General features: G+C 64.3%; 38 protein-coding genes (1 of these 38 running past the window's edge). 27 read left to right on the top strand and 11 right to left on the bottom strand.

What is annotated here, in order from left to right:
- From GEV02_RS26565 to GEV02_RS26540, 6 genes are all read left to right on the top strand, one after another.
- A protein-coding gene (locus GEV02_RS26565; protein ID WP_152840913.1) for a hemagglutinin repeat-containing protein crosses the window boundary here: on the top strand, positions 1-3,291 show its end. 11,478 nt of this gene lie to the left of the window's left edge; the window shows 3,291 of its 14,769 coding nt (coding positions 11,479-14,769); the start codon falls outside the window, past its left edge; the stop codon is at positions 3,289-3,291.
- Positions 3,288-4,091 carry a hypothetical protein gene (locus GEV02_RS26560; RefSeq protein WP_152840912.1) on the top strand — a complete coding sequence of 268 codons (804 nt, stop codon included), beginning with the start codon at positions 3,288-3,290 and terminating at the stop codon, positions 4,089-4,091. Before GEV02_RS26565 ends, GEV02_RS26560 begins: the two co-directional genes overlap by 4 nt.
- A 98-nt stretch (positions 4,092-4,189) precedes the next feature.
- A complete protein-coding gene (locus GEV02_RS26555; RefSeq protein WP_152840911.1) occupies positions 4,190-5,029 on the top strand; it encodes an aldo/keto reductase in 840 nt (279 codons plus the stop codon).
- 7 nt (positions 5,030-5,036) lie between these two features.
- Positions 5,037-5,768, top strand: a complete 732-nt coding sequence (locus tag GEV02_RS26550; protein WP_152840910.1) for a hypothetical protein — start codon at positions 5,037-5,039, stop codon at positions 5,766-5,768.
- A gap of 17 nt (positions 5,769-5,785) precedes the next feature.
- Positions 5,786-6,859 (top strand): DUF4272 domain-containing protein, encoded by a 1,074-nt coding sequence (locus tag GEV02_RS26545; protein WP_152840909.1) that lies wholly within the window; start codon positions 5,786-5,788, stop codon positions 6,857-6,859.
- Between the two features lie 13 nt (positions 6,860-6,872).
- A complete protein-coding gene (locus tag GEV02_RS26540; RefSeq protein WP_152840908.1) occupies positions 6,873-7,328 on the top strand; it encodes a YbaK/EbsC family protein in 456 nt (151 codons plus the stop codon).
- A 10-nt stretch (positions 7,329-7,338) separates the two neighbouring features.
- Here the strand turns inward: GEV02_RS26540 and GEV02_RS26535 are convergent, their stop codons facing one another.
- Together GEV02_RS26535 and GEV02_RS26530 are read right to left on the bottom strand one after the other, a co-directional pair.
- Complete coding sequence (locus tag GEV02_RS26535; protein WP_174999356.1) at positions 7,339-8,946, bottom strand: 2Fe-2S iron-sulfur cluster-binding protein; 1,608 nt, start codon at positions 8,944-8,946, stop codon at positions 7,339-7,341.
- Positions 8,947-8,971: 25 nt separating this feature from the next.
- Positions 8,972-9,517, bottom strand: coding sequence for a carboxymuconolactone decarboxylase family protein (locus GEV02_RS26530; protein WP_152840907.1), 546 nt, complete (start codon positions 9,515-9,517; stop codon positions 8,972-8,974).
- 116 nt (positions 9,518-9,633) lie between these two features.
- Between GEV02_RS26530 and GEV02_RS26525 the strand changes: the two genes are divergently transcribed.
- The 3 genes from GEV02_RS26525 (at position 9,634) to GEV02_RS26515 (ending at position 13,514) form a co-directional block, all read left to right on the top strand.
- Positions 9,634-10,536, top strand: coding sequence for a LysR family transcriptional regulator (locus tag GEV02_RS26525; RefSeq protein WP_152840906.1), 903 nt, complete (start codon positions 9,634-9,636; stop codon positions 10,534-10,536).
- Between the two features lie 180 nt (positions 10,537-10,716).
- A complete protein-coding gene (locus tag GEV02_RS26520; protein WP_008447954.1) occupies positions 10,717-12,075 on the top strand; it encodes a nucleobase:cation symporter-2 family protein in 1,359 nt (452 codons plus the stop codon).
- A gap of 77 nt (positions 12,076-12,152) precedes the next feature.
- A complete protein-coding gene (locus tag GEV02_RS26515) occupies positions 12,153-13,514 on the top strand; it encodes an 8-oxoguanine deaminase (protein ID WP_152840905.1) in 1,362 nt (453 codons plus the stop codon).
- On the opposite strand, the gene GEV02_RS26510 is transcribed toward GEV02_RS26515, so the two are convergent.
- From GEV02_RS26510 to GEV02_RS26500, 3 genes are all read right to left on the bottom strand, one after another.
- Positions 13,490-14,185: a hypothetical protein gene (locus tag GEV02_RS26510; RefSeq protein WP_152840904.1), complete on the bottom strand. Its 696-nt coding sequence runs from the start codon at positions 14,183-14,185 to the stop codon at positions 13,490-13,492. The genes GEV02_RS26515 and GEV02_RS26510 overlap by 25 nt on opposite strands.
- A complete protein-coding gene (locus GEV02_RS26505; RefSeq protein ID WP_152840903.1) occupies positions 14,185-15,111 on the bottom strand; it encodes a family 43 glycosylhydrolase in 927 nt (308 codons plus the stop codon). Before GEV02_RS26505 ends, GEV02_RS26510 begins: the two co-directional genes overlap by 1 nt.
- Positions 15,112-15,225: 114 nt before the next feature.
- Positions 15,226-15,912: a GntR family transcriptional regulator gene (locus GEV02_RS26500; RefSeq protein ID WP_043481707.1), complete on the bottom strand. Its 687-nt coding sequence runs from the start codon at positions 15,910-15,912 to the stop codon at positions 15,226-15,228.
- Between the two features lie 253 nt (positions 15,913-16,165).
- Here GEV02_RS26500 and GEV02_RS26495 point away from each other — a divergent pair, with 253 nt between their 5' ends.
- Entirely contained in the window at positions 16,166-18,013 is a 1,848-nt protein-coding gene (locus tag GEV02_RS26495) for a carbohydrate-binding module family 20 domain-containing protein (protein WP_152840902.1), read from the top strand.
- Here the strand turns inward: GEV02_RS26495 and GEV02_RS26490 are convergent.
- The 3 genes from GEV02_RS26490 to GEV02_RS26480 are packed head-to-tail and all read right to left on the bottom strand — an operon-like array spanning position 18,010 to position 19,470.
- The gene (locus GEV02_RS26490) at positions 18,010-18,339 is read right to left on the bottom strand and encodes a DUF2288 domain-containing protein (RefSeq protein ID WP_008447965.1); all 330 of its coding nucleotides are present in this window, start codon (positions 18,337-18,339) and stop codon (positions 18,010-18,012) included. The two genes, GEV02_RS26495 and GEV02_RS26490, sit on opposite strands and share 4 nt — an antisense overlap.
- A gap of 3 nt (positions 18,340-18,342) precedes the next feature.
- Entirely contained in the window at positions 18,343-19,032 is a 690-nt protein-coding gene (locus tag GEV02_RS26485) for an RES family NAD+ phosphorylase (protein WP_328595922.1), read from the bottom strand.
- On the bottom strand, positions 19,033-19,470 hold the full coding sequence (locus tag GEV02_RS26480; protein WP_070359631.1) for an antitoxin Xre/MbcA/ParS toxin-binding domain-containing protein: 438 nt from the start codon (positions 19,468-19,470) through the stop codon (positions 19,033-19,035).
- Between the two features lie 104 nt (positions 19,471-19,574).
- Between GEV02_RS26480 and GEV02_RS26475 the strand changes: the two genes are divergently transcribed.
- Complete coding sequence (locus tag GEV02_RS26475; protein WP_152840901.1) at positions 19,575-20,021, top strand: YybH family protein; 447 nt, start codon at positions 19,575-19,577, stop codon at positions 20,019-20,021.
- A gap of 8 nt (positions 20,022-20,029) precedes the next feature.
- Here GEV02_RS26475 and GEV02_RS26470 read toward each other — a convergent pair whose 3' ends face one another.
- The 3 genes from GEV02_RS26470 to GEV02_RS26460 all read right to left on the bottom strand — a co-directional run bounded on the left by GEV02_RS26470 (position 20,030) and on the right by GEV02_RS26460 (position 23,432).
- Positions 20,030-20,572 (bottom strand): LptA/OstA family protein, encoded by a 543-nt coding sequence (locus GEV02_RS26470; protein WP_152840900.1) that lies wholly within the window; start codon positions 20,570-20,572, stop codon positions 20,030-20,032.
- 120 nt (positions 20,573-20,692) lie between these two features.
- A complete protein-coding gene (recJ, locus tag GEV02_RS26465) occupies positions 20,693-22,387 on the bottom strand; it encodes a single-stranded-DNA-specific exonuclease RecJ (RefSeq protein WP_152840899.1) in 1,695 nt (564 codons plus the stop codon).
- Between the two features lies 1 nt (position 22,388).
- A complete protein-coding gene (locus GEV02_RS26460) occupies positions 22,389-23,432 on the bottom strand; it encodes a hypothetical protein (RefSeq protein WP_235922961.1) in 1,044 nt (347 codons plus the stop codon).
- A 311-nt stretch (positions 23,433-23,743) separates the two neighbouring features.
- On the opposite strand from GEV02_RS26460, the gene GEV02_RS26455 reads away from it, so the two are divergent.
- From GEV02_RS26455 to GEV02_RS26385, 16 genes are all read left to right on the top strand, one after another.
- On the top strand, positions 23,744-32,734 hold the full coding sequence (locus GEV02_RS26455; RefSeq protein WP_174999354.1) for an SdrD B-like domain-containing protein: 8,991 nt from the start codon (positions 23,744-23,746) through the stop codon (positions 32,732-32,734).
- Positions 32,735-32,782: 48 nt separating this feature from the next.
- Positions 32,783-33,463, top strand: coding sequence for a PEP-CTERM sorting domain-containing protein (locus tag GEV02_RS33480; protein ID WP_152840896.1), 681 nt, complete (start codon positions 32,783-32,785; stop codon positions 33,461-33,463).
- A 171-nt stretch (positions 33,464-33,634) separates the two neighbouring features.
- Positions 33,635-34,900 carry a lipoprotein-releasing ABC transporter permease subunit gene (locus GEV02_RS26445; RefSeq protein WP_152840895.1) on the top strand — a complete coding sequence of 422 codons (1,266 nt, stop codon included), beginning with the start codon at positions 33,635-33,637 and terminating at the stop codon, positions 34,898-34,900.
- The gene (gene lolD / locus GEV02_RS26440; RefSeq protein WP_152840894.1) at positions 34,893-35,588 is read left to right on the top strand and encodes a lipoprotein-releasing ABC transporter ATP-binding protein LolD; all 696 of its coding nucleotides are present in this window, start codon (positions 34,893-34,895) and stop codon (positions 35,586-35,588) included. The genes GEV02_RS26445 and lolD overlap by 8 nt, the downstream gene beginning before the upstream one ends.
- Before the next feature lie 4 nt (positions 35,589-35,592).
- Positions 35,593-36,378: a TatD family hydrolase gene (locus GEV02_RS26435; RefSeq protein ID WP_152840893.1), complete on the top strand. Its 786-nt coding sequence runs from the start codon at positions 35,593-35,595 to the stop codon at positions 36,376-36,378.
- 8 nt (positions 36,379-36,386) lie between these two features.
- Entirely contained in the window at positions 36,387-37,355 is a 969-nt protein-coding gene (locus GEV02_RS26430; RefSeq protein ID WP_152840892.1) for a hypothetical protein, read from the top strand.
- A 171-nt stretch (positions 37,356-37,526) separates the two neighbouring features.
- Entirely contained in the window at positions 37,527-38,327 is an 801-nt protein-coding gene (locus GEV02_RS26425; protein WP_152840891.1) for a CsgG/HfaB family protein, read from the top strand.
- 130 nt (positions 38,328-38,457) lie between these two features.
- The gene (locus tag GEV02_RS33040; protein ID WP_174999353.1) at positions 38,458-38,631 is read left to right on the top strand and encodes a hypothetical protein; all 174 of its coding nucleotides are present in this window, start codon (positions 38,458-38,460) and stop codon (positions 38,629-38,631) included.
- A 72-nt stretch (positions 38,632-38,703) separates the two neighbouring features.
- Positions 38,704-39,714 (top strand): ATP-grasp domain-containing protein, encoded by a 1,011-nt coding sequence (locus tag GEV02_RS26420; protein ID WP_152840890.1) that lies wholly within the window; start codon positions 38,704-38,706, stop codon positions 39,712-39,714.
- Positions 39,699-40,595, top strand: coding sequence for an SDH family Clp fold serine proteinase (locus tag GEV02_RS26415; RefSeq protein WP_152840889.1), 897 nt, complete (start codon positions 39,699-39,701; stop codon positions 40,593-40,595). Before GEV02_RS26420 ends, GEV02_RS26415 begins: the two co-directional genes overlap by 16 nt.
- Positions 40,592-42,331, top strand: coding sequence for an ABC transporter ATP-binding protein (locus GEV02_RS26410; protein WP_152840888.1), 1,740 nt, complete (start codon positions 40,592-40,594; stop codon positions 42,329-42,331). The genes GEV02_RS26415 and GEV02_RS26410 overlap by 4 nt, the downstream gene beginning before the upstream one ends.
- An 84-nt stretch (positions 42,332-42,415) precedes the next feature.
- Positions 42,416-44,872 (top strand): DNA internalization-related competence protein ComEC/Rec2, encoded by a 2,457-nt coding sequence (locus tag GEV02_RS26405; protein WP_152840887.1) that lies wholly within the window; start codon positions 42,416-42,418, stop codon positions 44,870-44,872.
- Positions 44,873-45,053: 181 nt separating this feature from the next.
- Complete coding sequence (locus GEV02_RS26400; protein WP_152840886.1) at positions 45,054-51,947, top strand: FG-GAP-like repeat-containing protein; 6,894 nt, start codon at positions 45,054-45,056, stop codon at positions 51,945-51,947.
- Positions 51,944-56,029: an RHS repeat-associated core domain-containing protein gene (locus GEV02_RS26395; RefSeq protein WP_152840885.1), complete on the top strand. Its 4,086-nt coding sequence runs from the start codon at positions 51,944-51,946 to the stop codon at positions 56,027-56,029. Before GEV02_RS26400 ends, GEV02_RS26395 begins: the two co-directional genes overlap by 4 nt.
- Positions 56,030-56,044: 15 nt before the next feature.
- Positions 56,045-56,935: a hypothetical protein gene (locus tag GEV02_RS26390; protein WP_152840884.1), complete on the top strand. Its 891-nt coding sequence runs from the start codon at positions 56,045-56,047 to the stop codon at positions 56,933-56,935.
- A gap of 3 nt (positions 56,936-56,938) precedes the next feature.
- Positions 56,939-57,517: a hypothetical protein gene (locus GEV02_RS26385; protein ID WP_152840883.1), complete on the top strand. Its 579-nt coding sequence runs from the start codon at positions 56,939-56,941 to the stop codon at positions 57,515-57,517.
- Positions 57,518-57,671 lie beyond the last annotated feature (154 nt).

The raw sequence follows: 57,671 nt of genomic DNA, 5'->3' as shown, positions 1-57,671 counted from the left end.
GTCAACGAGTTCAACCTCAGCAAGCAGAATGACCCAAGCAGCAAGCACTACGACAAGGAAGTCCGCCAAGAGCAGAACGTGGTCGGCGCTTCGGTGGCGGCCGGCGGCAGCCTGACCGTCAAGGCGGGCGACAGTGGACTGGGCTCGCTGGCGATCGCCGGCAGCAATCTGTCCGGCGGCGGCAAGGTGCAACTGGTGGCCAGCGGCGACGTCAGCATCACCCAGGTGCAGGAAACCCACCTGAGCGACCTGGCGCACCACGACGAATCCAGCAGCATGTTCAAGAAGAGCAGCAACACGTCGGCCGACTACAGCAAGATCGACAAGGTGGTGGGCAGCGGCATCAGCGGCGATTCGGTCGTGGTCAAGTCCGGCAACGATATCGTCGTCAACGGCAGCCAGCTGAGCGCGACGCAGGCGTTGACCTTGGACGCAGGCCGCGACCTGCTGGTCTCCAGCGCGCAGCAGAGCGACAGCGAAAAGCATAGCGAACAGCATCAGCGCAGCGGCTTCTCGTTCAATGTCGCCTCCGGCGCGCTCGGCTATAGCAAGAGCGAGCAGGCCAAGGCCGGCAACAGCGATACGGTGACGCAGGTGGGGAGCGTGCTGAGCGGTGGCAGCGTCAGCGCCAGCAGCGGGCGCGACACCGCCATCAAGGGCAGCACGGTGGTGGCCGACCACGACATCGTCATCGACGCCAAGCGTGACCTGAGCATCGTCAGCGCAGAGAACAGCAGCGATGGCGCGTCGTCGAGCAGCAGTAAGAAGTCCGGCTCGATCGGCACGACGTTCCAGCCGGCCATCGGCACTGTGAAGAACGCGAGCGACGGCACCAGTTTCAGCGTGACGCAGGTGGGCAGCCAGATCGCCAGCCTTGGCGGCAACGTGACCTTGAAGGCGGGTGAGCAGTACACGCAAACGTCGAGCGAAGTGACGGTGCCGAAGGGCGATATCAGCATCGACGCCAAGGACGTGCTGATCAATGCGGCCATGAACAGTAGCAACAGCAGCGATCACACGACGTACAGCAAGACCGCCATCGGCGGCACGGTCAGCATGCCGATGGTGGATTCGTTGAAGAGTGCAGGACGTATGATTAGCGCAGCGCAGACCACCAATGACGGCCGTATGCAAGCGCTGGCGGCGGTGAACGCGGCAGGTAGCGTGTACTCTGCGTACAACGCTGCCGAGGGTATCACGAGCATCGAGACGGCTGGCATCCACGTCAGCATCAGCTTGGGCAACCAGAAGAGCGATAGCACGGTGGTACGCGCCAGCGAGACAGCGGTCGGTTCAAAGGTCTCTGCTGGCGGCAGCGTCAGCATCAATGCGAGCGGTGCCGGCAAGGATAGCAACTTGATGGCAATCGGCAGTGACATCAAGGCCGGCAAGGATGTCAGCCTGTCGGCGGATAACCAGGTGAACCTGCTGGCGGCGAAGGACACTGCGAGCCAACACACCACCAACAGTTCCAGTGGCGCCAGCATCGGCGTCGGCTTCAATATCGGCGCATCGACCGGTTTCACGGTGGATCTGGCGGTGAGCCAGGCACGCGGCAAGGCCGACGGTGATGATATCGGCTACACCAATAGTCACGTAACGGCTGGCAGCAAGGTCAACGTCAATAGCGGTGGCGACACCACGCTCAAAGGCGGCGTGATCGCGGCGCAGACGGTGGTGGCAGATATCGGTGGCAATCTGAACATCGAGAGTCTTCAGGACAGCAGCAAGTTCGATAGCAAGCAAAGTAGTTCAGGGCTCAACGTCAGCCTGTGTATTCCGCCGTTCTGCGTCGGCACCAGCACTGTGAGTGGCAGCATGAGCAAGTCTCACGCGAATGGCGACTTCCTGTCTGTGCTGGAGCAAAGCGGCATCAAGGCTGGCGATGGCGGCTTCCAACTGGATGTGGACGGCAAGACGAAATTGACCGGCGGCGTGGTGTCGAGTTCGGACAAAGCCATAGCCGACGGAGTAAACTCCTTGCGCACTGCGGCCCTGAGTGCGAGCGATCTGGCCAACCATTCCAACGCGTCGGCGTCCAGCAGCGGATTCAGCCTGAGCAGCGATATGCTTCAGACCGGTAAGTATGGCATCGCCAAAGGTGTTTTGACCAATGCATTGGGCAGCACCAGCGATGATGGCAGTTCGGCAGGACAGACCCGAAGCGCGGTCAGTGCCGGTGCAGTGACGATCAGCGATGAAACGCTGCAAAAGCAACTAACTGGCAAGACCGCCGAAGAGGCCGTAGCCAGTCTGAACCGCGACACGGCCCACGCCCATGTAGCTGCCGAGATGCAGGATGTGCAGAGCATGAAGAAAACGGTCGAGACGGATCAAGCCATTAAGCAGGAGACCATCAAGAACGTTACGGCGTTGACGGACGAAGCATATCGCTCGCGAATGGTGGAGAAGCCGACCTTGTACAAGGTAGAGTGCCAGGAGGCCTCGTGCGTGAATAATCCGAATGGCATTACCAAAGTGCCGACGACGAAGGACGCTTTGCAGAGTGCAACCGATGTTAATACGGTATTGGCTATCAATGGTATTTTTAATAACGCCGAACGGGCTGCGCAGCTTGCGTACCAGAACGCAGAAAATATCGACAAGACTGCTACTAACCCGGAAGGAAATAAACCGAAGACGATCTTCTTGCTGCACGTGAATGAGGCCAATAATTCATTGTCAGAATTGATGGCGGTTGGATATGAAAAACTGATTAGTTCCTTGGATTATAAAACGGCGAATTTCCTTGGATACACCAATGGTGCAGAAGAATATGCTGCGTTGCTGGCCAGTAGGGGAGCCCAGCCGACCAATTCGCTTGGGCACAGTCGGGGCACGCTGCTGCAAGAGAGCGCATTCACTATTTTGGGGGCGCGACCAGATGCAGCAGGTAATTTCTATATCAATCCTAAGTTGACCGTACGTGGTGTCGGTGGCGCAGCTGGTGTGGTGGGGTACTTTGAGGCTGCATCGAAAATTCAAGGGCCTAAGAGGATAGAAAATAGCGTCACCTTCAATTACTTCCCGAACGATCCGGTCGCTACCTCTATCTTTGCCGGCGCGAATCCCGGGAACTGGGGGCTGGCAGATCTTTGGCAGGTCTATAAGAGCAGCAATAGTATGCATAGCTGTTATGGTAGCGGGGCATCGGGGTGTGTGCAGGTGGAAGCCCCGTTGTCCGATGGGCCTAAAGGAACGGCTACTGGCAATGCAACGCTGATCCGATTTGTCGACGGCAAGAGGGTTACAAGCAGCGTGGACGAAAATAAGAAAGAGCAGAAAAAATGAAAAAAATAGCGACTGGGTTGATTGCGACATTGGCCCTGAACGGCTGTGGAATTAAGCAAGCGATCCAAAGCAACGACCATCGCTATTTGACACCCGGCGCGCTGGATGTACCGCTGTCGAGTTTCTATAACACATATACCTTCAAGTTCATGGATCGATATAGGGTGACATATGATGGCCCGGTGGATGGGGGGTGCAGATATCATGGCGTCACCCAAGTGCCCAAGGGGGCCAGCTACGAAGGATCGATTTATAAAATTCGCGACATTTTCGAAGAAGGTGGAAAGACATGGCAACGCTTTGAGGGAATGACACCCCTCGATCTCAGTAGTTACTTTCGCAGCGTTAAAGCTATGCAGCCGCTGTATAAAGTCGTGAATGGCGTGGAAAAGAGAACAGGCGAAGAGGAGGAGGTGGAGGTTGGCCTTCAGTCAACCTGTTTTCAATCATGGTATGAGAGCGGGCATACATTAATAGTTCGTATGCATAAGCGTGATATCGACAGGTGGCGCGCGCAATGGAGCACATACAATCCTCGGGGCCGCTGGTCCATGCAACATGTCGAAGGTAATGACTGGTGGCTACTGGCCAATGACGAAGATGCATTGCTGCCGGCGCCGCCCGGCGGTACCGGAGGCTGGTTCCAAAGTTGGGTAATGCCAATCGGAGATACCGGTTACTCAATGAGCATCCAACTTGGCGCCAATCAGAAGTCTTTGCAGAGCCCCAAAGCGCATGAACAGATGAAGGCGACATTGCGCCACATGGTCGAGTCGGTAAAGATTGAAGCGTTGCCCTGACCATCTCAACTGGAGCACAAAACACCCGACGACCCAGCCGCGTTTGCAAAAAAAGCACCGTTGGGGCTACCATACGTTTTTTAACGGCGGGCCCCGCGATGAAAACTGTGAACTTCCCTTCGGGAGCGTCCGTGCCGGTGCTGGGGCAGGGCACGTGGAATATGGGCGAGGAGGCCGCACGCAAGCGCGATGAAGTCCGCGCCCTGCAACTGGGCCTTGATCTCGGCATGACCCTGATCGATACCGCCGAAATGTACGGCGACGGCGGCGCAGAGGAAGTGGTCGGCGAAGCCATTGCCGGCCGCCGCGACGAGGTCTACCTCGTCAGCAAGGTCTATCCGCACAACGCCAACCTCGAAGGCACGCAGGCCGCCTGCGAACGCAGCTTGCGCCGCCTGAAGGTCGATTGCATCGACCTCTATCTGCTGCACTGGCCCGGCTGCTTCTCGCTCGATGAAACCTTCGACGGTTTCGAAGCACTCAAGAAGGCCGGTAAAATCAAGGACTACGGCGTAAGCAACTTCGATCTCGAAGGCATGCAGGACGCCGTCGATTGCGGCGCCGTCGCCACAGACCAGGTGCTGTATAACCTCATCAAACGCGGCATCGAATTCGATCTGCTACCATGGTGCCGCCAGCAAGGCATGCCGGTGATGGCCTACTCGCCGCTGGAATCGAGCGGCCGTGAACAGGCCGCGTTGCTGGATAATCCTGGTCTGCACGCCGTCGCCCATGCCCACGGCGTAACGCCGGCGCAGATCGCGTTGGCCAGGGTGCTGCACCAGGACGGCGTGATCGCCATCCCCAAAGCCACCGACCCGGTTCACGTGCGCGCCAACCGCGCCGCGGCCGACATCAAACTCTCACCGCAGGATCTGGCCTCATTGGATCATGCATTCCCACCCCCACGTCGGCGCCGCGCGCTGGACATGCGTTAAAGGATCTATGAAACATAAGCTGCTTTGTTTAAGCCTGCTGCTGGCCAGTGCCGGCGCCTGGTCCCAGGAAGTTCCCGATGCCGATGCCGACGCACCGCAAGTGGTGGAAGTGGGCGGCGTGAAGAACCCCGAACTCAAATCCTACAAGGTGATGCTGAAAGGCGTGGACGCATTCGAGGCGAACCGCAAGTACGCGCCAGCCGCACCGATGAAATTCAAACTGGTCTCCGCCACGCCGGGAGCTTCGGTGGAAGGCGTCACGCTGCGCATCGCGGGCGACAATACGTCGGAAAACGTTCCGGTCGCGGCGGATGGAACCTTCGTCCTGCCGCGCATTCAGGCGGCCATCGATGACAAGGCGGATCTGGTCACGAACAAGAAGAAGAGCGTAGTGCGTTGGCGCGGCGACATCCACACTCCTGGCGTGCCAGCGAATGCGCGCCGGCTGGGCGATCTGCGCATGGAGTGCGAGATCGGCTGGGCCGTCAATCGGGAAGATATCCCTTTCCTGATTCGTAACGGCCTGGCGCTGGCTGGCGGCGCTTGCCACATCAAGAGCATCCAGCTACGCTATCAGGCGCCGTTGAATGCGACCGGCGTAACGTTGGTCTCCGGCGACCGCCGCATGCCGCTGCCGTTTATCCCCAAGTACAAGAATGTGTTTTCTCCGCCGGTGGCCGACACCAGCTGGGATGACGAATCGCTGATCGAGTACGAGTTCTCGACGGCGTCCATGTAAGGCTCCAGGTACAAGTTATGTTCAATCGAATCAAGCAGCTGTTTTTGTCCCCGGACACCAGCAACCATATCCTGATCAACGCCTATTGCACGGTCGCCGAGGTGCCCAAGCCCGGCTTCCCGCATGTAATGCAGGCGCGGCGCGATTTGTCCGATCCCGAACTGCGGCCGCATCTCAACGGCTTGATGAATCACCTGGCGCAGGCTGGCGCGGGGAAGATGACGCAGGTCCGGTATCACGTCATCCGCCATGTGCAGCGGGTGCGCCAGCATGTCAGCCTGTCCATCGAGGCCGGCGCGATGGACGGCTTCACCGCCTGGGCGGAGGCTGCAAACGCCATCGTGTTCATGGAGGATGGCAGTATGCGTGATCCGCAAGGGCGCATCCTGCTGCCGGCAAGCGGTGACGGCGGCGAGCCGAAAGCCGTCGTGCCATATCCGCAGCAGGCTTGGCAGCGCAAGGCGCGCTCGGAGCAGCTGCTTGCCGAGCGCAAGGTCGTAGTGCCGGCGACGCTGCCACCGCTGGTCTCCGAACCGGAGCTGCGCTTGCGCACCCCGGAAGATGTGCTGCGCAGGATGCTGGCGTTGTTCGTGGTCGCGATCCGCGCGGAGTCGCTGTCGGGCGGCCACGCCATTGCCGTCGACGATCTGAAAAAACGCTTTCCGCCAGCTTTCGCAGGCTTGACCGATGCCGAGCGGGCCTTCCTCGCGCAGGAAGCGCCAACGGAGCAGGAGACCACCCAGTACCTGTGGCGTTATGAAGCCATCCTCGTGCTGCAATGGGTACTCGGCCTGCAGGACGCGCTGCCATTCGCCGATGCGATCTGCGACGTGGCCGCGATCTCGCGCACCGTCATCGAACGCGGCACCGAGGGCTTGCGCAAGCAGCTGGCCATGCGCCCTGCGGCGGAGATCCTTGATGCGCTGGACCTGCACTACCGCCAGCACTGGGCCACGCGCCAGGCGATTTTGAAGAAAGCCGCTGCGCCCGCAGGACTGAACGACGGCGTGCTGCAAGAGCGCCACCACGCCTTGAACTGGCTGGTGCATTTCGAAGACCGCGACTGGGACGAAGTCGACACGCCAACCTGACCTGCAAACACCTATGAGCCTTCAATCCGTTCGTGAGTTTTTCCTCGCCCGGGATCTCGATCTTCCTATCGTAGAGCTGGAGGTCAGCACCGCCACGGTGGCGCTGGCGGCCGAGGCGCATGGCGTCGAGCCAGGCCGCATCGCCAAGACCCTGGCCTTCCGCGTTCGCGATGGCCGCGTGATCCTGCTGGTCGCCAGCGGCGTTGCCCGTATCGACAACCGAAAATTCCGCGAGGCTTTCGGCAAGGGCAAGATGCTGCCGCCCGAAGAAGTCGCCGAAACCACGGGCCATCCGGTCGGCGGTGTCTGTCCTTTCGGGCTGGCGCAGGCGCTGCCGGTGTATGTCGATGCGTCGTTGCGTAATTTCGACGAGGTGCTGCCAGCCGCGGGCTCGGTCAACAGCGTGGTGAGGATGTCGCCGGACATGCTGGCATCAGTCACGCAAGCGCAGTGGGTGGATGTTTGCTGACCGCTGACCGTTAAAGGTCGAGCGTCAACGCCGCACCTTCAGCACGCGAGACGCAGATGCACATCCGGCCTTGCGCGTGCTGCTCCGGCGTGAGCGCGTCATCGCGATGGTCGGGAACCCCGGCCAGTACATCGACCGCGCAGGCGCTGCAGTTGCCGATGCGGCAGGAGGCTGGCGCGGCCACGCCTGCTGCCTGTACGGCATCCAGGATGCTGCTGTCTGCCGCAACCTCTATCACTTTTCCGCTGCGGCGTAGCGTTACCGCGATAGTCCGGTCGCTGCTGCGCGCGGTGTTGCTGGCAAATCGTTCGAACCGCACGCGGTCGTTGGCGATGCCGGCATCGCGGGCGGCAGTCTGCACTGCGGCGATCAGCCGTTCCGGCCCGCAGGTGTAGATCTCCGTGTCGCGCCCGGCGTTGGCGAGCAGACCTTCGATATCCATGCGTTTGTTCTCGTCGGCTGCGTAGATTGCCAGCCGCTCCCCGAACGCCGCCGCCAGCTCATCGAGGAAGGGCGCCTCGGCGCGTGAGCGCACCGCGTAATGCAGGACGAAGGCGCGGCCTTGTTCCGACAGCGCATGCGCCATCGCTTTCAACGGTGTGATGCCGATGCCGCCGGCGATCAGCAGCGCGGGCAGGGCGCCTTGCGAGAGCGCGAAGTCGTTGCCCGGCATGGCGCAATGCAGCGTCATTCCGAGCCTGTATTCCGCATGGATGGCTTGCGATCCGCCACTGCCGCCGTCTTCGCGCAGGACGGCGATTTCATAGCTGTTCGCCATGCCGGGATCGGAGGCGATTGAATAGCGGCGCGTGCCGATCGCGCCGCCGGGCAGCGTCACGGGCATGTCGATGTGCGCGCCAGCCTTTGTCGGCGGCAGAGGCTTGCCATCTGCGCTGCGCAGCTCATAGGACCGCACGCGCGGTGTCAGTTGGCGCACGCCGCTGATGGTCAATGCCAGCGGCCCGGCGCCAAGCCGTTCCGCCTGCGCGGGCGCAGCCGGCTGCGAGGCGGCCGGCGCCAGCTTGGCGATCTGCTCTTTCAGACGTTTGAGCTGCGCGTGCAGCGGCGCCGTCAGCTCGGCGACTTCCTGCTCCGTGTAGCGGGGCGTGATGTGCTGCGGGCAGTTCCAGTCATAGCCTTCCACCGTGATGATGAAGGCGCGTTCGATGCGGGCGCTGTAGCCCGGCATGCGCAACTGCTCGATCAGCGCCGGATCGTTGGCAGCTTCCACGGTGCGTGCGCGGCCGATGATCTTCAACCGCACCTGCTCGGCGTAGTCGACCAGTATCAGCGAAATGCGGTCGTCCGTTTTCAGGTTGCCCACGCTGAGGTACTGTACGTTTCCGCTGAAGTCCGCAAAGCCCAGCGTCTTCGCGTCGAGCACGCGCAGGAAACCCTGCGGCCCGCCGCGATGCTGCACGTAGGGCCAGCCGGTCTCGCCGACGGTCGCCTGGAAGAAGTGATCCATCCGTTCGACGAAGGCGGCCTCCCTGCGTCCCAGGCTGTCCTGGCGGTTTTCCATCTGATCGAGGAAGGCATACTGGCCACGGCTTCCCATGCCGGTTTGAACTTCGCGTACCGTCGGCGTGAAGGTGATATCGGAATAGGCGCGTCCCATGATGTGCTCCTCGATCAGAATGAAATCAGGCTGCGATTTTCAGGTCGACTTTCGGGAAGTCGATCTCCACGCGACTGGCCTTGCCCAGGATGTTGGTCAGGAAGTTCATGCCGACGTGGGTGATGATCTCCACGATGTCCGACTCGCTGTAGCCAGCGCTGCGCACTTCGGCCAGTTCGATGGCGCTGATCTCGCCCTTTTTCTCCATCAGGCTTTGCGCGAACTTTACCGCCACGGCGGCTTGTGCGTCCTCGCTGGTGCCGTTGCGGGCGGCGGTCATCTCGTCGCCGCTCAAGCCGGTCTTGCGGCCGATGGCGGTGTGCGCGGAGACGCAGTATTCGCAGCTGTTCTGCTGTGCCAGTGCCAGCGCGATGCGCTCGCGGGTCAGCGCATCCAGCGTGCCGCCGTTGGCGACGCCGTGCAGACCGAGGAAGGCGCGCAGCGCGACCGGCGAGTTGGCGAATACCTTGAGGAAGTTGGGCACCATGCCGAGTTGCCCCTGGATGGCGTCCAGCAGGGCTTTCTGTTCGGCGTTGGCGGTGGCGTTTTCGATGGTGGCGATGCGGGTCATGGTGGTTCTCCTTGGTTGAGGGTTGTTTGTTCAGCGAACACTTGCAGTTTCATCGATAAGCGAGATAATGAGAATCCGTTGAATTTGCAATGCACTATTTCTAAATCAGGAATGATATGGACAAGCTCTCCGCCATGGCGATTTTCGTGGCCGTCGTCGATGAAGGTGGATTTGCCGCCGCCGCCCGCAAGCTGAAAATCTCGCCGCCGGTGGTGACGCGCGCCGTCACGGAGCTGGAGGAGAGCATGGGCGTACGCCTGCTGCTGCGCACCACCCGCGTGGTGCGGCTGACCGAAGTGGGAGCGCGCTACGCCGCCGATTGCCGCCGCATCCTGGCCGACGTGGCGGAGACCGAAACCTCCGCCGCCGGCTCGCACGGAGCGCCGCGCGGACGGCTGGTGATTACGGCATCCGTGATGTTCGGTGCGATGTACGTCACGCCCATCGTCACCGAATACCTGCGCCGCTACCCCGAGACGGATGTGGAATGCCGCTTCCTGGACCGCGTCGTCAACATGATGGACGAGGGCGTGGACGCGGCGATCCGCATCGGCACGCTGCCCGATTCCAGCTACCAGGCCGTGCGCGTGGGGCAGGTGAGGCAGGTGGTGTGCGCGTCGCCGGTATATCTGTCCGCGCGCGGCACGCCTTCCACGCCGCAGGATCTGGTCGGCCATGATCTGATCGCCGCCAATCCTGTCACCGCCACCAACGACTGGCGCTTCGAATGTGACGGCAAGCCGCAGACGGTGAAAGTGCATCCACGCCTGAGCAGCACCAGCAACGACGCCGCCTTGCGTGCCGCGCTGGACGGCTTCGGCGTCACGCGCGTGCTGTCCTACATGGCCGCGCCTTATCTGGCCGATGGCCGTTTGCAGACTATCCTGGGCCGCTACGAAACGCCCCCGGTGCCGGTGAGTGTGGTCCACCACGAGGGCCGTCACTCCTCCCGCAAGCTGCGCGCCTTCCTGGACCTGGCCATCACCACGCTGCGTGGCGACGAGGCACTGGCTCGATAAAATTGTATACAAAATTCGTTGACAATGTATCCGGCGAGGCGCAATATCGTCGTCAATAAACGCGTCGGTCACGAGCTGTTGCGTTGCTAAGCACCATTTCTACACACGGTTAAGGGCAGCCCGTGTGGGTAGTAGTTGCAAAGTAACGCCCATTAAAAAAAGACAGACGGAGACGCGTTTATGAATCACTTGTTATTTCAGGTCGAGGATCGGCCACCCCTATTCACAACCGTACTGCTGGCGGCTCAGCACATGCTTGCCGCCCTGGGCGGCATCATCGCCGTGCCGCTGGTGGTGGGCGCGGCGCTCAAGCTGCCGGCTGACCAGATCATCACGCTGATTAACGCCGCCTTGCTGGGTTCCGGCATCGTCACCATGGTCCAGTGCAAAGGCATAGGCCCCGTCGGCATCAGGCTTCCGTGCGTGATGGGCACCAGCTTCGCCTTCGTCGGCGCGGCCATCAGCGTGGGCCTTGAGCACGGCGTCCCGGCGATACTGGGTTCCTCGCTGGCCGCTTCGGTGGTGATGATCGTTGGCAGCTGCTTCATGCCGAAGATCCGCAAGCTGTTCCCGCATGCCGTCACCGGCGTGGTGGTGACGATGATCGGCCTGTCGCTGGTGCCGGTGGCAGTGGATTGGGCGGCAGGCGGCCATGCGCCGGGCGCCGTCTATGGCTCGCCGCTCAACCTGGGCATCGCAGCGTTTGTGCTGGTCACGGTCATCATGCTGGTCCAATTCGGCAAGGGCATCGTGTCGGCGGCGGCGGTGGTGATCGGCATGTTCATCGGCTACCTGGTCTGCGTATCGCTCGGCATGATCGACTTCTCGCAGGTGCAGAATGCGCCGGTGTTTGCGCTGCCGCAGCCGCTCCATTACGGCATGACCTTCCCGGTGGCCGGCATCGTCGCCATGGCGATCGCCTACCTGGTGACGATGGTCGAAACGACCGGCACCTTCATGGCGCTGGGCGCCGCCACCAACACCAAGATGCGCGGCAAGACGCTGGCACGCGGCATCCTGTGCGACGGCGTCGGCTCGGCTTTCGCCGCGCTGATGTCCAGCCCTCCGGTGTCGACCTTTGCGCAGAACGTTGGCGTGGTCTCGCTGACCGGCGTCGCCAGCCGCCACGTGGTTGCGCTGACCGGCGCGATGCTGTTCCTGGCTGGCCTGTTCCCAATATTGGGAGCGGTGGTCGTGACGATCCCGCAGCCGGTGCTGGGCGGAGCGGGGCTGATGATGTTCGCGATGATTATCTCGGCCGGCGTACAGTTGCTGAGCCATGTCGAGCACACCAAGCGCAATGGCGTCATCATGGCGGTGGCGATCGGCTGCGGCCTGGCGGTGACGGTGCGGCCGGAGCTGCTGTCCAAGCTGCCGGCCTTCGTCAAGGAAGTCTTCGGCTCGGGCATCACGGTTGGCGCGCTGGTCGCGGTGGTCTTGAATCTGGTGCTGCCTGAACGTCCGCTGGAAGTGAACGACGATGACGAAGAAGAGGAAGTACCGCAGGCTTTTTTAACGTCGGAGCGTGAAGCAGCTTAAAATACGTCCGATATCAACCCTACTGTTTCCGCAGTGCCCGCGCATTGTTTCCGCAGTGTTTAACCATCATAGAAATTATGACTAAAACCCTACTGATCAAGAATGCGCGCGTGCTGGTGACGATGGACGACGAGCGCCGTGAAATCGCCGATGGCGCCGTCTACATCCGGGACAACGTGATCGAACAGGTCGGCCGCAGCGCCGATCTGCCGCAGCAGGCGGACGAGATCATCGACGCCGCCAACCATGTGGTGATGCCAGGCCTGGTCAACACCCACCATCATATGTACCAGAGCCTGACGCGCGTGATACCGGCCGCGCAGAACGGCGAGTTGTTCAACTGGCTCACGAACTTGTATCCAATCTGGGCCAATCTGACGCCGGAGATGGTTCACGTGTCGACGCTGGCGGCGATGTCGGAGCTGATCCTGTCCGGCTGCACCACCAGTAGCGATCACCTGTACATCTACCCCAACGGCTGCAAGCTGGATGACAGCATCGAGGCGGCCGGCAAGATCGGCATGCGCTTCTATGCGGCGCGCGGTTCGATGAGCGTTGGGCAGTCCAAGGGCGGTCTGCCGCCGGACCGCGTGGTGGAGGAGGAGGGGGCGATTCTCAAGGATACGCAGCGCCTGATCGAGACTTATAACGATGCTGGCCGCCATGCGATGCAGCGCATCGTGGTGGCGCCTTGCTCGCCATTCTCCGTGTCCCGCGATTTGATGAAGGAAGCGGCGACGATGGCGCGCAGCTTCGGCGTATCGCTGCACACGCACCTGGCGGAGAACGCGAACGACATCGCCTACAGCCGCGAAAAATTCAATATGACGCCCGCCGAATACGCGGAGGACTGCGGCTGGGTGGGGCACGATGTCTGGCACGCGCACTGCGTGCAGCTGGATGACGACGGCATCTACATGTTCGGCCGCACCGGCACGGGCATTGCGCACTGTCCGTGTTCGAATATGCGGCTGGCGTCCGGCATCGCGCCTATCCGCAAGATGATCGACAGCGGTGTGCCGGTAGGGCTGGGTGTGGATGGTTGCGCCTCCAACGATTCGGGCCACATGATGGGCGAAGTGCGGCAGGCGATGCTGCTTCAGCGCGTGGGCTTCGGCCCCGATGCGATGACGGCGCGGCAGGCGCTGGAGATGGCGACGCTGGGTGGCGCCAAGGTCTTGAACCGCGATGATATCGGCGCGCTCAAGCCGGGCATGTCGGCGGATATCGTGATGTTCAAGCTTGATACGATAGGTTTCGCCGGCGCGCTGCATGATCCTGTCGCGGCGCTGGTGTTCTGCACGCCGCCTAACGTCTCATACAGCATCATCAACGGCAAGGTGGTGGTGCGCGATGGTGCGCTGTGCACCATCGATCTGCCGGTGGTCATAGAGCGCCACAACGCGCTGGCGCATCAATTGGCGTTGGCTGCCCGCTGATAACTGGCGATGGCCTGGCTCAGGGCCTGCTGCATGTGCTGCTCGTGTGCCGCCTGATCTTCCGGTGCCACGCCGGCGGTGGCAGGCGCCTGGCCTTCGCTGCGCTGGCGCCATTCGTCCAGCGCTTGTTCAAGATAAGCGTCTTCGTTGCCGAACCATTCCAGTGCGATGCGCTCACCGAGCATGCGGATGCGCAGTTGCTGTCGTTGCCGCTGCCAGCTGATGATGCGGCTCAGGTCTTGCGATGCGGCGTCGGCGGAGGTGAAGTGCTGCGCCGCCAGCAGTTCGTCGTGAGCGGTCAGGTAGCGTTGATAGCGCTCGGCGATCTGGATTGCTTCGTTGGCTGCGCTGGCGGGCAGCGCGCGGCGCAGGTAGGCTTCCAGCCCGGCGTCGCGGCGGTTTAGCAGAAAACTGTCCATCAACTGATGCAGCGCGAAGTCGGGGATGAGTTCCTGTTTGTCGGTGAGCGAGAGGTCGGACGTGATGGCGACGGTTGCGGAATAAGCTGCGGCGCTCGCGGTGGCGCGGACGGCCTGGCTCCCGGCTGGCTGCCCGGCGGGAGCAGGGCCGGGCGTTGGCGCCGACATGGGCGCGGTTTCGGCAAGCCGTGCCCACACCGTGAGCATGGCCGCCGCCATCATCGCCGCCGCGAGTGCTGCGGGTACCTTCATCAGTACGTCGGCCAGCCGCCGCTGAAGGTCAGGTCGTTGATGAACAGGACGCCGTTGTAGCCGTTCTGGCTATCCAGCTCATGCCGCACCATCACACCATTCGCCACCGACTCGCCACCCGGCGCGATGAAGCGCCCGCCACCCGCGTCCAGCGTGGTGCCGCCGCCATTGAGCATGTTGACGCCGTTCTTGTCCAGGTAAGGCCCGGTCACGCTGGTCGAACGGCCATACGAAATATGGTAGGTGCTGTTGGCGCCGTCGCAGCACTTGCCCGTGGAGACAAACAGGTAGTAATACGAGCCGTTGCTCATGATGAAGGAGTTCTCGATGCCGGTGCTGTCGGCTGCAAGGTGGTACCAGCTGCCGGTGGGCTTGAGCGTGTTCGCGTCGACCCGCGTGGTGTAGATCCCGGTCCAGAACGATCCGAAGGACAGCCATGGCTGGCCTGCTTTGTCGACGAAGAAGTTGGGATCGATGGCGTTGTAGTTGTTGCCCGGCGCGGAAGTGAGCACCGCGCCTTTGTCGGTCCAGTTGCCCGCCGCGATGCTGCTGGCCGTGGCCAGGCCAATGGCCGACTTCTGCGAGCCGAATGTGGACACCGCATAGTACAGGATCGCCTTGCCGTTCCAGACGTGGATGTCCGGCGCCCACACCATCCTGGAGTTGTTGTTGTATTGGCCCCACCACGACAGGCCTCCGCCGAAAATGCTCACGCCCTGCGTCCATGCGTGGCCGTCCGGCGAGTACTTCACGCCGATGCCGGTGTCGCTGGTCTCGGTGATCCACCAGGTGCTGTTTTCCTTGTAGACGCTGGGGTCGTGCGTGATGAGCGAACCTGTGAGCGTCCAGGTGGCCGCCTGCGCGCCAGCGGCGCAGAAGGCGATAGCTGTCGCCGCCGCCCATTGCTTGAGTAGCTGTTTAGTCATTTGTCGTCTCGCGTTATAGGTTTTGTGTCTGCCGATGCAGGATTTCATGCTGCGACAGGCGCGAGAACGCGTCCAATGAATTTTTATCGGGGACTGATACCGCGATCCGTATCGCTACATCAGCAGCGCGGAGACCAGGTCTTTCTTCGCCGGGCTGGCGTTGACGTCGAAATTGAGCGCCGCTTCCACATGGCTCAGATGGTGCAGCATCAGCTCCGCCGCCTTGTCCGCGTCGCCCGAGCGGGCCGCGGCCAGGAAGGCGGCGTGTTCGTCGGACGAGCAGGCGGCGTCGCGCTCCGATTGATACAGCATGGTGATGAGCGAGCTGCGGCCCACCAGCTCGCGCACGATCTCCCTCAGCACCTGGTTGCCCACCACGTCCGCCAGCAGCACGTGGAAATCGCCCAGCAGCTGCTGGCGCATCTTCGACGGCACTTGCGACAGCGCGTTGCGCTCTTCCTTCAGGTGCTTCTCCAGCATTTTGTAATCGGCCGCCTTGGCCTTGGCGGTGAACTCCCGCGCCAGCGCCGCTTCGATGATGCGCCGCGCCGCGAAGATCTCGCGCGACTCCTGTTCGCTGGGCTGGCTGACCACGGCGCCCTTGTCGGGAACCATATTGATTAACTTGTCCTTCGACAGTATCAGCAGCGCGGCGCGGATCTTGGTGCGGCTGACCGAATACAGGCGGCACAGCGCTTCTTCGCGCAGCTTGGTCCCCGGCGGCAGCTTGCGCGCCGCGATGGCTTCGGCGAGGTTGTTGGCGATATCGTTGGCGCTTTCGGCGGGGAGTGTGCTGGACATGAAGTGGCTGTTGGTATCGTAGTGTCGTTTTTTCGTCCCATGATACATGGGCTGCCGGGGATTGACTATGTGGCAGTGCTGAGAGAGTAATCGTATTACATATGTGTCGGGGGAGAGATGGGTGGAATCGATTCCTATGGATAATTGTAAAAAACATTAGCGAGTTCCGCTTGTTGTTTACTGTAGTTCTGCTACATTTTATCTGGGCTGCAGTATTTCCCAAAAAACAAAATATAACGACACGGAGATAAAGATGATGAAATCCTTACTGGCCGCCGGCCTGCTGGGCGGTTGCGCCCTCGCGCCTGCGCATGCCGCATTCAATCCCGCCGACACCTCGGTGCAGATGTTCCGCTGGAAGTGGAACGACATCGCCAAGGAGTGCACCAACTGGCTCGGGCCGCAGGGTTTTGGCGCGGTGCAGGTGTCGCCGCCGCAGGCCTCGGCCAGCCTGGGGGCATGGTGGGACGTGTATCAGCCGGTGAACTTCGCTACGCTGAAGAGCAATATGGGCACCGAAGCCGAGTTCCAGACGATGATTAACACCTGCCATACCGCCAAGGTGCGCGTGTATGCGGATGTGGTGGTCAACCATCTGGCAGCCGGTTCCGGCACCGCCACCGATGGCTCGACATGGAACTCGACGACGCTGGCCTATCCCTTCTTCAGCGCCAGCGATTTCCATCCCGCCTGCGACATCGCCGGCGGCGACTACGGCTCGCCGGGCAATCGCTACAACGTGATGTTCTGTCGCCTGAGCGGCCTGCCGGACCTGAAGACCGACGGCGCCTACGTGCAAGGCCAGGTCAAGACCTACCTGAGAAAATTGATCAACATGGGCGTGGACGGCGTGCGCTTCGACGCCGCCAAGCATATGCAGCCGGGCGATCTGCAGGCGATCATGAGCGGCGTCACGCACACCACCAAGGCCGGCGAGGCGCTGTGGATCACGCAGGAAGTTATCCCCGACAGTAACGTGGTGCGCTCCGATTACTACAGCGTCGGCACGCTGAACGAATTCCAGTACACCTTCGCCATCAAGGCCATGTTCCGCAACGAGAACGGCGCCAGTCTGTCGCAGGTGCGCGCCATCATGGGCACGCCGGGCAACTGGGGCGGCACCTGGGGCTTTGTGCCGAGCGAGAAGGCGACCGTCTTCGTCAATAACTGGGACACGGAGCGCAACGGCAGCTCGCTGGTGGCCAGCAACTACGTCTCGGGCGCCACCAACGACACGCAAGGCACCAAGCGCTACGACCTGGCCAACATCTTCATGCTGGCGTGGCCTTACGGCTCGGCGCAACTGCATTCGGGCTTCCGCTTCACCAGTTTCGACCAGGCCCCGCCGAGCGCCAGCCCGTTCGATGCCAGCGGTAATCCGCTGATTAACCAGCAGTGGGACTTCATCCATCGCTGGAGCGACATCTCGAACATGGTCGCCTTCCGCGCGGCGACATCGGGGCAGGGCGTGGACTACTTCACCAACGGCACCGCCAACCAGATCGCGTTCGGACGCGGCGCCAAGGGCTTCGTGGCGATCAACAATGAGTACGCGGCCTGGAACGCTTCGCTGCAAACGCTGCTGCCTGCCGGGACTTACTGCAACGTGGTGCACGGACTGTTGAACGCGGCCGGCACGGCCTGCACCGGCGACAGCGTCACCGTCGGCAGCAATGGCGTCATCAGCGTGAGCATACCGGCCAATGGCGGCGCGACCGTGCCTGCGGTGGCGCTGCACATCAACCAGAAGATCGGTGGCGGTGGCGGCGGTACGTGCACCACGGTGCCCGTGACCTTCCGCGTGGCGAACGCGAATACGGTGGTGGGGCAGAACGTCTACGTGGTGGGCAACCGCGCGGAATTGGGCAACTGGGTGCAGGGCGCCAGCGATCAGCTGAACATCGAAGGCAGCGGCGCCAACGTGCCGTGGTCGCGCACCTTCCAGCTGCCGCCGTCGACGGCGATCCAGTACAAGTTCATGAAGTACGGCGTGAGCACCGTGTGGGAGAGTAACCAGTCCACCGCCAGCGGCAATCGCGAAGCGACCACGCCGGCTTGCGGCGGATCGGTCACACTCGACGCGGGCAGCTTCAAGTTTTAATGCACGCTGGCTGGAACAGCCTTTTCCTGCTGGACGAGGATGAAGGGGCTGACGACGACTGCCCACAGTTCGGCGTTGGTCTCCAGCCATTTCGCCGCCTGCTCGTCGCTGACTTTGGCGAGCAGGCCGGCGTTCATCCACTGGCCGATGTTGGCCTTGTCGTCGTGCGAGATGCGCACGGCCACATCGACCAGGTCCAGCGAATCGGCGATCCACACCACGTTGCCGGCGGCGAAATGCTTGAGCAGTTCGGTCCATGGCAGGCGCGCGGTTTCGCGATTCACTTTGAGACGCAGGTCGGTGTCGTTTTCAGGTTTGGTTTGCATGATTCAGATAATTTCGATGATCGGTTCCGGGCTACCCCGCCATGTTAACCGATAGACCGCGCCTTTGCGAACATTGCCCACCAGCGCGGGCCGGAAGCAGGCCAGGTTGATGCCGCCCGCCAGCCGCACGCTCGGGTAGATGATGCCCAGCGAGCCGCCTTCCAGCAGGCGTTCGGCCAGGATCTGCGATTCGATGTAGCTGTCCGGCGCCAGGCAGCCCAGGTAGCGCGCCTGGCCGCGCAGGTCGTGGAACTGGGCCGTGAAGTCGGCCAGCATGGTCTGGTACTGAACGCTGTCGTCGAAGCGGTTGATCTCGGCGTATTCGACGGTTTTGTGGAAGGTGATTTCGGCCAGCGCCGTCTCGGCGTCGAAGGCGCAGTACCACGCGCCGCGGTCGCCGCCGTTGAAGCGGCTGCCTTCAGGGCGGGCGTAGGTATAGGCGGCGTTCACGATGCGGAAGTTCGGCACGCCGAACACCAGTTCATCCATCGTGATGCCGGGGGCGCCGCCGTTCTGCGCCTGCAGGCGCGCGTTGGTGGCGTTATCCAGTTCGAACAGGTCGCGCAGATCCTGGTCGTTGTCGGCCAGCGGGGCCAGTACCGAGTCTTCCATGTCGGCGAAGCGCGATGGCAGCAGGCGGCAGGTGTCGAACTGGCGCAGCGGGGTGAGGGGCGGAATCAGGCTGACCGGCACTTACAGTCCTCCGCGGCGTGCGTCCAGCAATTGGCGGACGGTTTGCATGGCGGGCAGGCCGCCGGCGGCGATGTAGGTCAGCGGTGTGCGGCCGCCGAAGATGATGTTGGTGTTGGCGAGCCCCATCCATTCGTCGGCGAGCTTGTCGCCGTAGAGGATGTGCAGTGCCTTGTAGATGCCCAGCAGGTAGGAGATGCGGGTGATGCAGTCCACCTCCAGTGTGCGTTCAGGGTTCTTTTTCCATTCGTAGTAAGCGCTGCTGGAGATGCCGCCCAACAGTTCGCGGGCGTCGTCGTCGCGCAGTTTCCAGGCGGCGGCCAGCTTGAAAAAGCCTTTCAGGGCCGCCTTGGAGAGCCGCTCGCGCTCGGCCTTGGCGTTCAGGTCGACCAGTACGGTTGGTTCGAAGCGGCTACGTGGGTAGGCGTAGGTCAGATTCATAAATCCTCCGTTGATGGAGTAGTTATACTCCTTTTCAGGATGGGTAGCAACCGAGGATCAACTGGATTAATATCGTCTTGTCTATAAAACAGGGGAGATCGGCTATGAAATGGGCAAAATTGGCAGTGGCGGGCGTATTGGCGGTGATGGCGGCGACTGCGGGCGCGGCGCCGGCATTCACGGGCGTGCAGGAGCAGGTGGCCAATGTCGAGCGGGCATTCGCGGCGACCATGAAGGCGCGCGATCATGCGGCTTTCGTGGCGTTCTTGTCGGATGAGGCCGTGTTCAGCGGCGGCACGCAACCCTTGCGCGGCAAGAAGGCCGTGGCGGACGAGTGGAAGAAGTTCTTCGCCAAGCCGGATGCGCCGTTCACCTGGGAACCTGACGAGGTCGAAGTGCTGGCCTCAGGCACGCTGGCCAAGACCTCGGGTCCGGTGCACGGCCCGGACGGCAAGCTGATCGCGCGATTCAGTTCGGTCTGGCGGCTGGAGGCGCCGAACACCTGGCGCATCGTGTTCGATGGTGGCGTCGAGGTGTGCGGGAATAAATGAGCGCGCGCCTATTCCTTTAGCGGATCGGGCTTGGGCATCAGGATCAACATGGAGCGCACCTTTTTACCGTTGCCTGTGGCGTCGTTAGCGCTTTTTACGACGATTTGCTCGGTTCTGGCGTCGTAGGTAATTTGTGCGCCTGTCGCCTCGCCGGTGACGCTGCCGTTTTCGATGATTCTGACTTTTGCGTTGTCGTCAATCGTGAGGAGGTCGTCTTTCTCGCGGTACGCGATACTTTTGCCTTCGCCGCTCACCCATTTGTCATTCGCAGAATCCTGCTTTTGCTTGAACCTGGCGACGTTGTCTTTCAGCGAAGTGACGGTGTAGAGGTAGTCCCCCTCGGGCGACTGGGCCGCCGTCAGATAATCCGATGAAATGAGCAGACTGCCTTTCGATGCCTGGACATGGTCGTTGAATTTGCTGACTCCCTTTACGGTGTCGTAGTGCATCTCACCGTCATAGGAAATGACGGTTTTCTGGAACCTGTCGGCTCGCTCCGCCGAGGCGAGCATAGGAAGTGAAAGCGCCAGTGCCGCAAGCAGAAGTCTCATCAAGGCTCCTCTCAAAAGATAGCGCGCACATTAGCAGACTACTTCCGCTCAATGTGCGTTTATCCCTGGCTAACGAGGGTGCACTGGTTTGCAGTACTAAAAGTCCTGTGCCGCGCGACTTTATGCCGGCTCGGCGTGCTCCACCATCAGCTGAACCTTGGTGACGCCGTTGTATTCGTTGGCGTCGAGGCGGAAGGCGACCTTGGCGCGTTCGCCCAGCGAGTCGACGTGGCCGAACCAGATGGCGTCATAACGCGCGCCGTTCTTTTCCAGCAGCAGCTTGAGGTGGCGCTCCTTCAAAATGCGCTGGCTCACCACGCGGAACTCGTCGCAGAACACCGGCGGCGCAAAGCCCTGGCCCCACACCTGGCCATCCATCAAATCGATGAAGGCGGTGGTGTAGTAGGCGTCTTCCAGCGGGCCGTCGGTTTCGATCACGCGTTCCAGCTGCTGCTTGCTCAGCCATGCGCGGCCCACTTCCTCGAAGGCCGCGGCGAAGGCATCGAAGGCGTCGGCGCGCAGCGTCAGGCCGGCGGCCATGGCGTGGCCGCCGAATTTGTCGATCAGCGACGGCGCCTTCTTGTACACCAGGTCCAGCGCATCGCGCAGGTGGAAGCCGGGGATGGAGCGCCCGGATCCTTTGATCCAGCCGTCGGCTCCCGGTGCGAAGGTGATGGTCGGACGGAAGAACTTCTCCTTCAGGCGCGAGGCGACGATGCCGATCACGCCCTGGTGCCACGATTCGTCGAACACGCAGATGGTGCTGCTGTTGGCCGGTTCGAACGCGTCCAGGTGCAGCAAGGCCGCATCCTGCATCTCGGCTTCGATCTCGCGGCGCTTCAGGTTGATCTCGTTGAGCTGCTGCGCCAGCTGCCATGCGCGGCCTTCGTCGTCGGTGATCAGGCATTCGATCCCCAGCGACATGTCCTCCAGCCGCCCGGCCGCGTTCAGGCGCGGGCCCAGCGCGAAACCGAGGTCGAAGGGATTGGCGTTGCGCGGCTCGCGGCCCGCCACGCGGAACAGCGCCGCCACGCCGGCGTGCATGCGGCCGGCGCGCATGCGCTTCAGGCCCTGCGCCACCAAAATACGGTTGTTCGGATCGAGCCGCACCACGTCGGCCACGGTGCCCAGCGCCACCAGGTCGAGCAGGTTGTCCAGCTTGGGCTGGGTCTGGGCGTCGAACACGCCGCGCTTGCGCAGCTCCGCGCGCAGGGCCAGCAGCACGTAGAACACCACGCCGACGCCGGCGATATGCTTGCTCGGGAAGCCGCATTCCGGCTGGTTCGGGTTGACGATCACGCGCGCGGCCGGCAGCGTATCGGCCGGCAAGTGGTGGTCGGTGACGACCACTTCGATGCCGCGCCGGTTGGCCTCGGCTACGCCGTCGATGCTGGCGATGCCGTTGTCGACGGTGATGATGATGTCCGGCTGCTTCTCGCGCGCCGTCAGTTCGACGATCTCCGGCGTCAGGCCGTAGCCGTACTCGAAGCGGTTCGGCACGATGAAGTCGATGTTGGCGCCCATGGCCCGCAGGCCGCGCAGCGCGACCGCGCAGGCGGTGGCGCCGTCGCAGTCGTAGTCGGCCACGATCACCATGCGCTTGGCGGCGGCGATGGAGTCGGCCAGGAACACGGCGGCGGCGTCGATGTGCAGCAGGCCCGAAGGCGGGATCATCGACGCCAGCTCGCTCGACAGCTCTTTCACGTCGGTCAGGCCGCGCGATGCGTACAGGCGCGCCAGCACGGGGTGGATGCCGCCCTGGCGCAGCATTTCGGATTCACGGAACGGGCAGGGACGGATGGCGATACGGGTCATGTCAGGCTTGCTTCATCAAGAGGTTCAGGTTTGGCTTGCGCCAGAATTTGCGCAGCGCCAGTTTGCTGGTGCTGACGGTGCTCCAGCCGTTGCGGTGGCTGAGCACCAGCGTGACGCGGCCGATGCGCCCGTCCTGCAAGGCCGCCAGCAGCGGCGCCAGCCACTCCTGCTCGATGCGCTGCATGCGCGCGATCCAGTCGGCCCAGTCGCCGGTCTGCGCCGACGGGATCAGCTCCGCCAGCATCGCCGTGCCCGGCGCGGCGATCAGCTGCGCGGCGGTCGGCTGGCGCAGCGCGGGCGCGGCCAGCGCTTCCATCCACGCCGGGCCGCCGTCGATCGCCAGCGGCTGCGGGGAGACGGCCAGCGGGCCGGCGCCGCCCCACATCCAGAACGCGTTCACCGGCTGCAGGCCGCGCGCCTGGCGCGCCTCGTTGACCGGATGTTCGTGCCACTGCATCTGGATTTCATTTTGCAGCTTGCGGTAGGCGCGGGCGTGTTCGCCTTCCGGCATCCAGTCGCTGAGGTTCTGCGTGGTGGCGGCGTCGGGCGAGGCGGTGGCCAGGCCGGACCAGTCGTCGGCCCGCGCAAACCACAGGCCCGGCGCCCCGTGCAGCAGCGTCTTGCCCTGTTCCTCGAAGCAGGGGCGGGCCAGCTCGTACAGCGCGCGCGATTCCGCCTCGTTCAGGTGCAGCGCGCGCGGGTCGGACAGCAGCAGGTGGGTGCGCGACAGCTGGATATGCGCCGGCTGGACGATGAACCAATGGCCTTGCCGGGCTTCCGCCTGCAAGCCGCAGCCCTGCATGACGGCGGTGGACAGCGGCGCGGCGGTGTCCGGCCGGTCGGGCGCGGACGCCAGCCCGAGCGCGTGGGCCAGCCAGGCTTCGTGCGGCAACACCCGGCTGTCGTTGTCATATTTGTTGTATTCGAAGCGAGTGTAGCGGGACAACAACGCCGCCAGCGACGGGGTCTTCAGTGCGCGCAACAGGTCGGTCGCCATCTCCGGCGGAGGCAGAGCGTAAGGCAGTGCAAGGGTAATTTCGGTCATGGCGAGATTGTAGGGCATAGCGGCCAACGGCGGGATATTGCTGTACAGAACGTAAAAATGACCAAAAGAATCATTCAAGTAAAAAATATTAATTGTTTCAAGTTAAATTTAGCTATAATTGCGACAACTAACATGTATTGACAGCATCACTTCGACCCGGTGATGCCAGTTGTTCAGCATTTTCCTGCCGCCTTTGACCCCACCCCCGTCAGCAGCCGCGCCGGTCAGCAATCCACTCCGAAAACGATTTTTTGAAGGCCAATAAAAATGATTAAGTTCAAATGCAGCGGTGTGACGGTAGAGGTGTCGAAATGAGTGATATCACCATCAATACCAGCGTCCATGTTTGCGAAGATACCAACACCACCTTTGATATACGCGATGTGCTGTCCGCTGCAGGCCTGACTACGGCCGCTGTCTTAAACATCACCAAGATGACCGTGAAGCTGCCGGACGGCACCACGGCGTTTGGCGACACGGCGCTGTTCGGCAAGGTGGATGGCGACACGATCTACGTCCATCCGGGCGCCTGGAAGCCCAATTACAACGGCCAGTTCGCGACGATTGAATTCGTCACGCAGGACGGCACTTCCGGCACCCGCATTTCGATCAACCTGCAGGTGGTGGTCGACCCCGTCAACGACGCGCCGACCGGCGCCGACAAGGTGTTCGCGCTGACCAACGGCGCGGCCGTCACGCTGGCGCAGGGCGACTTCGGTTTCGTCGACGCGGTCGAGCATGACGCCTTCCAGTCCGTCATCATCACCTCGCTGCCCAACGCGGGCAAGCTGATGCTCAATGGCGTCGCCGTGGCCGTCAACGCCGAGATCTCGGCCGCCGACATCGCTGCCGGCCACCTGACCTTCGTGCCTGGCCAGACGGCTGCCGGCAGCTTCGACGTCGGCTTCAAGGTGCGCGACAACGGCGGCCTGGTGGGCTGCGGCGCGGCCGACACCAGCGTCACGCCGAACTACCTGACCTTCAAGGTGCCGATGTCGCACCTGGGCGATTTCGTCTGGGAAGACATGAACGGCAACGGTGTGCAGGACGCGGGCGAAGCCGGCCTGGCCAACGTCACCGTACAGCTGAAGGATGTGGACGGCCACGTCGTCAAGACCACCACCACCGACGCCAGCGGCAAATACCACTTCGACGTCGATCCGGGCACTTACTCGGTTTCCGTGCAAGCTCCGGCCGGCTATTCGGCCACCGTCAAAGGCCAGGGCGGCGACGCCGTCGACAGCGACATCGATGCCAGCGGCAACACCGCCGCCATCACGCTGACTCCGGGCGAGACCAACAACAAGGCCGATGCCGGCCTGGTGCGCCTGGCCTCGCTGGGCGACACCGTCTGGTACGACACCAACCGCGACGGCGTGCAGAACAACGGCGAAGCCGGCGTGGCCGGCGTCAAGGTCACGCTGCTGGACGCGGCCGGTCATCCGACCGGCGCCACCGTCACCACCGACGCCAGCGGCCACTACCAGTTCAACGGCCTGCAGCCAGGCAGCTACAGCGTGCAGTTCGACAAGACCACCTTGCCGGCCAACTACCTGTTCACCGCGCAGAACCAGGGCGGCGATGTCACCAAGGATTCCGACGCCGACGCCTCCACCGGCCAGACCGCGCAAGTGACGCTGGCTTCGGGCGACAACTACCAGCATCTGGATGCGGGCATCGTCATCAAGCAAGCCACCGTGGGCGACCGCGTGTGGGAAGACACCAACGGCAACGGCCTGCAGGACAGCGGCGAGCTGGGCCTGGACGGCGTCAAGGTCGACCTGAAGGACGCCAGCGGCCACGTGGTCAGCACCGTCACCACCCATGACGGCGGCCAGTACAGCTTCACCGTCGATCCTGGCACTTACTCGGTGTCCGTCACCGCACCGTCCGGCTTCGTGGCCACCGGCCAGGGCGCCGGCGGCAATGCCGTCGACAGCGACATCGATGCCAGCGGCAGCACCGCCGCCATCACGCTGACCCCGGGCCAGAATAACGCCGATGTCGACGCCGGCTTCTACCGTCCGGCCACGCTGGGCGACAAGGTCTGGTACGACACCAACCGCGATGGCGTGCAGGACGCGGGCGAAGCCGGCGTGGCCGGCGTCAAGGTCGTGCTGCTGGACGCCAGCGGCAACCCGACCGGCGCCACCGCCACCACCGACGCCAGCGGCAACTACAGCTTCAACAACCTGAAGCCCGGCACTTACAGCGTGCAGTTCGACAAGGCCAGCTTGCCGGCCAACTACGTGTTCACCACCGCCGGCCAGGGTGGCAACGGCGCCACCGATTCGGACGCCAACGTCAACACCGGCAAGACCGGCCAGGTCACGCTGAACTCGGGCGACCACGGCCAGGACCTGGACGCCGGCATCGTCGTGGTGCAAGCCACGCTGGGCGACCGCGTGTGGGAAGACAAGAACGGCAACGGCGTGCAGGACGCGGGCGAGCAGGGCGTGGACGGCGTGGTCGTCTCGCTCAAGGCGGCCGACGGCCACGTGGTCAGCACCGTCACCACCCACGACGGCGGCCAGTACGGCTTCACCGTCGACCCAGGCACGTACAGCGTGTCGGTGGCGCCGCCTGCGGGCTTCGTCTTCACCGGCGCGGGCAAGGGCGGCAATGGCGCACTGGACAGCGATGTCGGCGCCGACGGCAACAGCGCCGCCATCACGCTGGTCTCCGGCCAGAACAATGCGGACGTCGACGCCGGCGTGTACCGCCCGGCCTCGCTGAGCGAAGTGGTGTGGATCGACGCCAACCGCGACGGTCGCCTGAACAACGGCGAAGTCGGCGCAGCGGGCGTCAAGGTCACGCTGCTCGACAGCAGCGGCAACCCGGTTGCCGGCGCCGTCGCCACCACCGACGCCAACGGCCACTACCAGTTCGACGGCCTGGCGCCTGGCAGCTACAGCGTGCAGTTCGATAAATCCAGCCTGCCAGCGGGCTACGACTTCACCACCGCCGCACAAGGCGGCCCCGGCGGCGCCGGTTCCGACGCCGACACCGGCACCGGCAAGACCGCGCAAGTCACGCTGGCCTCGGGCGACAACCTGACGCTGCGCGCCGGCCTGGTGGTGCAGCAAGCCACGCTGGGCGACCGCGTGTGGGAAGACAGCAACGCCAACGGCGTGCAGGATGCGGGCGAAGCCGGCATCGACGGCGTCAAGGTCGATCTGAAGGACAGCCTGGGCAACGTGGTCAACAGCACCGTCACCCATAACGGCGGCCAGTACAGCTTCACCGTCGACCCGGGCACGTACTCGATCGCCGTCACCGCGCCGGCCGGCTACGCCTCCACCGGCCAGGGCCAGGGCGGCAATACCGCCACCGACAGCGATATCGACGCCACCGGCGCCAGCGCCAACGTCACGCTGACGGCCGGCCAGACCAACAACAGCGTCGACGCCGGCCTGGTCAAGCTGGCCGAACTGGGCGATACCGTCTGGGTCGACAGCAACCGCAACGGCGTGCAGGACGCCAATGAAGCCGGCCGCGCCGGCGTCAAGGTCACGCTGCTCGACGCCACCGGCGCCGCCGTAGCGACCGCGACCACCGACAACGGCGGCCACTACCTGTTCAACAACCTCAAGCCTGGCGTCTACAGCGTCCAGTTCGACAAGGCCACCATCGGCGACGGCTACGAGTTCACCACCGCCCACGCCGGCGGCAACGGCGCGGTCGATTCCGACGCCGGCGCCAACGGCCTGACCCAGCAAGTCACGCTGGGCTCGGGCGCCGTCAACCACGACCTCGACGCAGGCATCGTGGTGACGCAAGCCACCGTGGGCGACCGCGTGTGGGAAGACAAGAACGGCAACGGCGTGCAGGATGCGGGCGAAGCCGGCATCGTCGGCGTCAAGGTCGATCTGAAGGATGAGCAGGGCAACGTCGTCAAGACCACCACCACCGGCACCGACGGCAAGTACAGCTTCACCGTCGATCCGGGCAAGTACTCGATCTCGGTGACGGCGCCTGCGGGCTACACGGCCACCGGCCAGCACGCGGGCAGCGACGCCGCCGCCGACAGCGACACCGGCGCCAACGGCCAGAGCGATCAGTTCACGCTGACCGGCGGCCAGACCAACAACGATGTCGACGCCGGTTTCTACAAGGGCGCGACGCTGGGCGACCGCGTCTGGCTCGACAGCAACCGCAACGGCGTGCAGGACGCGGGCGAAGCCGGCGTGGCCGGCGTCAAGGTGATCTTGCTGGACGCCAGCGGCAATCCGGCCGGCGCCACCGCGACCACTGATGCCAGCGGCAACTACAGCTTCACCAACCTGAAGCCGGGCACCTACAGCGTGCAGTTCGACACCGCCTCGCTGCCGGCCAACTACGTGCTGACCAACGCCGGCCAGGGCGGCAACAACGCGCTCGATTCCGACGCCAACGCCAGCACCGGCAAGACCCAGCAAGTCACGCTGAATTCGGGCGACAACCACCATGACCTGGATGCAGGCATCGTGGCGCTGCCAGCCACCATCGGCGACCGCGTCTGGCTCGACGCCAACGGCAACGGCGTGCAGGATGCGGGCGAGCAGGGCGTGGACGGCGTGGTCGTCACACTGAAGGACACCGGCGGCCACGTGGTCAACTCGGTCACCACGCATGACGGCGGCCAGTACAGCTTCACCGTCGATCCCGGCACCTACACCGTGTCGGTGGCGCCGCCTGCGGGCTACGTCTTCACCGGCGCCGGCAAGGGCGGCAACGGCGCGCTCGACAGCGATGTCGGCAGCGACGGCAGCGTCAGCGTCAACGTCGGCGCGGGCGAAGTCAACCAGAACATCGACGCCGGCGTCTACCGTCCGGCCTCGCTGAGCGAAGTGGTGTGGATCGACGCCAACCGCGACGGCCGCCTGAACAACGGCGAAGTCGGCGCAGCGGGCGTCAAGGTCACGCTGCTCGACGCCAACGGCAATCCGGTCGCCGGCGCTTCCGCCGTCACCGACGCCAACGGCCACTACCAGTTCAACGGCCTGGCGCCTGGCGTCTACAGCGTGCAGTTCGACAAGAGCACGCTGCCGGCCGGCTACAACTTCACCTCGGCCACGCAAGGCGGCCCTGGCAGCGGCGGTTCCGACGCCGACACCGGCACCGGCAAGACCGGACAGGTCACGCTGGCCTCCGGCGACAACCTGACCCTGCGCGCCGGCCTGACCGTGCAGCAAGCCACGCTGGGCGACCGCGTGTGGGAAGACAAGAACGGCAACGGCGTGCAGGACAGCGGCGAAACCGGCATCGACGGCGTCAAGGTCGATCTGAAGGACAGCCTGGGCAACGTGGTCAACAGCACCGTCACCCATGACGGCGGCCAGTACAGCTTCACCGTCGATCCTGGCACCTACTCGATCGCCGTCACGGCCCCTGCGGGCTACGGCATCACCGCGCAAAACCAGGGCGGCAACGCGGCCACCGACAGCGACATCAACGCCGCAGGCAAGAGCGGCAACGTCACGCTGACGGCCGGCCAGAGCAACACCACCGTGGACGCGGGCCTGTTCAAGTTCGCCGAACTGGGCGACACCGTCTGGAACGACGCCAACCGCAACGGCGTGCAGGATGCCAATGAAACCGGCCGTGCCGGCGTCAAGGTCACGCTGCTCGATTCCACCGGCGCCGCCGTGGCCACCACCACCACCGACGTCGACGGCCACTACCTGTTCAACAACCTGAAACCAGGCATGTACAGCGTGCAGTTCGACAAGGCCTCGCTGGGCAACGGCTATGTGTTCACCAGCGCCCACACCGGCAGCAACGGCGCGGTCGACTCCGACGCCAATGTCAGCACCGGTGTGACCCAGCAAGTCACGCTGACCTCGGGCGCGTCCAACCACGACCTGGATGCAGGCGTCTCGGCGCTGCAAGCCACCATCGGCGACCGCGTGTGGGAAGACAAGAACGGCAACGGCGTGCAGGATGCGGGCGAAGCGGGCATCGTCGGCGTCAAGGTCGATCTGAAGGATGAGCAGGGCAACGTCGTCAAGACCACCACCACCGGCGCCGACGGCAAGTACAGCTTCACCGTCGACGCCGGCAAGTACGCGATCTCGGTCACGGCGCCGACCGGCATGACGGCCACCGGCCAGCACGTCGGCAGCAACGGCGCGGTTGACAGCGATGTCAACGCTTCCGGCCAGGGCGACCTGATCACCGTGGCGCCAGGCCAGACCAACAACGATGTCGACGCCGGCTTCTACAAGGGCGCGACGCTGGGCGACAAGGTCTGGTACGACACCAACAAGAACGGCCTGCAAGACACCGGCGAAACCGGCGTGGCCGGCGTCAAGGTGATCCTGCTGGACCAGGCGGGCAATCCGACCGGCACCACCGCGACCACCGACGCCAACGGCAACTACAGCTTCACCAACCTGAAACCGGGCACCTACAGCGTACAGTTCGACAAGACCTCGCTGCCGGCCAACTACCTGTTCACCGCGGCCGACCAGGGCACGAACGACGCCAAGGATTCCGACGCCAACGTCACCACCGGCAAGACCGCGCAAGTGGTGCTGACCTCGGGTTCCGTCAACAGCGACCTGGACGCCGGCCTGGTGGCCGTTCCAGCCAAGCTGGGCGACACCGTGTGGGAAGACAAGAACGGCAACGGCGTGCAGGACAGCGGCGAAGCCGGCATCTGCGGCGTCACCGTGCAGCTGAAGGACGCCACCGGCAAGATCGTGGCGACCACCACCACCGACACCGCCGGCCACTACACCTTCACCGCCGATCCGGGCAGCTACACCGTGTCCGTCACCGCGCCATCCGGCTACGCCTTCACCGGCAAGGACGTGGGCAGCGACGACGCCAGGGACAGCGACTTCTCCAGCACTGGCGTCAGCAATGTCGTCAAGCTGGCCGCAGGCGAAGTCAACAACACCGTCGACGCCGGCCTGTACAAGACCGCCTCGATCGGCGACCGCGTCTGGCTGGACACCAACAAGAACGGCATCCAGGACAGCGGCGAATGCGGCGTGTCCGACGTCAAGGTGATCCTGATCGACGCCGACGGCAACCAGGTGGGCAAGGCAGTCACCACCGATTGCGACGGCAACTACATGTTCACCGGCCTCAAGCCTGGCACCTACACCGTGCAGTTCGACAAAGCGTCGCTGCCGGACGGCATGGTCTTCACCAAGGCCGGCCAGGGCAGCAATGGCGCCGTCGATTCGGACGTGGACGCCAACGGCCTGTCGCACACCGTCACCGTCACCTCGGGCCAGGTCGACAAGAGTATCGACGCCGGCCTGCTGGCCGCCGCCACCATCGGCGACAAGGTCTGGATCGACAAGAACGGCAACGGCCTGCAGGATGATGGCAGCGACAGCGGCAAGTCCGGCGTCACCGTCAACCTGCGCGACGCCGACGGCAACATCGTCAAGACCACCACCACCGACAGCAACGGCAACTACAAGTTCTCGGTGGCTGCCGGCACCTACTCGGTGGACATCAAGGCGCCGACCGGCTACCTGATCACCACCAAGGACGTGGGCAGCGACGGCAACGTCGACAGCGACGCGGACGCCAGCGGCAACCTGGGCTCGATCACCGTCACCGCCGGCCAGAACGCCACCAATATGGACGCCGGCCTGTATCAGAAAGGCTCGATCGGCGACAAGGTCTGGTACGACACCAACGGCGACGGCATCCAGCAATCGAGCGAAGCCGGCGCGCGCAACGTCGTGGTCTCGCTGCTGAATGAAAAAGGCGTGGTCATCGCGACCGACACCACCGACGCCAACGGCCTGTACTCGTTCACCGACGTCGGCCCGGGCAAGTACTCGGTCAAGTTCGACGCTCCGGACGGCTATGTCTTCACCAAGCAGGACCAGGGCAGCAACGACGCCGCCGACTCCGACGCTGGCAGCAACGGCGCGACCGCGCAGTTTTCGCTGGCTTCTGGCGTGCGCGACGCCACCCGCGATGCGGGCCTAGTCAAGGCCGCCAGCATTGGCGACACCGTGTGGGAAGACGCCAACTACAATGGCGTCAAGGACAGCGGCGAGAAGGGCGTCGATGGCGTCACCGTCAAGCTGTACGATGCGACCGGCACGCTCAAGGCCAGCACCGTCACCCATGACGGCGGCCAGTACCTGTTCAACGGTCTGCAGGCCGGTTCGTACAAGGTGGAAGTGACCAACAACAGCGGCTGGTACTTCACCAAGACCGGCATGGGCACTGACGCCAACGATTCGGACATCACCAACGTCAGCGGCAGCACCGGCCGCACCGATGCGATCACGCTGGCGACCGGCCAGAACATCACCACCGAGGACGCCGGCATCTACCGCAAGGCCAGCATCGGCGACAAGGTGTGGCGCGATGCCAACCACAACGGCATCCAGGACAGCGGCGAGGAAGGCATCGGCGGCATCAGCGTCGGCCTGTTCGACGCCGCCACCAACAAGCAGATCGGCAACACGATCAAGACCGATGCGAACGGCAACTACAAGTTCTCCGACCTGACGCCTGGCGACTACTACCTGGTATTCGACAAGACCAACGTCAGCGTGTACTTCTCGTCGGACCACTCGACCTACAACATGAGCAATTGGAAGTGGGGCGTGAAGAACACCGGCAGCAACGATGCGATCGATTCGGACGTGGTGGGCGACGCCAAGGCGCTGACCAACGTGACCCATACCGACACCATCTCGCTGGGTTCGGGCAAGAACGACATGACCTGGGATGCCACCATCACCCCGATCGCGATCGACCTGAACGGCGACGGCATCCACACCATCGCCCGCGAAGCGATGACCGGCAGCTTCGACCTGCTGGGCAGCGGCAAGGCGATCCAGTCCGGCTGGCTGTCGGCCAGCGACGGCTTCCTGGCCATCGACAGCAACGGCAACGGCAAGATCGACAGCATCAACGAGCTGTTCGGCGGCGCCAGCAAGGGTTCGGGCTTCGCCAAGCTGGAAACCTATGACAGCAACCACGACGGCGTGGTCGATGCCAAGGATGCGCAGTTCTCCAGCCTGCTGATCTGGCAGGACAAGAACAGCGACGGCAAGACCGACGCTGGCGAGTTGATGTCGCTGAAGGATGCCGGCGTGGTCAGCCTGAAAGTGGCTTACACCGAGCTGCCATTCGTCGACGCCAACAACAACCTGCATCTGGAACGCAGCAGCGTGGTCATGAGTAACGGCAAGTCGGCCGACATGACCGACGTGTACTTCGATGTTGCCAGGGAAGACGCGGCGGCAGCCGGCGTGGTCGCACCGACCATCGCCGACCTGATCGGCGCAGAGCCGGCGGCAACGCTGGTGGGCCAGTGCCCTGTATCGCACGTCTAAGACTTTTAAAACAATTTTTAAAACAACTTTTAAAAAAGAGAATTCATCATGACCATCAAATTCAACACCGCCATCAAAGCCGCCGCCGTCGCCGCAGCACTGCTGTTCTCCACCGCCAGCCACGCCGCCCTGGGGGAAGTATCGAACGTCGACTATTACAACTGGGATGCCAAGATCTACAGCCACGGCGTGAGCACCAGCCTGACCACCTGGTCGCTGACCGGCGTCAACGCGCTGGCCTTCTGCATCGAGCCTGATGTCAACGCCAATAAGGCCGCCAGCTATGGCGTCAACGGCAGCTACATTGTCTCCGACTATGTCAAGGCGCTGTACGAAACGTCGTACCGCGATGTGCTGAGCGCCGGTGGCGTCTACAACGCCACCAACGCCGCCGCCTTCCAGCTGGCGCTGTGGGAAGCGCTGGACGACCACGATTTCAACAATCAAGCCAGCAAGATGTACCTGCCGAACGTGGTGAGCGGCGACCCCGATTCCGACCCTGTCACCGCCGCCGCTTACGTGATGATGGACAAGACCGTCGCTTTCGTGAACAACCACGGCATCGCCAGCACTTACACCTACACCGCCTACAGCGCCGCCGATTCGCAGGGCATGCTGACCGTGTCCGCCGTTCCTGAAGCCGATGCCTGGGCCATGATGGTCGTCGGCCTGGGTCTGGTCGGCCTGGTTGCTCGCCGCAAGTCGGAAAAAAGCGAAAAGTTCGCGTAATTCTCGTTTGAGTTAATGCTTTAACGCCTTCTTAAGCGAATCGGCCGCGCCGGCGCAGTGTTCACTGCCCGGCGCGGCTTTTTTATGGGGGCAGGGTGCGGTGTTTCACCCATGAAATCCTATTTGTATGGCACACTTCGGGCTCACCAATGTTGAATTCCTTCGGAGCCCATGAGCCTTATCCAGAACCTGCCCTTTGAATGGCTGGTCGGCCTGCGTTACACGCGGGCCGGCAAGCGCAGCGGGCGCAATAGTTTTATATCGTTTATCTCGCTGATTTCCATGGCCGGCATCGGCCTGGGCGTGGCGGCCTTGATCGTCGTGCTGTCGGTGATGAACGGTTTCCAGAAGGAAGTGACGGACCGCATGCTGTCGGTGCTGGCTCACGTCGAAGTGTTCGACGCCCGTGGCTCCATGCCCGACTGGCACGCCGCCGCCGCCGAAGCGCGCAAGAATCCCGAAGTGATCGGCGCCGCGCCGTTCGCCGAAACCCAGGGCATGCTGGTGCGCGACGACGTGCTGCGTCCGGCCATCATCCGTGGCGTGCTGCCGGAGCAGGAACCCAGCGTCTCCGATGTCGCCAAGCAAACCCGCCGCGGCAGCTTCAATGCGCTGCAGCCGGGCAGCTACAACATCGTGCTGGGCATCGAGCTGGCGCGCGCGCTGCGCGTCAACCTCGGCGAGAAGGTGACGCTGGCGCTGGCCCAGGGCCAGCCGACGCCGGCCGGCGTGCTGCCGCGCCTGCGCTCGTTCACCGTGGTCGGCATCTTCGAGGCGGGCCACAACGAGTTCGACTCGGCGCTGGCCTTCGTCCACCTGACCGACGCTGAAAAACTGCTGCGCATGGACGCGCCGGCCGGCCTGCGCCTGCGCCTGTCCGACATGCACCGCGCGCCGCAAGTGGCGCAAGACTTGAAGAATTCGATGTCGGGCGACCTTATCATGCGCGACTGGTCCAAGCTCAACGCCAACTGGTTCGCCGCCGTGCAGACCGAAAAGCGCATGATGTTCATCATCCTGACCTTGATCATCGCGGTGGCCGCCTTCAACCTGGTGTCGACGCTGGTGATGACCGTGACCGACAAGCAGGCCGACATCGCCATCCTGCGCACGCTGGGCGCCTCGCCGCGTTCGGTCATGAAGATCTTCATGATCCAGGGCGCGCTGGTCGGCATCCTCGGCACCGCGCTGGGCGTGGCCGGCGGCGTGCTGGTGGCGCTCAACATCGACGTCATCGTGCCGTTTATCGAACATTTATTGGGAGTGCAGTTCTTGTCGAAGGATATCTACTACATCAGCAGCGTGCCGTCCGACCTGCGCTGGCCGGACGTGTTCAAGATCGGCGGCGTGGCCGTGGTGCTGGCCTTCGTGGCGACGCTGTACCCAAGCTGGTGGGCCGCCCGCGTGAAACCTGCGGAGGCGCTGCGCTATGAGTAATCTGGAACCTGTGGTCCTGTCCTGCCGAGGCCTCGGCAAAACCTTCACCCAAGGCGCCTACTCGGTGCAGGTGTTGAACGGCATCGACATCGATGTGCGGCGCGGCGAGCGCGTGGCCATCGTCGGCGCTTCCGGCTCCGGCAAATCGACGCTGCTGCACCTGCTGGGCGGCCTCGATACGCCGACCCGTGGCAGCGTCACGCTGCAAGGCAAGGACTTCGCCAGCCTGAGCGAAACCGCGCGCGGCGATCTGCGCAACGCGGCGCTGGGCTTTGTCTACCAGTTCCACCATCTGCTGCCGGAATTCAGCGCGCTCGACAACGTGGCGATGCCGCTGATGATACGCCGCGTCAAGCGCGCCGACGCCAGCAGCGCGGCGCAACAGCTGCTGGCCCGCGTCAACCTGGCCAAGCGCGTCACGCACGTGCCGGGCGAGCTGTCCGGCGGCGAGCGGCAGCGCGTGGCGCTGGCGCGCGCGCTGGTCACGCAGCCGGCCTGCGTGCTGGCCGACGAACCGACCGGCAACCTCGATCACGCCACCGCGCAGCAGATCTTCGAACTGATGCTGGAGCTGTCGCGCACCCTGGGCACGGCCTTCGTCATCGTCACCCACGATATCGAACTGGCGCGCCGCTGCGACCGCGTGCTGCGCCTGACCGACGAAGGCTTGCAGCCCTACGTCGACTGACATCATGTGGATCGACACCCACTGCCACCTCGATGCCCACGAATTCGGCGGCGAGTCCGCCGCGCAGGCGGCGCTGGCGCGGGAGCAGGGCGTGTCGATGATCGTGATCCCGGCGGTGGAGACGGCCAACTTCCCGGTGGTGGCGCAACTGGCCTCCAGCGTGGACAACGGCTGCTACGCGCTGGGCATCCATCCGATCTACGTGCCGCACGCCGAGGAGGACGACTTGCGCGTGCTGCGCGAGCAGGTCGCCGCCGCCATGGCCGACCGCCGCTTCGTCGCGCTGGGAGAGATCGGCCTGGATTTTTTCATCCCCATGCTGACCGAGCCGGCCATGCGCGAGAAGCAGATTTTCTTCTTCCGCGAACAGCTCAGGATCGCCCGCGATTTCGAGCTGCCGGTGCTGATGCACGTGCGCCGCTCGCAGGACGTGGTGCTCAAGCACGTGCGCCAGATCCGGCCTGCGGGCGGCATCGCGCATGCGTTCAACGGCAGCTTCCAGCAGGCGCAGGGCTACATCGAGCTGGGTTTCAAGCTGGGCTTCGGCGGCGCCATGACCTTTACGCGCGCGCTGCAAATCCGCCGGCTGGCGGCCGAGCTGCCGCTGGAATCCATCGTGCTGGAAACGGACGCGCCGGATATCGCTCCGAGCTGGGTCCATCCCGGCCGTAACAGCCCCGATCAAATACCCCGCATCGGCGCCGTGCTGGCGGAGTTGCGCGGCATGAGCGTGGAGGAGGTCGCGTTTGCGACCACGGCGAATGCCAAACAAATACTAACCCGCATGTAAAGACATTTATGACGATGAGATTGATCCGCTGGTTGACGGTCGTGGCGTCGATCGCCATGTTGAGTGGGTGTGCTTACCCGAGCTTTAATCGCGACTCTTACGATATCAGGATACGCACCGTGACGCTGGACCAGCGTTTCCCGCTGCTCAAGGCATATCAGGAGTGCGTCGTCGATTGCCCGGGTTGCTCCAGCACGTGCCAGGCATCCGGTCCAGCCGACTATACCTTCGCCCACTTCGATGTGACGTCAAGCGACCGCACGCCTATCCTCACTTCGTACATCGGGGAGCCAGACCGCAGCTTTACAGGCGTCGCCAAGCTGATTCCTTCGTACAGTTTCAAGCCGGGCGTGCGGGTGCTGGATAGCGTTGCCTTCGATAGTTACTCATCCGACTATCACCAGGAGGTCGTCTTTTATCGGAATGCCGGCGCCGAGAACGGTCACGGGGTGATGGTTCACTTGCCGCGTGAGCGTTGCCCGGTTCTTAAAGAGGTGACGCGTTCGCGGCGCATGGCCGAGCTGTGGCAGCAGGTCAAGTTCGTCGTCGTCGTCGAATCCAGGGCCACCCTCTTCGTTGAGATGAATGCGCCAACGGCGCAGTGCCCTGGCTTGCGGGTGCAGGACGTGCTGCCGAATGTCGCCGGAATTCCTGCGGATCTCACGGCGCAGGTCTATCGCGTCTACGCCGTGGATTTCGCCAAAGTCGCCGATAACTGGACCTATGCCGATCTGGTCGCCGCGCCGCCTTGCAGCGCTGCGTCCGCAGGGCAGCATTCATTGTCATGCCCCGGCTCGGCGGACAAGGTGACGACCCAACTGGATCCCATTCCAGATATTTCAATGAAATCTCAAGCGCAGCAGTTCGAGTGCCGGGTTCACACCTCGTCCACCGATTGGCATATTTACAGCGGGATGGCGGCTACCTCGAATGGCCAGGTCTCATATTCGCGGCGTTGCAAACCGGTGAAGCAATAAGCTGACATCGCCGGGGCTCCAGGCGGGCTCAAGCACAAAAAATCGGAGGATGTGTTGTGTCATCTCAAAGTTTGTTGATTTATCATGTCTTTGTGACATTTGGATAGAGTGTGCAATGGGGGCGCAGTGCACAATTGTCAATTTTCCCCCTCCACTTCTCACGATCCCACGATGAAATCTCAAGCTGGCATTGCCGCCGCCCTCCTGTTTGTCCCCGTCCTGTGCCTTGCCGATGCGAGCGAAGTCTCCGAGCGCCAGATCGACGTTCCCAAGTGTGCCAAGCCGGCCGCCAAGGTCGTGTTCACCGAATTCAAGTGCAAATCGGCCGATTGCTCGTCCGGCGCCGGCCAGCAGGATCCGCGCCAGTACCGCTGGTGGGAGCGCCAGGGCAATGTGTCGCAGCCAAGCTACACCGGCGTCGGCACCGGCATGACCGAAATGCTGGCCACCGCGCTGACCCAGACCGGCTGCTTCGACGTGCAGGAACGCGCCGAGATGGAAGAGATCAACAAGGAACTGGCCCTGATCGGCAAGAAGGTCGAAGCCGAAGCGGCCGACTACATGATTACCGGATCGATCACCTCGCTGGGCTTCGAGCAAAGCTCCACCGGCCTGGGTGGCCTGGGCTTCCTCAAAGGCCCGCTGGGCTTGCTGGCCGGCTCGGTCGACTTCAAGAAATCCAAGGTGCACATGAACATGGACATCCGCGTGGTGGACGTCAAGCGCGCCAAGATCATCGCCTCCAAAACCTTCCAGGCGAATAACGAGAAGAACGGTTTCGGTGTATCGGCGCTGGGCTGGGGCGGCGGCGTGGGCCTGGGCGGCAGCCACGCCAGCATCAGCGGCTCGCCGCTGGAAGAAGTGGCGCGCGACCTGCTGGTCAAGTCGACGTCCTTCCTGACCGAGACCATCGCGGCGAAGAACATCACCGATCACGTCGCCGTCAAAGCCACCGACGTTTCGGTGAAATAACCACGGATCGGCATTTGTGACACTATTGGCATAATAGCTTTATTGACATGAAATATCGTCAATGATATCGTTCTTGCACCACTACCCGTGGTAATCGTTTGAACTTTAACTATCTGAAAAGGTTCTAATAATGAAAAAGCAAAATGAGACAAAGCTGTTCGCCTTCAAACTGGCTGAGAAAAAAGCTGTAGCCAAAGCCGATCCACAATGGAAAGCCCGCGAAGGCGTGGCGCTGGCCGGCTGCACCGGCCCTGACGCCCGTGCCGGCCGTAACGGCGGCCGTGACAACGGCATCTGGTGCTAAGCACTTGAGAGCGGCGGTGGCTGCATCCGGCATCTGCCGGATCGGCCATCCGCCCGGCCGACAGTCTTCTCCATGACCAAAAAAATCCTGATCGTCACCCACAGCGGCGACCTCCACGCGGATTTGATTACCCCCATCCTGGCAGCCAAAGGCGGCGCCTGGTTCCGCATCGACCTCGATACCTTCCCCCGCGATTACGAACTGATACAAGCCTTCCAGCCCGACGGCTGCCGCGGCGAGATTCGCCACCTGCCATCGGGCGCCAGCATCGATATCGCGGATATCGGCGCGGTCTGGGCCCGCAAGACGGGCGACTTTGCCTACCGCAGTGCAGACCTCGGCCCGCAGGAACTGGCCTACGCCAAAATGGAAAGCGAGCAGGCGCTGTTCGGCCTGTTGTACGGCCTGGACTGCTACTGGGTCAGCCATCCGCTGGCGATGCGCGGCGCCATGTGGAAGGGTGAGCAGCTGCAACGCGCGCAGCGGCTGGGCTTTCGCATTCCCACCACGCTGCTCACCAATTCGGCCGCGCAGGTGCGGCAGTTCCACGCGCAGCTGCCGGGGCAGATGATCTTCAAAGCGATGTCGACGCCGACGCTGGCGGCGGAAGAAGTGGCCGACGCCGATTGCGTGGCCGAGGGCCTGACCACCACCCTGATCGACGACGACATGATGGAAGCCATCGATGCGGTGGCCGAGCTGCCTTGCCAGTTCCAGCAATACATCGCCAAGCAGTACGAGTTGCGCGTCACGGTCATCGGCCGGCGCGTGTTCGCCGCCAGGATACACAGCCAGGACGACAGCCGCACGACGGTCGATTGCCGCGACATGTCGGCACCGATCCGCTACACGCCGACGCTGCTGCCGCCGCAGATCGAGCGCCTCTGCCTGGAGCTGGTGACCAGCTATGGTTTGAACTACAGCGCGCTGGACCTGATCGTCACGCCGGACAACGAATACGTCTTCCTGGAGAATAACCCCGCAGGACAGTTCCTGTTCATCGAACAGCTGATCCCCGAATTCAATCTGCTGGAAACGCTGGCCGACCAGCTGTTGCAGGAGGCCGCATGCAGCACCCGTTGAACGAGCATCTGCCGGAGACAATCAAACAGATCGAAGCGCTGCGCGGCAACCGCGTGCTGGTGATGGCGGCCTCGCAGCTGGATCTGGAGATGCTGCCCGCGCTGTACCAGCAGCTGCGCGCCATCGGCCGCAGCGAGCGGCTGGACGTGGTGCTGCAATGCCGTGGCGGCATGGTCAACGCCGCGCGCCGCATCGCGCTGCTGCTGCGGCAGTACAGCCAGCAGCTGTGTTTCATCGTGCCGCATTACTGCCAGTCGTCGGCCACGCTGTTGACGCTGGCGGCGGACGACATCATCGCCGGCGAGCTGGCGATGTTCTCGCCGATCGATCCGCATCTGCAAGGCGATGCCGAGGGCGGCGCCTCGACCGCCGTATCGTCGCAGGACATCAAGCTGTTCGGCGAGATGTGCGCCGCCTGGTTCGGCGCGGACGCGGGTCAGGCGCGGACGGAAGCCTTGTCGCTGCTGGGCTCCAGCGTGTTCCCGCCGACGCTGACGGCTTTCTACCGCACCACGCTGGAACTGCGCCAGATCGGCGAGGAGCTGCTGCGCTATCAGCTGCCGCAGCTCGACGCCGAGGCGCGCGCGCACATCGTCGAACAGCTGATGTCCGGCTATCACTCGCATGATTACGCCATCACCGGCGCGGAGATGGCGGCGCTGGGCCTGCGCGTGCGGCGCGAACCCAGGGTCGAGGATCTGGCCTGGGATATCTCGCGGATGTTGCAAGCCCATATCGGCGGCGGCGCGCGGCCATCGGTCGAGGCGCCGGTGCAGGAGGCCTTGCTGGCCACGCGGGAAGGCCTGTCGGTGCGCTATCGCCGGCAGGATGGCCTGCTGCCGCGTTGGTCGGGCTTGGCCGGCACGGCCGGTGCCGCATGACGAATCCCCATCTGCAAAGGCTGGTGCTGCTGCGCGCCTTCGTGCCGCGCCTGGCGGTGGGGCTGATGTTCATGGCGCTGACGGTGCTGGTCGAGTTGAGTTATCCAAGGGCGCTGGCGTACTTCATCGATCACATCGACCTGAAAAGCGACAGTAGCTGGTTCGGCCCCTTCGCCGCGACGGTCACCGCGGTGCTGGCGCTGCAGGCGGTGGCGACCACGATGCGCTACTACCTGTTCGAATCGACCGGCCATCTGATCGTCGCGCGTATCAGGCGGCTGCTGTATGGCGCGCTGATACAGCAGCCGGTCAGCTTCTACGACAAGCACAACGTCGGCGAGCTGACCAGCCGCTTGTCGGGCGATGTCGAAATCCTGCACGATACGCTGACCATGGGATTGGCGATTTCGCTGCGCTCCCTGTGCGTGCTGGCGGGCTGCGTGGTCATGCTGCTGCTGATTTCTCCGGTACTGAGCCTGATACTGCTGGTGTATGTGCCGCTGACGCTCTTCATGGGCGACTGGCTGGGCAAGCATGTGCGCCAGCGTTCACGCGATATCCGGCAGCGCCAGGCCGATTGCGGCAGCGTGGCGCATGAATATTTTTCGAATATCCGGCTGGTGCATGCCTTCAACCAGCTGCGCGGCGCCGACGCCAGGTATGCAAACGCCACCGCGCATGCGCTGACCGCCGCCATCGCCAACACGCGTTTGGTGGCATTGTTTCGTGGCGTGTCGTCGTTCGTCATGTACGTGGCGCTGCTGGCGACGCTGTGGCTGGGTGCGCGGCTGATCGGGCAGGGCAGCCTGACGGTCGGTGAACTGACCAGCTTTGTCATCTATGCGGGCATGGTGACAAGTTCCTCCGGCGCGGTCAGCGATTTCTGGAGCGATTGGATGCGCACCATCGGCGCCACGGAGCGGGTGTTCGAGATCATCGGCAGCGAGGCGCAGGCATCGCAGCCGCAGCCTGCCGACGCGGCCGCGCTGCGCGGCGCGCTGGCATTCCGCGATGTCAGCTTTGTCTATCCGGAGCGGCCGGAGAAACAAGCGCTCGACCATGTCAGCTTCGCCATCGCGGCGGGCGAGAGCATCGCGCTGGTGGGGGCGTCGGGGGCGGGCAAGTCCACCATCGCCAGCATGATCCTCGGCTTTTACCGGCCGGACAGCGGCAGTATCGCATTCGACGGTGTGCCGGCCGAGCAGCTCGACCTTGCCGGCGTGCGCGCGCACATCGCCATCGTTGAACAGGAGCCGTCGCTGTTCTCAGGCAGCATCTTCGAGAACATCGCCTTCGCGCTGCCGGATCGCGAGGTCACACGCGCCGAGGTGGCCGATGCCGCACGGCTGGCCAACGCCCATGACTTTATCGAAGGCTTCCCGCACGGTTACGACACCGTGGTCGGAGAGCGTGGCGTGCAGCTGTCGGGAGGCCAGAAACAGCGCATCGCCATCGCCCGCGCCTTGCTGCGCGACCCGAAGATCCTGATCCTGGACGAAGCCACCAGCGCCCTGGACGCGGCCAGCGAACAACTGGTGCAGCAGGCGCTGGACACGCTGATGGCGGGGCGCACCACCGTCGTCATCGCCCACCGCTACTCGACCATCGTCAAGGCCGACCGTGTGCTGGTGCTGGCGCAAGGCGCCGTCGTGCAGAGCGGCGCGCATGCGGAGCTGATCGCACAGCGCAGCGGCCCGTACTTTCACCTGATGAAGAGCCAGTTGCCGGCCGCATGATCCGCATCAAGCGGCGATAAGGTCGGCTGCTTAGTATCGGACTGTTTAGATACTTGAGGAGCGGCCGCCGGGCCGGACTGCGCGATGAGGGCGGTGACGATAGGCTTTGCCGCAGGGGCGGCGTGGCTGCAAACGCAGGCGCTGTTGCCGTCCATGCCAGCGGGCGTGGCGGCTGCGATACTGCTGGCGGCGTGGATGCTGCTGTGGCACGGCTGGTTGCAGCGGCGAGTGCGCGGCATGGGCATCTGCTCTGCTGTCCCCATCGTGGCGGCGTTACGCTGCGCGACATCGTTGCTGGCCGGCGCGGCGATCGGATTCTTCTGGGCCGCGTGGCTGGCCCACCGCGCGCTGGCGCCGCAACTGGCGGCCGCCGACGAAGGCCGCGACTTCACGCTGATCGGCACCATCGACAACCTGCCGTACCGCTTCGATCAGGGAGTGCGCTTCAATTTCGCCGTCGAACGCGTTATGGGCGCGGCCCCGGGCGCCGTGCCGCCGCATATTTCGCTGGCCTGGTACGCAGGCTTTCGCAACGAGGTAACGGAGGTCGGGGACGTGCAGCCGGGCGAGCGCTGGCAGCTCACCGTGCGCTTGCAACGGCCGCACGGCAACGCGAATCCGTACGGCTTCGATTACGAAGCGTGGCTGCTGGAGCAAGGCCTGCGCGCGACCGGCTATGTGCGCCCCGCGCCGCACAACCGGCGGCTGGACAGTTTCGTTTTCAGCGCCGGCAATGTGATCGAGCATACCCGCGCGCTGCTGCGTGCACGCATCCTGGCGGCGCTGCCGGACAAGCCGTATGCGGGAGTGATCGTCGCGCTGGTGGTGGGCGACCAGCGCGGCATCGACCAATCGGACTGGAATGTCTTCAACCGCACGGGCGTGGGCCACCTGATATCCATCTCCGGGCTGCATATAACGATGGTGGCGGGGCTGTTCGCGCTGGCCGCGTTCAACCTGTGGCGGCATTCGTTCTTCACGCGCGCGCAATTGCCCTTGCTGCTGCCCGCGCAGAAAGTGGCGGCGCTGGTGGGGGCGGCGGTGGCGCTGCTCTACGTGCTGCTGGCCGGCTTTGGCGTGCCGGCGCAGCGCACCTTGTACATGCTGATGGTGGTGGCCGCCGCGCTGTGGCTGAACCGCATCGCCAGCGTGACGCAGGTGCTGTGCAGCGCGCTGGGCGTGGTGGTGCTGATCGATCCGTGGGCCGTGTTGTGGCCGGGGTTCTGGCTGTCGTTCGGTGCGGTCGCGACGATCCTGTATGCCACGGTGGGACGCACCACGCTGCGGCCTGCGCGCGATGCTGCCGCGCCGTCGCGCCTGGAGCGGCTTTGGCTGGCGCTGCGCGTCGGCGCCCACACGCAGTACGCGGTCACGTTCGGCCTGGTGCCGTTGACGATGCTGCTGTTCGCACAGGTATCGGTGATCAGTCCACTGGCGAATGCCGTGGCGATCCCTTTGATTAGTCTGGTGGTGACGCCGCTCGCGCTGGCCGGCAGCATGCTGCCCTCAGCGCTGGCCGCGCCGGTGCTGGGCCTCGCACATCTGCTGGTGGAGTGGCTGGCCGTCTGCCTGCAGTGGTTCAGTGGCATGCGCTACGCCGTCTGGAGCGCGCCGACACCGCCGTTCTGGCTGTTTTGCTGGGCCATGCTGGGCACCATCTGGCTGCTGGCGCCACGGGGATGGCCCGCACGCTGGCTGGGCCTCGCGACCTGGATACCGCTGCTGGCCGCAGCTCCGGAGCACCCGGCGCCAGGCCGCATGGCCGTCACCGCCTTCGACGTAGGCCAGGGCACGGCGCTGCTGATCGAAACCAGCGAGCACCGCCTGCTGTACGATACCGGCCCGCTGTACGCGGCGACATCCAATGCGGGCAACCGCGTCATCCTGCCGTATCTGAAAGCGCGCGGCATCGCCGCATTGGATGGCGTGATCGTCACCCACAGCGACGCCGACCACTCGGGTGGCGCCTTGTCGGTGCTGGACGGCGTGCGCGTGGATTGGGTGCTGTCCTCGCTGCCGTCGCAGCATCCCATCGCCAGGGCCGCTCGCCACCACCTGCATTGCGCGGCCGGCCAGCACTGGGACTGGGACGGCGTCCGCTTCGAGCTGCTGCACCCGCTGGCGGCCAGCTACGCCGACGCCGCGCTCAAGCCCAACGCGCGCGGCTGCACGTTGAAGATCACGGCTGGCGGCAGATCGATGCTGCTGGCGGCGGACATCGAAGCGCCGCAGGAAGCCGCGCTGCTACGACGCGCCGGCGCTACGCTGCGGGCTGACGTGTTGCTGGCGCCGCATCACGGCAGCGGCACGTCGTCCACGCTCGCCTTCCTGCAGGCGGTGCGGCCGCACAGCGTCGTATTCCAGGTGGGGTACCGCAACCGCTATCACCATCCGCAGCAGGCAGTCGACGACCGTTATCAGGGGCTGTTGATCGAACGCTGGCGCACTGACCAGATGGGCGCGTTGTCGTTGTATTTTGACAACGCCGTCGACATCGCCAGCTATCGGCAAACGCATGCGCGCTACTGGTATGCGCGCTAAATCTTGTAATTAAATTTGCAATGTGTGATTTTTGGATATATTTCTAAAAGGAAAACGTTGCTACTATCGCCCACGAAATGTTTGCATTTTATTCAAGGTTCTGTTTTGTAAACATTGAATCATATTGATTTAAATCAAACGATCTGGCGCACGGCGCCATTTTCTGGGCGGAGAGCTGAGCTTGGATAGCAAATATATCTGGAGTCAACGATGGTGGCCGCGTGTATTGCTGGGGGTGCTTGCGGCAACCACACTGGGTTGGCTGGCGCCGGCTGCGACGGCGCAGACGCTGAGTATTTCAAACAACGGTACACCCAGCTATGCGCGCCAGATTGCCGCGCCACCCGGCATCGCCGGCATGACGCCGAATATCGCCCTGCTGTATAGCGGCGGCGAAGTCAACGGCCCGGTCGGGCGCGGCTGGACCATCCAGGGAATCTCGACGATTACCCGCTGCCCCGCCACCAAAGTCACCGACGGCGCCGCGCGCGCGGTGAAATACGACGTCAACGACAAGCTGTGCCTGGACGGTCAGCGCCTGATCCAGACCGATGCCGGTGGCGCCGTCGTCAACGGCGCCGTCGTGGCCGATCCCGACCATCCGTTCCAGAGCGGTGACAGCGCCGGCGGCGATGGCATGGTGCGCGAATTCCGCACCGAAAAAGACATCTACGCGCGCATCCGCGCCTACGGCAAGGCCGGCGCCGACGGCAGCAACGGTCCCTTGTATTTCCGGGTCTGGACCAAGGCCGGGCAGTTGTACGAGTATGGCGCGGCCGGCGACGCCCGGGCCAATGCCGCCATCACGGTCAACAACAAGGTCGTGGCGTGGGCCGTCAGCCGCATCTTCGACAGTGTCGGCAACCACATGGACTTCCAGTACGAACAGCGCGATGTGTCCTGGGGCACGGCGCTGAGCCGCAGTTCGAGCAATGCCAACAGCGGCCATGAATGGAATCTGCTGGAAATCCGCTACACCGGCCACGGCGTCGGCCAGCCGCCGACCAACAAGATGGTGTTCACCTATAGCGACCGCGCCGATACGCCGGGACAGGCGCAGGACAGGAGCGAGGCCTACCATATGGGCCAGAAGAACGTCAGCATCCGCCGCCTGGACAGCATCGCCACCTACATCAACTGGCCGGCCACCAGCGACACCCAGCCGTCGAGCGCGGTCCGGGTCAAGGTGGTCAAGCTGACCTATGAAAATGGCGCGGTCACGCGCCGCAGCCGCCTGAAAAGCATCACCGAATGCGCGGGCGCGAACACCGCCGTTTGCTTGCCGGCGGTGACGTTCAACTATGCGGACGGCGGCGGCCTGCACTATACGGCCAACGGCAATTTCGCCGCCGGCGGTCTGGCGGGCTTGCCCTTGCAGAGCACCAAGGGCGACACCGGCATCCTGGTCGGCAATTTCTTCGGCACCGGCCGCACCGACATCCTGCGCTGGTCCGACACGCCGGCGCTGAACCAGCTGTACCGCAACGACGGCAACGGCAATTTTACGCAGATCGCGGCCGGCAGCGGCGCGGGGGCATTCAACATCACCGATCAGAATTTATTCAAGAGCAACGGCTGCTATACGGCCATCGCCGCCGACTTCAACGGCGACGGCGCCACCGACATCCTGCGCACGATGAAGAGCAGCAGCGGCGGCACCTCCTGCGGCACGGTGCAAACCATCTTGTACCTGTCGAACGGCGACGGCTCGTTCACCGCCAAGCCGATCGGCGGCATCGACTTCAGCCAGGAGGCGGCGGTGCAGCGCTCGGTCGCCCATTGCCGCAGCGAGATCCCCCAGGCCGTTCCGAGCCAGCCGGCGGCGCTGGGCGGGCGTCAGCCCGGCGCCGCGCCGCCGGTCAGACAGGGCTTGCAGAGCTGCCCGGAAGGCTATTTCTACGTGTATTCGCAATCGCAGGGCGCGGTGTACCACTTGCTGGACCTGAACAATGACGGCCTGCTGGACATTATCACCACCATCGTCCCGGCTTACGCGGACGAGACCAAGCCGCTGGCGCCGGAAGACCTGTGCGCCGGCAGGACCTGCAGCCACGTCTACCTGGCGCAAACGGACGGCAGCTTTGTCGAGAAGACCAATACCAATCTGGCCGGGCATTCGCTGTACGCCAACCCCGCCCCCAAGGCCGGCAGCGGGCAGCAGCGCCCGTTCGTCGGCGACATCAACGGCGACGGCATGGCCGACGTGGTGGCCGACAGCGGCGCCTGGTACTCGCGTGGCGACGGCAATTTCGACTTCGGCGGCGATCTGTCCGGCGCCGGCTGCGACCGCCTGCTGGATTTGAACGGCGATGGCCGCAGCGACTGTCTGGCGGTAACGCCCGGCTACTGGCCCGGCGCGCAGGCGGCCCTGGTCGCCGACGGCACCGGCAACCTGCTGGCTACCCGCAACTTCAATCTGAACACGGCCGGCTATGAGCTGGGCGGCTATGTGCCGAACAGCCAGGTGCCGAACATGGGCTTCATCACCGGCGACTTCGACGGCGACGGCCGCGGGGATATCCTGCGCTGGTCCGACAATCCGGCGCAAAACACGGTCTACCTGAGCAACGGCGACGGCAGCTTCCGCATCGGCGACTTCAATCTGAACCAGCCGGAGCACCAATTGCAACACAGCGATGGTTCCTACGGTTTCGTGACCGGCGATTTCCTCGGCAACGGCCAGCTGGAAATCCTGCGCATGGTCAGCGGTCCCGACGGCGCCAAGCGTAACGTGCTGTACCAGAAGAGCGAGCCGGCGCTGGCCGATCAGCTGGTCTCGGTGGTCTCGCCGTCGGGCTTGAAGACCTCGCTCAACTGGGGTTCGCTGGCCGCCGCCGGTACGCTGTATTATGCCGACTTCGGCGACAAGACCCTGCGCTCCAAATATCCGGTGCGCGACCTGAACTTGCCGATGCCGGTCGTCACCAGCATGACCACCGATACCGGCGTCGGCGCCGGCACGCTGACCACCACCTATCTGTATGCCGGCCTGCGCTCGGCCTACGATGGCCGCGGCTGGCTTGGTTTCCGCGAAATGCGCAGCCAGTCGCCGACCGTCAACGGCAAATTCCTGACCGTGCTGACCGAGTTCGAGCAGGAGGGCGTCAACACCGGCGCGGCGTTGCTGACCCGTACCTGGCTGGGCGACATCTGGGGCGGCGAAGGGTCCAAGGTGCTCAGCAATACCTACAATATTTATTGCGACAAGACCGCGCCGGCCGGTGCCGAAGCCGGCGCCAACTCCGGCCATCCCTGCTATTCCAGCGCCAAGGTGCGCCGCCCTTATCTGTACATCACGCAAGAAGAGGGCTGGGACCTGGACGGCACGACGCTGCCGACGGTGTCGACCATCAATACCTTCAACGACAGCGGCGACGTTACCAAGATCGTCAACCATACGCAGGGCGTCGCGCTGGGGCAGACGCAGCTGTTCATCAAGACCACCGACAACACCTATCAGCCGGACAACACCGCGGATGACAAGTGGATACTGGGCCGTCTGAAAACGGCCAGGGTGACGGCGGAAAGCCATGTCAAGGACCTGCCTCAGGGCATGCGCCGCCAGGGCGCGGCCGCGCGCTTCGCCAAGGTGGACCAGATCGACGTGCTGACCGCGGCCACCGTCAAGCAGCAGAACAGCACCGCCGGCACGGTCGGCGACAGCATCACCCGTATTCCGACCTCGGCCGGTTCGGCGCCATATGCCAGCGCCACCAAGGGCGTGGCCTACACGGTGAAGGTCACGCCCAACCCGCTGAAGGTGATCGGCACCGCGGCCGGCAAGGTCAGCGGCGCGCTCAGCGCCGCAGTGACCGGTGGCATCGCACCTTACCAGTATCGCTGGTCGCTGATCAACGGCACCCTGAGCTCGCTGTCGAGCAACACCGTCGCCGCGCCGCAGGTCAGCGCCACGCTGGCGCTGGGCGACAATATCACGGAAACCTGGTTGTTGACCGTGACCGACGCCGCCAAAAGCGTGATCTCGGTGTCCGTGCCGGTCACGCTGGCGGTGCCGGCCGCCGCGCTCACGGTGAAGATCGATCCCAATCCGCTGAAGATCGATGTCAACGATCCGGGCGACGGCTTCGCCACGCTGACCGCGACGCCGGCCGGCGGCGTCGCGCCGTACAGCTACAGCTGGACCCGCACCAGCGGCAGCCGCTCGGCCGTCAGCAACAGCGCCATCGCCAGCCCGGTGGTCAAGGCCACGCTGGCGGTGGGCGATGCCTTCACCGAGCAGTGGAAGGTCACTGTCACCGATGTCGCCGCCAAGACCGCCGTCGCCTCGGTCAACGTCAGCTTCAGCGCGCCGGCCGCGCTGGCGGTGCCGCTGGCGGCGACCCGCAGCGTGACAGCCAACAGCGCCACCGGCATCGCGGCCGTCGCGTTGGGCGTGCTGCCGACTGGCGGCCGCACGCCCTATACCTATGCATGGGAGCGCATTGCCGGCACGCGCTCGACGGTGTCCAATCCGGCGCTGTCCAATCCGGTCGTCAGCCTGACGATGACGCCCGGCGAGAGCGTGGTGGAAACCTGGCAGGTCACGGTCAGCGACGCGGCCGGCCACAGCAAGGCGGCCAGCACCGCGATCACCTTCAACAACCCGCCGGCAGCGATGGGACTGACGTTCGCGCCGGCGCCGTTCAAGGTCAATGCCAACGATCCGGGGCCGGCCTCGGGCAACCTGGCGGCCACCGCCACCGGTGGCGTGCCGCCGTACAGCTATGCATGGGCGCGCACCAGCGGCAGCCGCATCAGCATTTCCAACCCGGCCATCGCCAATCCCGATTTCAGCGCCGTGCTGGCGGCCGGCGACAACCTCAGCGAAGCGTGGAAGCTGACCATCACCGACAGCACCGGCAAGGCCTATGCCGAGGGCGTGAGCATCGGCTTCAGCGCGCCGGCCGCGCTGGCCGTGCCGCTGGCGGCGACCCGCACGCTGACCGCCAGCGCGGCCAGCAAGGGCGTCGCCTCGGCCACGCTCAGCGTGACGCCGACCGGCGGCCGCGCCCCGTATAGCTATCGTTGGGTGCGCGTCGGCGGCAGCCGCTCGTCTACGCCGGACGGCAGCGACCCGACGCCGCTGGTCAGCGCCACGCTGTCGGTGGGCGAGAGCTTCGTCGAGAACTGGGCGGTCACCGTCAGCGACGCCGCCGGCCACCAGAGCACGGCCAGCACGGCGCTGACGTTCACCTATCCGGCCACCGCGCTGGCGCTGACGTTCGCGCCGGCCAGCCCGATGCGGCTGAGCGGCGACGATCCCGGCACGATTTCCGCCGTGGCCAGCGCGACCGCCAGCGGCGGCATTCCGCCCTACACCTACAGCTGGACCCATACCGGCGCCGGCCGCACCACGATCTCGAACAGCGCCATCGCCGCCCCGACCCTGGCGGTGACGCTGGCCGCCGGCGAAAGCGGCAGCGACTATTGGGACCTGACCGTCAAGGACAGCGCGGCCAAGAGCATCACCGGGCGCCTGGCCCTGAGCTACGGCGTGCCGGCGGTACTGAAACTGACGCTGCCGGCGACGGTGGCGGCGCTGGACGCGACCGCCGCCAACAAAGGCGTGGCGAGCGCCACCTTCAACGGCCTGACGGTGAGCGGCGGCAGCGGCGGCAATACCTATCTGTGGACCCATGTGAGCGGTAGCCGCTCGGCGGCGCTGACGCCGACCTCTGCGACCGGCCCCGGCATCCGCGCCACGCTGTCGCTGGGCGAACGCCTGGCCGAAGACTGGCAGCTGACCGTGACCGACGACGCCGGTCATACGGCGTCGGCGCGTACCACGGTGACGTTCGAGTATCCGGGCGAAGCGATCCAGGCGCGCTTTGTGCCGGCCAACGTGACCATCAACGCCAACGATCCCGGCGTGGTCACGGGCCAGTTCGGCGAGATGACGGTGACGGGCGGGGTGCCGCCTTACCGCTACAGCTGGGCCCACGTCAGCGGCACCGGCCAGGGCACGCTGACCGGCGCCGACACCGCCCGGCCCAGCTTCACCACCACGGCGGTGCAAGGCGAAACGGTGTCGGACGGCTACCGCGTGACGATCACCGACAGTTTCGGTACCGTCGCGCTGGCCAACTACTACACCTACGTCATCACGCCCGACGTCTTGAGCGCGACGCTGGCGGCGACCCGCACGCTGACCGCCTCGGCCGGCACCAAGGGCCTGGCCAGCGGGGCGATGCTGCTGACGCCGGCCGGCGGCCGCGCCCCGTACAGCTATGCGTGGAGCCGGGTGGCGGGCAGCCGCGCGGTGATCTCGGACAGCACCATCCCCAACGCCACCCTCAGCGCCAGCCTGGCGCTGGGCGAAACCCTGCAGGAAACCTGGCAGGTGGTGGTGCGCGACGCGGCCGGCCATGCGCTGACCAAGACCATCGTGCTCACCTTCACCTATCCGGGCGCGGCGCTCGGGCTGACGCTGGCCGCCGACGGGGTCGGCGTGCAGCCCGACCCCGGCAGCTACAGCGCCACCATCCATCCGACGGTGACCGGCGGTGTGCCGCCGTTCAGCTACGCCTGGCGGCGCCTGAGCGGCACCCAGACCATCGCCAACGACAGTGCCGAGGATGCGGTGGTCAGCGGCGTCATCGCCGCCTATGGCGGCTCGTCGAGTTCGGGATGGAGCTTGACCGTCACCGACGCGGTCGGCAAGACCATCAGCGCCAGCATCACCACGGGCTTCAGCACGCCGGCCAAGCTGGCGGTCACGGTGCCGGCGCGCGCGGTCAATATCGCGGCCACCGGCAGCGGCGTCGGCAGCATTATCCAGGCCGCCGTGGTCAGCGGCGGCAAGGCCCCCTATACGCTGTCATGGAGCCGCCTGACGGGAGACCGCGCCAGCATTTCCAACGCCGCCATCGCCGGCCCGACCTTCAGCGCCACGCTGGCCAAGGGCGAGACCGTGATGGAAACCTGGCAGTTGCAGGTCAGCGACGGCTTCGGCCACAGCGAGGCCGCCAGCAATACCCTGACCTTCAAACGGGCCGCCGCGGGACGCGCTGCGCCGCCGGAGGCGGGCGCCAACGGCCAGACTGACGATGACGGTAAGAAAGGAGGAGTGCAATGAACGGCCGGTTCCTATCCCATGCCGGCGTGGCCGCCGCGGCCACGCTCCGGCTTGCCCGGTGGCGCCGCCGCGCTCTCGCCATGCGCGCCGGGCTGCTGCTCGGCCTGGGCTGCGCAGCAGCCGCCCAGGCCGCCGTTCCGGTGGTGCCGGCCGATCCATCGAACTACAGCCGCGGCAGCGCCTACGAATATGATCCGGTCACCGGCTTGCTGCTGGTTGAAATCATGGAGCCGGATATTCCCGACCTGTGTGTCAGGACCACGTATCAGTATGATGACTACGGCAATCGTACCTCTTCCAGCGCCAAGAACTGCGACGGCGCGTCGGCGGCGGCGGTGTTCGGCGCGCGCTCCAGCGCCAGCAGCTACGCGGCCACGGTCGGCAGCGCCGGGGCGGTGCTCAATATTCCGATTGCCGCCGGCACGCTGGCGGTCAGCGCCACCAGCGCCATGAACCATGGCGAGCTGCGCGCCTACGATGCCCGCTTCGGCTTGCCGACCTCGATCTCCGGCCCCAACGGCGTGGCGACCGCGTGGCAGATCGACGATTTTGGCCGCACCTATAAAGAGGTCAGGGCCGATGGCACGGCGACGATCACCTTGTTCTGCTATCTGCCGCGCTGGGGCAATGACGTCAGCAGCAACAACGGCATGTGCGGCACGCCGGCCAGCGGCGAAATTCCCGCCGATGCGGCCAGCTTTGTCTATAAGCTGCCGGTGCTGGCGGCCAATGACCAACGCAATGGACCGGTCACGCGGCTCTATATGGATCGCGCCGGCAGAAAAATCCGCACCTTGACGGAGGCGTTCGATGGCAAGGGCCAGGCCAGCGCCAGCGACCGCTGGATTGCGCAGGATACGGAGTATACGGCGCAGGGGGCGGTAGCCGTCACCAGCCAGCCTTATTTCCTCGACAGCCACGCGTCCACCAGCAACGGGACGGTGGGCGCCGGCGGCAGCGCCAAGCTCTACGATGAACTGGGGCGCGTGGTGGAAGTCTATGTCAGCGATCCCAAGGGACAATACGGCGTCGCCGCCTTTGGCGCATTGGGCAGCATGCAGGCGGCGCGCAGCGTCGTCAAATACCAGGGCATGACGATCACCACCACCAACGATCTCGGTCAGGCCAGCAAGGTGGAAAAAAACGCCGATGGCAGGGTGGGCAGGGTCACCGATGCGCTGGCGGCCGAGATTGCGCACATGTACGACGCCTTCGGCAACCTGGTGGCCGTCAAGGACGGGCTGCAGAACACCGTCACCCTCAGCTACGACATCCGTGGCCGCAAGCTGAGCGTTGACGATCCCGACAGCGGCAAATGGAGCTATGGCTACAATGCGATCGGCGAGATGACGATGCAGCAGAGTCCGCGGCAGTTGCTCAAAGCCCAGTCCACCACCATGGAGTACGACTTGCTGAGCCGCCTGATAAAGCGCGTCGAACCCGAATACACCAGCAACTGGTACTACGATCACTATGCCGACGCCAGCGTCTGCGCCCGCGGACAGGGCAAGCTGTGCGAAACGCAGACCAGCAACGGCAGCCGCCGGCGCAATGTATTCGACAGCGTCGGCAGGGTGATCAATACGCGGGTCGATATCAGCAATGGCCCTAGCTTCACCACGGCCGTCAGCTATGACGCGGTGACGGCGCGTCCGGCCAGCCAGGTCTATCCGAGCGGCCTGCGGGTCGACTACCAATATACCGACAAGGGCTTCCTGAGCGCGATGACGCTGGCGCAGGCGGCCACGATCCGGCCGCTGCCCGCCACGCCGGGCGGAACGGCGGGGCCGGCCGTGCAACTGCCGGCCGGCAGTTTCCTGTGGCAGGCGCTGGCATATGATGCCTGGGGCAATGTTGAACAGCAGGTCTATGGCAATGGCGTGACCACCAAGTCGGTGTTCAACGAGCGCACCGGCCGGGTTGACGCCCAGACCGCCGGTGGGGCGGGCGACGACAAGTCGGTCATGAACTATGTCTACGAGTGGGATAGCCTGAACCGCCTGAAAGTACGCACCGAAGGCCAGGGCGCCGCCGCGGTGACGAATAATTTCGACTATGACGAGATCGGGCGCCTGCATAATTACGCCGTCACTTCGGCGGCCATTACGGCCGCCGATCAGGTCCGTAATGTCACCTTGCAATATAACGCCGGCGGCAGCCTGCTGTACAAAACCGACGTCGGCATCTACAACTACAAGGACAAGGGCAGCCGTCAGCCGCATGCCGTGCAAAGCGTCAGCGGCGGCCCGGTCGCGGCCAGCTATACCTATGACGAGAACGGCAATATGGTGACTGCCACCGGCGGCGCCTACAGCAAGATCGATTACACCAGCTTCAACCTGCCGGACGCGCAGAGCGGCGTCACCGGCGCGGCCGGCGGGCCGCAGTACACCTGGCAATACGATGAATCCCATCAGCGCATCAAGGAGGTCAGGACGGAGGCCGGCGTCAGCCGGACCACGTGGATGATGCACGCGGACGACGCCAGCCATTTATCGTTTGAAAGCGAAGAGCAGGCTGGCGCGGTCAGCAACCGGCATTATCTGGCGGCGGCCGGCTATGGGGTCGGCGTGCTGGTGACGGAAGGCGCGCTGCCCACGCTGACGGCCGGCCAGACCGCGCCCGCGGTATTGCCGACGCTGGCGCTGAACAAGCTGGAGTACTGGCACAAGGACCACCAGGGCAGCCTGGTGGCCACCACCGACCATGGCGGCGCGGTGACTGCGCGCTACGCCTATGATCCTTACGGCAAACGCCGCTATATCGACGGCAACTACGACGCGGACGGGAAGATCGTCAGCGACTGGGGACGCAGCAATCAAGGGGGCAATCGCGGTTATACCGGCCATGAGCATCTCGACAGCGTCGGTTTGATCCATATGAACGGGCGCACCTTCGATCCGCGCCTGGGCGCCTACATGCAGCCGGATCCGTTTGTGCAGAATCCGGTGAACTTGCAGAACTTCAACCGCTACGGCTATTGCTACAATAATCCGGTGACGTGTTCGGATCCGACCGGACAGTTGTTCGGCATCGACGATTGGATCATCTATACGGTGATCGCGGCCTGGGTCGCCGAAAAAGCCAACATCATCGACGCCCAGACGGCGCGCACGTTTACCAGCATCGCCTTTAGCGCGGCGATGGGCGTGCCGCAAACCATCGGCGAGGCGGCGGCCACCGGCTTTGCCAGCGGCGCCATCGCCACCGGCAACGTCAAGGGCGCGCTGCAAGGGGCGTTTACCGCCGGCGCCTTCTTCCAGATCGGCACGGTGATCAACAATTATTCGACCAGCGGCGGCCGCATCACCGACTACGGCAAATTCAGCGAAGCGATTGCCGCGCATGCGGTGGTCGGCTGCGCCAGCAGCGTCATGAGCGGTGGCAAATGCGGCTCGGGGGCGCTCAGCGCCGCGTTCAGCAAGGCAGCGCTGCCGATCACCGATCCGCGCGCGACCAATAATCTGGCGGCCGGCATGGCGATCAGCGCCGTCATTGGCGGCACCGGCTCGGTGCTGGGCGGCGGCAAGTTCGCCAACGGCGCACAGACGGCGGCCTTCGGTTATATCTTTAACGCGGCCGCATCGCTGAAAGAGGGGCAGGAAGCGCACAAGCTGTTGCAGGCGTACGCCCTGAAGTACGGCTATTTGAACGAGGTGAACATCCGCAATATGCAGGGCGACCTGGTGGGCCGGGCGGATCTGGTCGACTCCTTTGTCTCGTCCCCGCGGCCGCTCTATGAAATCAAGGCCGATAGTTTCTGGGGCTATGTCAGCGGAAACGTCCAGCTTTGGCGGTATACTGACAATACCGGTTATGTGCAGGGCGACGCCTTGCGCTTCCTGGCGGTGGGGCAGAGCATGGCGATGCAGGGCGTGGTGAATACCTATGTGTACACCAACAGCGGCAACGGCCTGGTGCTGTATGAGGTGCAGCGGCCTGGACAAAGCGTGGCGCACGCCATCCTGTACTCGCTGGGCAATGCGGTCAAGACGCAGAACAGTTCGCAGGGGCAGCCCACGGTCGGGCCGCCGCCGACGATTATTCCGACCGGCTGCCCGCCGCTGTGCCCGATTCCGTAGACGCTGATGACATCGATGAGACTGGCCGAACATTTTATTCCCGACAGCGACCTGGCGCGGCTCGACGCCGCCGCCGCCGACATCGACACGGTGTGGCAGCGCCTGGCGCAGCAGGGTTACGCCTTGCCCTGCCTGTTTTTTGAATTCTTCCGGCAATGCGATGCCGGCGAGTTCGACGTCGATAGCCGCCGCCTGTACTACCGGGAATGTGTGCGCGAAATGTTTACCTGCCAGTTTGCGCAATGGATGCCCGCTATCCGCCGGCAGCTACACCTCTATTACCGGTCGGCGCAGCTCGATGGCCTGGATGACGATGGCGTCGCCGGCAGTGCGCCGGCGCAGCACCTGCGACGGGTGGTCGCGCGGTACGATCGGTTTTTCCAGTCGGCGGCCGAGGCGGACCGGCTGCTTTTTCACGCTTACATCGAGGCGATGTCGCTGCTGAAACAGCAGGAGATGGCGCGGCTGTTTTCCCAGCGGCCGGAGTTGCTCGATCTCGGCGCCGAGAGTTTTGCCGCCGTCAAGCGCTCGATGACGCAGTTGTTGGCCGGCAGCGGCTTTACCCACGACCTCCGGCGCAGCAAGCGCGGCGTGCACGCCTTCAGCCTGCAACTGGTCTCCGGCGAAACCGATCTGGTGTTTTCCGTGGCCGGCAGCAAGCCGTTTGATGCGGTGTGGCGCTGCGAAATCGGAGTGGTGAAAAGAACGATGCAGCAAGCCTTTGCGGCGCCCGCCTCGCTGTATCCCGACTTCCCCGTCATGCTGGACCTGTCGCAGCTGATTCCGCAGTCCTATCGCTATCTGCAGCATGACAACGACCATCGGGCGATGCGGTTCGGCCTGGTGTTCCTGGCGACGGCAATGACGGTGCTGGGCGCGCATCTGAATGCGCACGGCCAGGGTTGACAGATGAGTGATGGCCTGGCGGTCGCCGCGCGCGACAAAGTGAGCATGTCTGTGGGGGGCTGGGGGCGTCGGGCGCTGACTGGCTGGTCGTGGCGCCGCCTGGCGCGCCGCCGCTACGCCGCCGGCTGCCTGGCCTGCGCCGCGCTGATCTACGGCTGGAGCGCGCTGGCGCAGCTGAGCGAGCAGCACGCGCAACTGCGCACTGCCGCCGCGCGGGTGGCGGCCGTGCTCGCTGCCGGCGCGGCCGACCAGGCGCCGCCATCGCCGTTGCCGCTGCAGGCGGAGGAGGACGTCACGCGCTTGATGCGGGACCTGCACCAGCTGGCCCAGCGGCGCGATCTGGCGCTGGCCGAGGCGACCTGCACGCCGGCCGGGCCGGTCGCCGACAGCGGCATCGCGCGCCTGCGCATCGACGCCAGGGCGCGCGGCAACTACGTCGGGCTCAAGAATTTTCTCGCCGATGCGCTGGCGGCCCACGAGGGCTTGTCGCTCGATGGTTTGTCGATACGACGCGGCACGCCCGCCGACGTCAAGGTGGACGTGCAACTGACGTTTAGCCTGTACTACCGGAAGCCGGCATGACGTGGGGGGCGCGCCAGAGCGCGTGGTCGCTGGTGGGACTGGCCGGCCTGTTCAGTGCGTGGGTGGGGTGGCGGGACATGGCGCCGGCTGCCGGCGGCAGCGGGCCGGCGCGGGTGCGCGCCGAGCAGCGTGCGCCGGGCGCGCGCGCCGCGGG

It is taken from the genome of Rugamonas aquatica (genome assembly GCF_009380215.1).
GTDB lineage: Bacteria > Pseudomonadota > Gammaproteobacteria > Burkholderiales > Burkholderiaceae_D > Rugamonas > Rugamonas aquatica_B.
Note: the sequence above shows the minus strand (reverse complement) of the source record. Positions and strands in the feature narration are given on the sequence as shown.

Coding starts and splice junctions, on each gene's coding strand:
- GEV02_RS26560 (WP_152840912.1), top strand. CDS start 3,288: ATGAAAAAAATAGCGACTGGGTTGATTGCGACATTGGCCCTGAACGGC.
- GEV02_RS26555 (WP_152840911.1), top strand. CDS start 4,190: ATGAAAACTGTGAACTTCCCTTCGGGAGCGTCCGTGCCGGTGCTGGGG.
- GEV02_RS26550 (WP_152840910.1), top strand. CDS start 5,037: ATGAAACATAAGCTGCTTTGTTTAAGCCTGCTGCTGGCCAGTGCCGGC.
- GEV02_RS26545 (WP_152840909.1), top strand. CDS start 5,786: ATGTTCAATCGAATCAAGCAGCTGTTTTTGTCCCCGGACACCAGCAAC.
- GEV02_RS26540 (WP_152840908.1), top strand. CDS start 6,873: ATGAGCCTTCAATCCGTTCGTGAGTTTTTCCTCGCCCGGGATCTCGAT.
- GEV02_RS26535 (WP_174999356.1), bottom strand. CDS start 8,946: ATGGGACGCGCCTATTCCGATATCACCTTCACGCCGACGGTACGCGAA.
- GEV02_RS26530 (WP_152840907.1), bottom strand. CDS start 9,517: ATGACCCGCATCGCCACCATCGAAAACGCCACCGCCAACGCCGAACAG.
- GEV02_RS26525 (WP_152840906.1), top strand. CDS start 9,634: ATGGACAAGCTCTCCGCCATGGCGATTTTCGTGGCCGTCGTCGATGAA.
- GEV02_RS26520 (WP_008447954.1), top strand. CDS start 10,717: ATGAATCACTTGTTATTTCAGGTCGAGGATCGGCCACCCCTATTCACA.
- GEV02_RS26515 (WP_152840905.1), top strand. CDS start 12,153: ATGACTAAAACCCTACTGATCAAGAATGCGCGCGTGCTGGTGACGATG.
- GEV02_RS26510 (WP_152840904.1), bottom strand. CDS start 14,185: ATGAAGGTACCCGCAGCACTCGCGGCGGCGATGATGGCGGCGGCCATG.
- GEV02_RS26505 (WP_152840903.1), bottom strand. CDS start 15,111: ATGACTAAACAGCTACTCAAGCAATGGGCGGCGGCGACAGCTATCGCC.
- GEV02_RS26500 (WP_043481707.1), bottom strand. CDS start 15,912: ATGTCCAGCACACTCCCCGCCGAAAGCGCCAACGATATCGCCAACAAC.
- GEV02_RS26495 (WP_152840902.1), top strand. CDS start 16,166: ATGATGAAATCCTTACTGGCCGCCGGCCTGCTGGGCGGTTGCGCCCTC.
- GEV02_RS26490 (WP_008447965.1), bottom strand. CDS start 18,339: ATGCAAACCAAACCTGAAAACGACACCGACCTGCGTCTCAAAGTGAAT.
- GEV02_RS26480 (WP_070359631.1), bottom strand. CDS start 19,470: ATGAATCTGACCTACGCCTACCCACGTAGCCGCTTCGAACCAACCGTA.
- GEV02_RS26475 (WP_152840901.1), top strand. CDS start 19,575: ATGAAATGGGCAAAATTGGCAGTGGCGGGCGTATTGGCGGTGATGGCG.
- GEV02_RS26470 (WP_152840900.1), bottom strand. CDS start 20,572: ATGAGACTTCTGCTTGCGGCACTGGCGCTTTCACTTCCTATGCTCGCC.
- recJ (WP_152840899.1), bottom strand. CDS start 22,387: ATGACCCGTATCGCCATCCGTCCCTGCCCGTTCCGTGAATCCGAAATG.
- GEV02_RS26460 (WP_235922961.1), bottom strand. CDS start 23,432: ATGACCGAAATTACCCTTGCACTGCCTTACGCTCTGCCTCCGCCGGAG.
- GEV02_RS26455 (WP_174999354.1), top strand. CDS start 23,744: ATGAGTGATATCACCATCAATACCAGCGTCCATGTTTGCGAAGATACC.
- GEV02_RS33480 (WP_152840896.1), top strand. CDS start 32,783: ATGACCATCAAATTCAACACCGCCATCAAAGCCGCCGCCGTCGCCGCA.
- GEV02_RS26445 (WP_152840895.1), top strand. CDS start 33,635: ATGAGCCTTATCCAGAACCTGCCCTTTGAATGGCTGGTCGGCCTGCGT.
- lolD (WP_152840894.1), top strand. CDS start 34,893: ATGAGTAATCTGGAACCTGTGGTCCTGTCCTGCCGAGGCCTCGGCAAA.
- GEV02_RS26435 (WP_152840893.1), top strand. CDS start 35,593: ATGTGGATCGACACCCACTGCCACCTCGATGCCCACGAATTCGGCGGC.
- GEV02_RS26430 (WP_152840892.1), top strand. CDS start 36,387: ATGACGATGAGATTGATCCGCTGGTTGACGGTCGTGGCGTCGATCGCC.
- GEV02_RS26425 (WP_152840891.1), top strand. CDS start 37,527: ATGAAATCTCAAGCTGGCATTGCCGCCGCCCTCCTGTTTGTCCCCGTC.
- GEV02_RS33040 (WP_174999353.1), top strand. CDS start 38,458: ATGAAAAAGCAAAATGAGACAAAGCTGTTCGCCTTCAAACTGGCTGAG.
- GEV02_RS26420 (WP_152840890.1), top strand. CDS start 38,704: ATGACCAAAAAAATCCTGATCGTCACCCACAGCGGCGACCTCCACGCG.
- GEV02_RS26415 (WP_152840889.1), top strand. CDS start 39,699: ATGCAGCACCCGTTGAACGAGCATCTGCCGGAGACAATCAAACAGATC.
- GEV02_RS26410 (WP_152840888.1), top strand. CDS start 40,592: ATGACGAATCCCCATCTGCAAAGGCTGGTGCTGCTGCGCGCCTTCGTG.
- GEV02_RS26405 (WP_152840887.1), top strand. CDS start 42,416: ATGAGGGCGGTGACGATAGGCTTTGCCGCAGGGGCGGCGTGGCTGCAA.
- GEV02_RS26395 (WP_152840885.1), top strand. CDS start 51,944: ATGAACGGCCGGTTCCTATCCCATGCCGGCGTGGCCGCCGCGGCCACG.
- GEV02_RS26390 (WP_152840884.1), top strand. CDS start 56,045: ATGAGACTGGCCGAACATTTTATTCCCGACAGCGACCTGGCGCGGCTC.
- GEV02_RS26385 (WP_152840883.1), top strand. CDS start 56,939: ATGAGTGATGGCCTGGCGGTCGCCGCGCGCGACAAAGTGAGCATGTCT.